60 protein-coding genes (2 of these 60 only partly in view) are annotated in these 54,304 nt (G+C 62.4%); 17 read left to right on the forward strand and 43 right to left on the reverse strand.

The features are described 5' to 3' along the window. A protein-coding gene (locus Q0071_RS03380) for a site-specific integrase (RefSeq protein WP_298165288.1) crosses the window boundary here: on the reverse strand, nucleotides 1-116 show its 5' portion. The gene continues 928 nt to the left of window position 1, outside the view; only the first 116 of its 1,044 coding nucleotides appear in the window; it begins with the start codon at nucleotides 114-116; its stop codon lies off the left edge, out of view. A 3-nt stretch (nucleotides 117-119) separates the two neighbouring features. Next, nucleotides 120-422 carry a helix-turn-helix domain-containing protein gene (locus Q0071_RS03385; RefSeq protein WP_298165290.1) on the reverse strand — a complete coding sequence of 101 codons (303 nt, stop codon included), beginning with the start codon at nucleotides 420-422 and terminating at the stop codon, nucleotides 120-122. Between the two features lie 47 nt (nucleotides 423-469). Here Q0071_RS03385 and Q0071_RS03390 point away from each other — a divergent pair, with 47 nt between their 5' ends. Next, the gene (locus tag Q0071_RS03390) at nucleotides 470-1,018 is read left to right on the forward strand and encodes a hypothetical protein (protein WP_298165292.1); all 549 of its coding nucleotides are present in this window, start codon (nucleotides 470-472) and stop codon (nucleotides 1,016-1,018) included. 111 nt (nucleotides 1,019-1,129) lie between these two features. Next, nucleotides 1,130-2,074 (forward strand): hypothetical protein, encoded by a 945-nt coding sequence (locus Q0071_RS03395; protein WP_298165294.1) that lies wholly within the window; start codon nucleotides 1,130-1,132, stop codon nucleotides 2,072-2,074. A gap of 459 nt (nucleotides 2,075-2,533) precedes the next feature. On the opposite strand, the gene Q0071_RS03400 is transcribed toward Q0071_RS03395, so the two are convergent. The 3 genes from Q0071_RS03400 to Q0071_RS03410 all read right to left on the reverse strand — a co-directional run bounded on the left by Q0071_RS03400 (nucleotide 2,534) and on the right by Q0071_RS03410 (nucleotide 6,543). Further along, nucleotides 2,534-3,157, reverse strand: coding sequence for a hypothetical protein (locus Q0071_RS03400; RefSeq protein ID WP_298165296.1), 624 nt, complete (start codon nucleotides 3,155-3,157; stop codon nucleotides 2,534-2,536). A gap of 142 nt (nucleotides 3,158-3,299) precedes the next feature. Further along, the gene (locus Q0071_RS03405) at nucleotides 3,300-4,445 is read right to left on the reverse strand and encodes a Fic family protein (RefSeq protein WP_298165462.1); all 1,146 of its coding nucleotides are present in this window, start codon (nucleotides 4,443-4,445) and stop codon (nucleotides 3,300-3,302) included. 442 nt (nucleotides 4,446-4,887) lie between these two features. After that, nucleotides 4,888-6,543, reverse strand: a complete 1,656-nt coding sequence (locus Q0071_RS03410) for a hypothetical protein (protein WP_298165298.1) — start codon at nucleotides 6,541-6,543, stop codon at nucleotides 4,888-4,890. Between the two features lie 1,434 nt (nucleotides 6,544-7,977). Between Q0071_RS03410 and Q0071_RS03415 the strand changes: the two genes are divergently transcribed. The 5 genes from Q0071_RS03415 to Q0071_RS03435 are packed head-to-tail and all read left to right on the forward strand — an operon-like array spanning nucleotide 7,978 to nucleotide 15,550. Then, nucleotides 7,978-9,105 carry a metallophosphoesterase gene (locus tag Q0071_RS03415; RefSeq protein WP_298165300.1) on the forward strand — a complete coding sequence of 376 codons (1,128 nt, stop codon included), beginning with the start codon at nucleotides 7,978-7,980 and terminating at the stop codon, nucleotides 9,103-9,105. Further along, nucleotides 9,102-11,732 carry an AAA family ATPase gene (locus Q0071_RS03420; protein ID WP_298165302.1) on the forward strand — a complete coding sequence of 877 codons (2,631 nt, stop codon included), beginning with the start codon at nucleotides 9,102-9,104 and terminating at the stop codon, nucleotides 11,730-11,732. Before Q0071_RS03415 ends, Q0071_RS03420 begins: the two co-directional genes overlap by 4 nt. Beyond that, nucleotides 11,729-11,959: a type ISP restriction/modification enzyme gene (locus Q0071_RS03425; RefSeq protein WP_298165304.1), complete on the forward strand. Its 231-nt coding sequence runs from the start codon at nucleotides 11,729-11,731 to the stop codon at nucleotides 11,957-11,959. The genes Q0071_RS03420 and Q0071_RS03425 overlap by 4 nt, the downstream gene beginning before the upstream one ends. A 14-nt stretch (nucleotides 11,960-11,973) precedes the next feature. Beyond that, on the forward strand, nucleotides 11,974-12,945 hold the full coding sequence (locus tag Q0071_RS03430; protein WP_298165306.1) for a hypothetical protein: 972 nt from the start codon (nucleotides 11,974-11,976) through the stop codon (nucleotides 12,943-12,945). Nucleotides 12,946-12,964: 19 nt separating this feature from the next. Beyond that, on the forward strand, nucleotides 12,965-15,550 hold the full coding sequence (locus tag Q0071_RS03435; protein ID WP_298165308.1) for a DEAD/DEAH box helicase: 2,586 nt from the start codon (nucleotides 12,965-12,967) through the stop codon (nucleotides 15,548-15,550). Nucleotides 15,551-15,762: 212 nt separating this feature from the next. Here Q0071_RS03435 and Q0071_RS03440 read toward each other — a convergent pair whose 3' ends face one another. Further along, entirely contained in the window at nucleotides 15,763-19,098 is a 3,336-nt protein-coding gene (locus Q0071_RS03440) for an AAA domain-containing protein (protein WP_298165310.1), read from the reverse strand. Between the two features lie 336 nt (nucleotides 19,099-19,434). Between Q0071_RS03440 and Q0071_RS03445 the strand changes: the two genes are divergently transcribed. From Q0071_RS03445 to Q0071_RS03460, 4 genes are read left to right on the forward strand one after another with little or no spacing between them, the layout of a single operon-like run. Continuing rightward, nucleotides 19,435-21,255 (forward strand): class I SAM-dependent DNA methyltransferase, encoded by a 1,821-nt coding sequence (locus Q0071_RS03445; protein ID WP_298165312.1) that lies wholly within the window; start codon nucleotides 19,435-19,437, stop codon nucleotides 21,253-21,255. Further along, nucleotides 21,252-23,189, forward strand: coding sequence for a restriction endonuclease subunit S (locus Q0071_RS03450; RefSeq protein WP_298165314.1), 1,938 nt, complete (start codon nucleotides 21,252-21,254; stop codon nucleotides 23,187-23,189). Before Q0071_RS03445 ends, Q0071_RS03450 begins: the two co-directional genes overlap by 4 nt. Beyond that, nucleotides 23,186-24,235 carry a restriction endonuclease gene (locus tag Q0071_RS03455; RefSeq protein WP_298165316.1) on the forward strand — a complete coding sequence of 350 codons (1,050 nt, stop codon included), beginning with the start codon at nucleotides 23,186-23,188 and terminating at the stop codon, nucleotides 24,233-24,235. Before Q0071_RS03450 ends, Q0071_RS03455 begins: the two co-directional genes overlap by 4 nt. Further along, on the forward strand, nucleotides 24,232-27,321 hold the full coding sequence (locus Q0071_RS03460) for a type I restriction endonuclease (RefSeq protein ID WP_298165319.1): 3,090 nt from the start codon (nucleotides 24,232-24,234) through the stop codon (nucleotides 27,319-27,321). Before Q0071_RS03455 ends, Q0071_RS03460 begins: the two co-directional genes overlap by 4 nt. 342 nt (nucleotides 27,322-27,663) lie before the next feature. Here Q0071_RS03460 and Q0071_RS03465 read toward each other — a convergent pair whose 3' ends face one another. From Q0071_RS03465 to Q0071_RS03580, 24 genes are all read right to left on the reverse strand, one after another. Continuing rightward, the gene (locus Q0071_RS03465; protein ID WP_298165321.1) at nucleotides 27,664-28,755 is read right to left on the reverse strand and encodes a site-specific integrase; all 1,092 of its coding nucleotides are present in this window, start codon (nucleotides 28,753-28,755) and stop codon (nucleotides 27,664-27,666) included. Nucleotides 28,756-28,768: 13 nt separating this feature from the next. Beyond that, nucleotides 28,769-29,044 (reverse strand): helix-turn-helix domain-containing protein, encoded by a 276-nt coding sequence (locus tag Q0071_RS03470; RefSeq protein ID WP_298165323.1) that lies wholly within the window; start codon nucleotides 29,042-29,044, stop codon nucleotides 28,769-28,771. Continuing rightward, entirely contained in the window at nucleotides 29,041-29,217 is a 177-nt protein-coding gene (locus Q0071_RS03475) for a hypothetical protein (protein WP_298165325.1), read from the reverse strand. Before Q0071_RS03475 ends, Q0071_RS03470 begins: the two co-directional genes overlap by 4 nt. Next, nucleotides 29,214-29,957, reverse strand: a complete 744-nt coding sequence (locus Q0071_RS03480) for a site-specific DNA-methyltransferase (RefSeq protein WP_298165327.1) — start codon at nucleotides 29,955-29,957, stop codon at nucleotides 29,214-29,216. The genes Q0071_RS03475 and Q0071_RS03480 overlap by 4 nt, the downstream gene beginning before the upstream one ends. Further along, the gene (locus tag Q0071_RS03485; RefSeq protein WP_298165329.1) at nucleotides 29,954-30,826 is read right to left on the reverse strand and encodes a DNA adenine methylase; all 873 of its coding nucleotides are present in this window, start codon (nucleotides 30,824-30,826) and stop codon (nucleotides 29,954-29,956) included. The genes Q0071_RS03480 and Q0071_RS03485 overlap by 4 nt, the downstream gene beginning before the upstream one ends. Continuing rightward, nucleotides 30,823-30,987, reverse strand: coding sequence for a hypothetical protein (locus Q0071_RS03490; protein WP_298165332.1), 165 nt, complete (start codon nucleotides 30,985-30,987; stop codon nucleotides 30,823-30,825). Before Q0071_RS03490 ends, Q0071_RS03485 begins: the two co-directional genes overlap by 4 nt. After that, complete coding sequence (locus Q0071_RS03495) at nucleotides 30,984-31,289, reverse strand: hypothetical protein (protein WP_298165334.1); 306 nt, start codon at nucleotides 31,287-31,289, stop codon at nucleotides 30,984-30,986. Before Q0071_RS03495 ends, Q0071_RS03490 begins: the two co-directional genes overlap by 4 nt. Then, complete coding sequence (locus Q0071_RS03500) at nucleotides 31,286-33,193, reverse strand: DNA cytosine methyltransferase (protein ID WP_298165336.1); 1,908 nt, start codon at nucleotides 33,191-33,193, stop codon at nucleotides 31,286-31,288. The genes Q0071_RS03495 and Q0071_RS03500 overlap by 4 nt, the downstream gene beginning before the upstream one ends. Next, on the reverse strand, nucleotides 33,190-33,555 hold the full coding sequence (locus tag Q0071_RS03505) for a hypothetical protein (RefSeq protein ID WP_298165338.1): 366 nt from the start codon (nucleotides 33,553-33,555) through the stop codon (nucleotides 33,190-33,192). Before Q0071_RS03505 ends, Q0071_RS03500 begins: the two co-directional genes overlap by 4 nt. 1 nt (nucleotide 33,556) lies before the next feature. Next, a complete protein-coding gene (locus Q0071_RS03510; protein WP_298165341.1) occupies nucleotides 33,557-33,772 on the reverse strand; it encodes a hypothetical protein in 216 nt (71 codons plus the stop codon). After that, nucleotides 33,769-34,275, reverse strand: coding sequence for an ASCH domain-containing protein (locus Q0071_RS03515; protein ID WP_298165343.1), 507 nt, complete (start codon nucleotides 34,273-34,275; stop codon nucleotides 33,769-33,771). The genes Q0071_RS03510 and Q0071_RS03515 overlap by 4 nt, the downstream gene beginning before the upstream one ends. After that, the gene (locus tag Q0071_RS03520) at nucleotides 34,272-34,520 is read right to left on the reverse strand and encodes a hypothetical protein (RefSeq protein WP_298165345.1); all 249 of its coding nucleotides are present in this window, start codon (nucleotides 34,518-34,520) and stop codon (nucleotides 34,272-34,274) included. Before Q0071_RS03520 ends, Q0071_RS03515 begins: the two co-directional genes overlap by 4 nt. Beyond that, the gene (locus Q0071_RS03525) at nucleotides 34,517-35,122 is read right to left on the reverse strand and encodes an Nmad5 family putative nucleotide modification protein (protein WP_298165348.1); all 606 of its coding nucleotides are present in this window, start codon (nucleotides 35,120-35,122) and stop codon (nucleotides 34,517-34,519) included. Before Q0071_RS03525 ends, Q0071_RS03520 begins: the two co-directional genes overlap by 4 nt. 21 nt (nucleotides 35,123-35,143) lie before the next feature. Then, nucleotides 35,144-35,416 carry a hypothetical protein gene (locus Q0071_RS03530; protein ID WP_298165351.1) on the reverse strand — a complete coding sequence of 91 codons (273 nt, stop codon included), beginning with the start codon at nucleotides 35,414-35,416 and terminating at the stop codon, nucleotides 35,144-35,146. After that, entirely contained in the window at nucleotides 35,406-35,642 is a 237-nt protein-coding gene (locus tag Q0071_RS03535; protein WP_298165353.1) for a hypothetical protein, read from the reverse strand. Before Q0071_RS03535 ends, Q0071_RS03530 begins: the two co-directional genes overlap by 11 nt. 121 nt (nucleotides 35,643-35,763) lie before the next feature. Continuing rightward, nucleotides 35,764-35,901, reverse strand: coding sequence for a hypothetical protein (locus Q0071_RS03540; RefSeq protein ID WP_298165355.1), 138 nt, complete (start codon nucleotides 35,899-35,901; stop codon nucleotides 35,764-35,766). Continuing rightward, on the reverse strand, nucleotides 35,898-36,401 hold the full coding sequence (locus Q0071_RS03545) for a hypothetical protein (RefSeq protein WP_298165356.1): 504 nt from the start codon (nucleotides 36,399-36,401) through the stop codon (nucleotides 35,898-35,900). The genes Q0071_RS03540 and Q0071_RS03545 overlap by 4 nt, the downstream gene beginning before the upstream one ends. Further along, nucleotides 36,398-36,706: a hypothetical protein gene (locus tag Q0071_RS03550; protein ID WP_298165358.1), complete on the reverse strand. Its 309-nt coding sequence runs from the start codon at nucleotides 36,704-36,706 to the stop codon at nucleotides 36,398-36,400. The genes Q0071_RS03545 and Q0071_RS03550 overlap by 4 nt, the downstream gene beginning before the upstream one ends. Further along, nucleotides 36,706-36,936: a hypothetical protein gene (locus Q0071_RS03555; protein ID WP_298165360.1), complete on the reverse strand. Its 231-nt coding sequence runs from the start codon at nucleotides 36,934-36,936 to the stop codon at nucleotides 36,706-36,708. The genes Q0071_RS03550 and Q0071_RS03555 overlap by 1 nt, the downstream gene beginning before the upstream one ends. Nucleotides 36,937-36,951: 15 nt before the next feature. Then, nucleotides 36,952-39,669, reverse strand: coding sequence for a toprim domain-containing protein (locus tag Q0071_RS03560; protein WP_298165362.1), 2,718 nt, complete (start codon nucleotides 39,667-39,669; stop codon nucleotides 36,952-36,954). A gap of 106 nt (nucleotides 39,670-39,775) precedes the next feature. Beyond that, nucleotides 39,776-40,174, reverse strand: coding sequence for an ogr/Delta-like zinc finger family protein (locus tag Q0071_RS03565; protein ID WP_298165363.1), 399 nt, complete (start codon nucleotides 40,172-40,174; stop codon nucleotides 39,776-39,778). After that, complete coding sequence (locus Q0071_RS03570) at nucleotides 40,171-40,338, reverse strand: hypothetical protein (RefSeq protein WP_298165366.1); 168 nt, start codon at nucleotides 40,336-40,338, stop codon at nucleotides 40,171-40,173. Before Q0071_RS03570 ends, Q0071_RS03565 begins: the two co-directional genes overlap by 4 nt. Beyond that, entirely contained in the window at nucleotides 40,335-40,790 is a 456-nt protein-coding gene (locus Q0071_RS03575) for a hypothetical protein (RefSeq protein WP_298165368.1), read from the reverse strand. The genes Q0071_RS03570 and Q0071_RS03575 overlap by 4 nt, the downstream gene beginning before the upstream one ends. Then, on the reverse strand, nucleotides 40,787-41,134 hold the full coding sequence (locus tag Q0071_RS03580) for a YdaS family helix-turn-helix protein (RefSeq protein WP_298165370.1): 348 nt from the start codon (nucleotides 41,132-41,134) through the stop codon (nucleotides 40,787-40,789). The genes Q0071_RS03575 and Q0071_RS03580 overlap by 4 nt, the downstream gene beginning before the upstream one ends. A gap of 37 nt (nucleotides 41,135-41,171) precedes the next feature. On the opposite strand from Q0071_RS03580, the gene Q0071_RS03585 reads away from it, so the two are divergent. From Q0071_RS03585 to Q0071_RS03595, 3 genes are read left to right on the forward strand one after another with little or no spacing between them, the layout of a single operon-like run. Beyond that, nucleotides 41,172-41,990: an XRE family transcriptional regulator gene (locus Q0071_RS03585; protein WP_298165464.1), complete on the forward strand. Its 819-nt coding sequence runs from the start codon at nucleotides 41,172-41,174 to the stop codon at nucleotides 41,988-41,990. A gap of 9 nt (nucleotides 41,991-41,999) precedes the next feature. After that, the gene (locus Q0071_RS03590; RefSeq protein WP_298165372.1) at nucleotides 42,000-42,518 is read left to right on the forward strand and encodes a hypothetical protein; all 519 of its coding nucleotides are present in this window, start codon (nucleotides 42,000-42,002) and stop codon (nucleotides 42,516-42,518) included. Then, on the forward strand, nucleotides 42,515-42,793 hold the full coding sequence (locus Q0071_RS03595) for an excalibur calcium-binding domain-containing protein (RefSeq protein WP_298165374.1): 279 nt from the start codon (nucleotides 42,515-42,517) through the stop codon (nucleotides 42,791-42,793). The genes Q0071_RS03590 and Q0071_RS03595 overlap by 4 nt, the downstream gene beginning before the upstream one ends. Here the strand turns inward: Q0071_RS03595 and Q0071_RS03600 are convergent, their stop codons facing one another. The 13 genes from Q0071_RS03600 to Q0071_RS03660 all read right to left on the reverse strand — a co-directional run bounded on the left by Q0071_RS03600 (nucleotide 42,794) and on the right by Q0071_RS03660 (nucleotide 52,853). After that, on the reverse strand, nucleotides 42,794-43,822 hold the full coding sequence (locus Q0071_RS03600) for a contractile injection system protein, VgrG/Pvc8 family (RefSeq protein ID WP_298165376.1): 1,029 nt from the start codon (nucleotides 43,820-43,822) through the stop codon (nucleotides 42,794-42,796). Between the two features lie 2 nt (nucleotides 43,823-43,824). Then, on the reverse strand, nucleotides 43,825-44,199 hold the full coding sequence (locus tag Q0071_RS03605; RefSeq protein WP_298165378.1) for a phage tail protein: 375 nt from the start codon (nucleotides 44,197-44,199) through the stop codon (nucleotides 43,825-43,827). After that, nucleotides 44,199-46,418 (reverse strand): phage tail tape measure protein, encoded by a 2,220-nt coding sequence (locus Q0071_RS03610; protein WP_298165380.1) that lies wholly within the window; start codon nucleotides 46,416-46,418, stop codon nucleotides 44,199-44,201. Before Q0071_RS03610 ends, Q0071_RS03605 begins: the two co-directional genes overlap by 1 nt. 15 nt (nucleotides 46,419-46,433) lie before the next feature. Beyond that, complete coding sequence (locus Q0071_RS03615; RefSeq protein ID WP_298165382.1) at nucleotides 46,434-46,559, reverse strand: GpE family phage tail protein; 126 nt, start codon at nucleotides 46,557-46,559, stop codon at nucleotides 46,434-46,436. Then, complete coding sequence (locus Q0071_RS03620) at nucleotides 46,559-46,906, reverse strand: phage tail assembly protein (protein WP_298165384.1); 348 nt, start codon at nucleotides 46,904-46,906, stop codon at nucleotides 46,559-46,561. Before Q0071_RS03620 ends, Q0071_RS03615 begins: the two co-directional genes overlap by 1 nt. Nucleotides 46,907-46,980: 74 nt before the next feature. Then, nucleotides 46,981-47,490, reverse strand: coding sequence for a phage major tail tube protein (locus Q0071_RS03625; protein ID WP_298165387.1), 510 nt, complete (start codon nucleotides 47,488-47,490; stop codon nucleotides 46,981-46,983). Nucleotides 47,491-47,533: 43 nt separating this feature from the next. Further along, nucleotides 47,534-48,646: a phage tail sheath subtilisin-like domain-containing protein gene (locus Q0071_RS03630; RefSeq protein WP_298165391.1), complete on the reverse strand. Its 1,113-nt coding sequence runs from the start codon at nucleotides 48,644-48,646 to the stop codon at nucleotides 47,534-47,536. Between the two features lie 19 nt (nucleotides 48,647-48,665). Further along, complete coding sequence (locus Q0071_RS03635) at nucleotides 48,666-49,028, reverse strand: GPW/gp25 family protein (RefSeq protein WP_298165393.1); 363 nt, start codon at nucleotides 49,026-49,028, stop codon at nucleotides 48,666-48,668. Next, a complete protein-coding gene (locus Q0071_RS03640) occupies nucleotides 49,025-49,576 on the reverse strand; it encodes a phage baseplate assembly protein V (RefSeq protein ID WP_298165395.1) in 552 nt (183 codons plus the stop codon). Before Q0071_RS03640 ends, Q0071_RS03635 begins: the two co-directional genes overlap by 4 nt. Nucleotides 49,577-49,654: 78 nt before the next feature. Continuing rightward, nucleotides 49,655-49,873: a hypothetical protein gene (locus tag Q0071_RS03645; protein WP_298165398.1), complete on the reverse strand. Its 219-nt coding sequence runs from the start codon at nucleotides 49,871-49,873 to the stop codon at nucleotides 49,655-49,657. A gap of 24 nt (nucleotides 49,874-49,897) precedes the next feature. After that, entirely contained in the window at nucleotides 49,898-51,325 is a 1,428-nt protein-coding gene (locus tag Q0071_RS03650; protein ID WP_298165400.1) for a hypothetical protein, read from the reverse strand. Continuing rightward, nucleotides 51,303-51,947 carry a phage tail protein I gene (locus tag Q0071_RS03655; protein WP_298165402.1) on the reverse strand — a complete coding sequence of 215 codons (645 nt, stop codon included), beginning with the start codon at nucleotides 51,945-51,947 and terminating at the stop codon, nucleotides 51,303-51,305. The genes Q0071_RS03650 and Q0071_RS03655 overlap by 23 nt, the downstream gene beginning before the upstream one ends. 3 nt (nucleotides 51,948-51,950) lie before the next feature. Continuing rightward, nucleotides 51,951-52,853: a baseplate J/gp47 family protein gene (locus Q0071_RS03660; RefSeq protein WP_298165404.1), complete on the reverse strand. Its 903-nt coding sequence runs from the start codon at nucleotides 52,851-52,853 to the stop codon at nucleotides 51,951-51,953. Nucleotides 52,854-52,995: 142 nt separating this feature from the next. Here Q0071_RS03660 and Q0071_RS03665 point away from each other — a divergent pair, with 142 nt between their 5' ends. The 3 genes in view from Q0071_RS03665 to Q0071_RS03675 are tightly spaced (each overlapping or abutting the next) and all read left to right on the forward strand, a layout consistent with a single transcriptional unit that may run on beyond the window. Then, nucleotides 52,996-53,334: a hypothetical protein gene (locus tag Q0071_RS03665; RefSeq protein WP_298165406.1), complete on the forward strand. Its 339-nt coding sequence runs from the start codon at nucleotides 52,996-52,998 to the stop codon at nucleotides 53,332-53,334. Further along, nucleotides 53,334-53,645, forward strand: a complete 312-nt coding sequence (locus Q0071_RS03670; RefSeq protein ID WP_298165407.1) for a hypothetical protein — start codon at nucleotides 53,334-53,336, stop codon at nucleotides 53,643-53,645. Before Q0071_RS03665 ends, Q0071_RS03670 begins: the two co-directional genes overlap by 1 nt. After that, nucleotides 53,642-54,304: the 5' end (the start) of an SGNH/GDSL hydrolase family protein gene (locus Q0071_RS03675; protein ID WP_298165409.1), read on the forward strand. Its footprint extends 963 nt past the window's final position; the window shows 663 of its 1,626 coding nt (coding positions 1-663); it begins with the start codon at nucleotides 53,642-53,644; its stop codon lies beyond the right edge, outside the window. The genes Q0071_RS03670 and Q0071_RS03675 overlap by 4 nt, the downstream gene beginning before the upstream one ends.

Raw genomic sequence — 54,304 nt, forward strand, 5'->3', positions numbered from 1 at the left:
CGCTTCTCGAACTCCTCGGCCTTCCGTTTTGTCGTGCATCCGGTGCTGCCGCTGTAGCGAACGCCGCGGAACTGGAAGTCGTAGTGGAAGTATTTGCCCTTCTTGTAGACCGTCATCGATCAGCGCGTCTGCTCGGAGAAGGGACGGATCTTGGGGTTTGGACGCGCCCGCGACGAATGCCGCTTTCGCTTTGCTCCAAGGACGTCGGGCGCGACAGACGCGGCGCCGAGAAAGGCGTCGAGATCGTCCGCACGATAGCGGATGAGCCGCCCAATGCGGAGGTGGGGCAGGCTTCCCGACATGCGGGCGTTCCGCACGGAACGAACGCTCATTTTCAGAATGTCGGCCACTTCGGGTTCGGTCAGCAGTGATTGCACGGGGAGAGGAACTTTCGATTTGATTATGCTCTGAATGTATGGCATATACCATACATTCACGTTGAGTGCAACCAATTCAAGATGATGAGACCATGAACACAAGTGATCTCCCTTTCAGTCACTCTCGCGCCACGCTGATGCTGCGCGAAGCACTGACGACATATACGGCGTCCCACAAAGGTGGCTTGCGCGCCCTGTCAGCCAAGCTCGAAATGCGCCCTGCGACCGTGTTCAGCCATATGAGCAACGGACGGATGGCAATCCCGCTCGACCGGGCAGATCAGCTCGCAAGTGTCCTGGGCATTGACCGCGCCGCGTTCTGTCTAGCCGTGCTGGAGCAGCGCGCGCCATCCGCATACTACGCGATCGACGAGGTCACAGGGCTTGGTTCCGTGGGTGCGAACATTCCAGCTTCAATGCGAGCAGTGTTGCAGGTGCTCCCAGCAGGCTCGGTGAAGGACGACGAGCTGGTTGAGCTGATACGCCGTGCGGCAACCTCGGCCCACCCGCTGAAGCACTGGATCGAAGGCGAAGAGTTTGAACTGATTGCTGACGTTCGTCGGTTAAGCGGAGGTCGCCTAAATGCGGCCGATCGCCGTCGAATTGGCGAACTGATCGAGGTTGTGCTCAAGGGGTATTAAAAACGTCTAGGTCCCGAGCGCGTTTATTCATCTCCAATATCGCGATGTATTTTTTGCACCATGACCATGTTCAAAATACCTACTCCAACCTCAATGCGTGACCTTGAGTTGATGAGCTACGAGGAAAAGGTCCGATACTGGGCTCATGCGGCGAATCCTTGGCAGCCGGGCGGCAATCGCGTGAAATTTGGTGGCGTCGCTCTCCCAAAAAGCTTCCGCCCTGGGCGCCTGGAGGGGAATATTTTAAGCATGCCTACCCTTATCGGCTGGCCGTGCTTCGGAATCGCGACCGCGAGACTCCGCTATCGTGATGCGAAGAAGTTCGTGAAAGGCCGGGGTGTCTTGCCGAACTCACGTTGTCAAACCCGTTGCCCCGTCCAAGAGGAATGCGAAAGGATTGTGCAACATAGGATCGAGCAGATCCCAGCCTTGAAACGTGCGTATGATAGCTGGATGCAGGCTGATGGCCCTCGCCAGATGAAGCCTGAAAAGCCGCACAGCAATCTCTCTGGCAGCATTTTTCGTGTTTTGGCGCTCGAAGCCGAGAAGGTTTCATTCACAAGCGTGAACGACCAGCGTGTGGCAGAGCATTATCATGCGAGGGCCGAAGAGGAGCGTGCGCGAGCGAGCGATAAGAAGCGATCCCAGAGGCGCAAGCAACTCTCCACCGGTGAACTTGACGAAGCGCATGTCCGAGATCTGTCAGTGGCACTGAACGCTCGCTTAATGCGTCTCAAAGCGCTGTGGGACCAAGCGCAGATTACGAGATCACCCCCCTATCTTGCTAAACTGCCGAAGCAGTCACTAGTAGACCTTGGGCGGTCGTGGTTTGGACGCGAACTCCTGAAGGCTCAGAAGCAGAAGCACGGCGCGACACATGTCGCGCGGTGGATCTTGGACACCAAGCCAGAACAGGCCCGAGGGACCTTTGATGCGCTAGTGACACGTGTGAGCAAGGACCTGAACCGCATTGCAGACTTTGAGAGGCGGCTGTTGGATGGCGAACCTATCTGGCCGGCATTCGTTCCCTCTCGCGAGTTCAAGGACGTTTGCTAACCCCCTAGAAATCGTCGCGTCACACCGGTCGCAAATTTGATCGCTACCCTCTAGATTTTCATCCAACACCGGGAGCAATTTGTTTTGTGATGGAGAGAGAGTTTCAGGAAAAAATCTCAGAAAAACAAGGAAATCAGGAGCTAGAAATCTGTCACCCCACTTCTTGGAGAGATATCATATCGATATCTCCACAAGTGAGGGAGTTCAGTGTTATCCCCCTCACTCCATCCAAGGATCTAGCGTCGAGGCTTTGTTCGAACTGGAACGTGCGCTCTCTGCGCTTCTCGACTCCGCACTGCTTCCTCGGAGAAAACAACGTGGGGTCTCATCCTTGCTCCCGGAGGTGAAGTGATGAGCGGACTAACGTCACTTCCTCGGTGTGTGTAATGATCGACCGGCGGCGGAGAATGACGGGGATGGTCATACTTTGGCCGTGACAGCTTGCCTCTCTGACTTCCGTTACCGCACGCTCCCGTCCCGCTTCCGCAGCGGCGGTGTGTAGTCGGCGGCGAACAGCCGCCAGAACGAATCCTCACACTCCGCAGCGATACCTGTCTTGCCCTCGAACATCTCCTCACGGAGCGTCACCATGGGGCCGATGAGTGCCCAGGGTGAGACCTCCTTGACCGAGCTATACTCAGCGTCCCAGCCGTTCTGGTCGAGCGAGTAGAGGTGGAGGGTCGCGATCGCGCGCTCCAGGGTCTCGGCGACGACAAGCATTCGGCCATCATCAGGTGTCTCGAATGCAAAGCACGTAACGGGACACTCCGGCAGTGCGATCTCGCCGGCTGGTTCGAGATCCTCCGGGGCCGTGACGATCCAGCCCGCATGGTGCCCCACCCAGCGCGCGATCCCCGACTGCATCGAATACGCCAGCTCGGCCAATTGCGGTGTCTGGGCGAGATCTGCTTCGGTGAGCTTGGTGATCTCTGCGGAGACCACGTGGTTGCCATTCACATGGAAGCTGCGCCAGATCGTGAACAGCAGTGCCGCCTCGTCGTGGTTCTCGGCGACGATCGTCACAGGGTCTGGCAGGAAGGAACTGGTGGCAAGGTAGATGTTGAACATGAGAACGAACCTCAATGCGTTGTCGATGAGGTTGGTCTACCGAGACGTTCGCTTGGCGTCGGGTGGGAAATGGTCGGCACGGAGCCGAAAGGTGCGCGCGCTGCGCTTGCCCGTTAGTTGCAAATGAAACTATTTTTGTTGCCCATAGATACAGCCCTCAAACAGGGCCGATTCCGTTGGGGAAGTGAACATCCGGTCCGGCCTCGATCGCCAGATAATAGCGCGTCCCCTTCAGCTCGCCTTCCCGTCGCAATGCTCCAAGCTCGACCAACTCTGCGAGATCGCGCGTTGCGGTCGCGCTCAAGGCTCCGGTGATCGTTCGGTAGTTCCCGGCGCTGAGGCCGCCCTTGAAACTATCAGGTCCCTCAGCGAACATGCGCAGCAGGGCACGTTCCTGGCGATCGTTCAATTTGCCCCGTAAACGGTCAAGAAGACGCGTCTTCGCGATGAGGTGATGAACACGCGCATGGGTGCGCTGCTGCGCTTCCAGAGCGATCCTGGCGAACCAGGAGAGCCATCCATCGATCTCCATCGTCTGGCTGGCTGCGGCCAGTTCGGCATTGTAGTCCCTGTGATGCAGCTTGATAGTCTCGGCGAGCGCAGTGAGGCTCGGGCCCTCGATGGCCTGCGCCAGCGCCTTCTCGGCCACCGCACGGCCGATACGGCCATTGCCATCCTCGAACGGGTGGATGCTCTCGAACCACAAGTGCGCAATCCCCGCGCGCGTGATCGCAGGCAAGGGTGAGGGTCCGGCTGGTGCGGTATCGTTGAACCACGCGAGGAACGCTGCCATCTCGCCTGCAACGCGCTCGGAGGGTGGGGCTTCGAAGTGCACCTTGGGCGCATGAAGGGCCCCTGAGACGATCTGCATGGGTTCTGGATCGTTGCGCCAGGCTCCAACGGCGCCAATGTCCCTGCGCCCCGCCATGAGCATCGTGTGCCACCGAAACAGCACCGCATCGGTGAGTTCGCCGACGTAAGTGCGCCACACGTCGGCCATAAGCTCTGCTGCCCCAGCTTCAGCAGCGCTCGCACGGCGGCGGTCCGCCTTAAAGCCGAGATGCCTTGCCAAGGACGACTGCACGCTCGCCCTATCGAGGATCTCGCCTTCGATCGCCGAGCTGTCGATCGTCTCCTGCGCGATGAGGTCGATCGTCAGGGACTGCTTCTCGGCATCATCGACATGCAGCAGCGCGCCTACGATGACCCCGGAGCCGCGCAGGAAGCGCTCCTCGGCAGGGCGCAACGCCTCAGCGTCATAGCTGAAGCGCGGCCAGTCCGAATGTTCCCAGTTCCACCGCATGATCGATACCCAGTGCCCTTTATAGATCATGATATGATGCAAACGTGATCTAAAAGCGACTCGTTTATCAATCATGATCGACTGGTTGGGGCACTGCCTCGGCGAGGTAGCGGTCAACGACCAACCACGCCGCAACGAGCGAGATCCGCAGTCAGTGATCACCGGTGAGCAACTCAAACGCTGCGACCGGGCGCGCACAGTTTACCAGAGGGTATGTGGAAGTCATACCACGCCAGCCAACCCATCACCCGGATGCTGCCTATCCGTCGGGGCCGCGGATTTCAGGAGACATGGCGATAGACGACCAGGTTAGGATAGTCCGTTGCTGCGCTGAGACTGTCTGATCTTGCCCACATCTACCATAACGCGGTCAGAAAATCGACAGCCGGACTTCCAACCATGCGAATATTGATCCTCGTAAATGCGAGCAGCTGTTAAAAGCTCAACGCATTCGCGTTGCTACGATGACCCCATCTTCAATCTTCAAATCTATCGAGAGGGGGGTGCTGTGGTTGGAGATATCCATGCCAATTGTTTCGAGACTATCGAGCACAATCGTGCTTTGGGCCGAGATGCGGTTCAACAGGGCGTTCTCGTTCAGGAGAATTTTGGAGCGCTCTGCCGCGCTGGTGACGGCTTTGATTTTGTCTCGGAGGAGCTGGTCCATCGCAACGGCTGTCTCGCCCTGCGGAAGCAGGGCAAGTGCCGAGGCTCTAATATCCTGAAGTCGATCTACTTTACGTTGTTCTCGGCCAGGAAATGCAGAGAGGAGTTGCCAACCACAAGCGCGCGCGCGCAGGCATAATAGCATTTCACGATAGAGCTTTTCGAGCGTTGCCTGCTGTTCACCCAGCGCCTTGATATATTTACCCTGTCCGACCCACTCTTCATTCTTCAGGGTCTTAAGGGCTTCGGTTTGGCTACGGATGTCGATGGCCAGATGGTCCTGCACCTCCAGCAGCTTGGTTTCGTGCATTTCTATAGCGTGAACCACTTCATCCGAGAGTTCTCCGGACAGAACAGAACGGGCAATCTGCTCAAAATAGCGAATCGACCCTGTCAAAACCGACCGACGCTCATTCCTTTGGAACGCAGCAACATCCTCAATGGCTTCCTTAATCTCCGAAAGCTTCTGGCTGATGTCGGCGAGATGCTTTTGGGCCAGCAAAGCAGACGCAATATTAAGAGCGGCACCGGAAGTGGCCAGCGCCGAAAGCTTCCCGGCATCAAGTTTGGCGGCTCCAGCGAATTTGGTTGTGCCGATTTTGCGGATTGTGCCGATAAGGCCGCCATGCTTGACGCTCTCAACCAATTCGGTTCCAGCTGGGATAATCACGTTCATGTAATTGTTAGTTCCAACCTCAACGGCCGTCGCCGTGCTAGGGACAGCCTGCAGAAGAGGGTTTAACCAGCTAATCCCGCTATCATCCTTGGTTACCTTGCGCCATCCAGCGTCCACATCCGAGGGGTTGATCTGGGCAATCGTTAGGACAGGGTTTCCTTTATCGTTGCAGATGACCAAAGCATCGGAGTGACTTGCATCTGCGGGTGTCGAACTTGCCTTCGTGGTTACCTTATTTGCGCGCGCAAATTCACTATGCCTCCAGCGGAGGAACGCGATTTGTAAAAGGCAGGCGGCTAGAGGGGGCCATTCAGCGGCGCCAAAAAAGCTGTTAGCGCCTGCGGCAACTGCATGACGAGCCTCGTTTACGGCCGCTTGCTGATTATCCGCCCTAATCGACGAGAGCCGTTGCGAGGTAAAGAGGTTCAGTAGAGTCGTCTCGTTGTCGTCCAAATCGTCCTCTTGGGCTGGCAACCCAAGGTGTTTGCATAGCGCGGCTATCATGCGTTGATACGAGGGACGGCTTCCATCCGTGATATTCAGTGCCTTCTGGCCGAGGCGGTAAATTTCATCGCCGATCTGATCTGTGTAGCGACTGTGATCAGGAGCGTGCCGTTCATAGGCCCGGCAAATCTTAAGTATGCTGAGGGGCGTCTGCGTGAGCGTGTCGACCAAAGGCGCTAATTGATCGTCACTGCACATACTTAGGATCGTGTAGATGATCGGAATGGTAGTGTCGTTCGCTAAGGCACGCATGCAGGCTATACCGATCTTGGCTTGACAGTCTGGCTCGATTCTATGTCGGCCAAAGTCCGATGAAAATTCACCATACTGTCTCTCTTCTCAAAATCATCAAGCGGCTGATAGAGATCGAAAACGGTAATCATCATTCAACGTGCTGGGTTCCCCAGCGAGATCACAATGGCTGGTTTTAGGGAGGACTGCCCTACTATAGCGTCGTCTAGCATGACCGCAAAGTCCCAGAAGGCGACCATTGCACCGATGGAATCAATGAGCGAACGCATGACGGCTTCGTTAGCCATTGCTTCACCCTTGGATCACCAGCTAAGCGAGTCCCGCTGCCAGTGACCGCCGGCGATCGCTTCATACGCGGAAAGCAGAAGCCGCCTAGCTTACCAGAGTGAAGATGGAAGTCCTACCACGCCAGCCGCCCAATCACCCGGATGCTGCCGATCCGCCGGGTCTGCGGATTTCAGGGGACATGGCGATAGAGCGAACGGTGCGCGGTGCTCTCCAGTGTATCCGTCCGGTGAAGACCGCGTTCATAGGCAAGCATCTAGGAACAGTCGTTCACAAGTGCCGCTGTTTGACGTGATGGCTAACCGAACGCCGACCCGTCGTCCATTGCCGCCTCGAAGGCCCCACCGTTAGGAAGTTTGGGGTGGGGCACACCTGCTTCTAGGCTTGCGAACATACGCGACAGCGTGCTCTTCCCTGATCCGTTCTATCCGTAGATCAAATTGAACGGCCGGAACTGGAGCTAAGGCGAGCGAGCCCCTCGGTTGGCGTATATGCCCATCCTCTGCAGCAACTTGATGTCAGTAAATATACGCATATCATTAGATCAACTCTTTTAATTCTTAAAGCCAACTTCTGTTTGCCGCATCGCACAGCCCGACATCTCTCAACTTGCAAAACGGCGGTGCGGCGGAGCGGCGCTGTTTTAAAGGCCGCTGTGGGCGAGCTATCGAACATGCAGAGCGAAATCGGATGCGATCAAAGCCGCCTATGGCTCCCGCGAGGTCAGATTAGTCGTTGTCGTTGGGACCTCAGGCTTGCGGCTCACCCCTACACTCTAAGTGAAGGAGGATCAGTTACTTCTCGAGAATAGCATTGCGAATGCGCATGTCCTCATGCGCCATCCTGACAACAAGAGAGAGGTTTCGAAAGTTGCAGCTCGTCCAGCCAACTCGCAAACGTGTTGCGGAATGCGACGGCCACTTCCCCGTCAATCGTCTGTGCATTTGGAAGGAGAAGGTCGGCGGAGCGCAACAGCTGGGCGAAGTTATCAACGCTGAAGTTTATGATTGAGACGATTTGGCACCACATGCTTGCCGAGCAGCTAGGTAAACTAACTAAGGATTGTGCTGCAGCTAAACCGTTGTAGGTATAGCTCGAAGTGCAGAACAGACCACTAAGGCTGGATCGAACACCAAGCCGGAGCATCTCGTGGCAAGATTAAAGATCATCCACACGGCCGACTGGCAACTAGGTAAGCCGTTTGGGCGCTTCCCCAAGGAAGTATCGGGTGCACTCTCCGAGGCGCGCCTTGACGCGATCGACCGGATCGCTGCGGTCGCAGCTGACCGTGGTGCCGCGCACATCCTGGCGGCCGGAGACATCTTCGACAACATTGACCCAGGCGACCGTGTCGTCATGCAAGCGTTGTCTCGGATGGAGCGAGCTGACGTCACTTGGTGGCTTATGCCGGGCAACCACGACCATGCCCGTCCAGGCGGACTTTGGAGCCGGGTCCGTCGGCTTGCTCCCGCCAGTGTCCGCATCGTCGATAAGTCGGAGCCTGTCGAGCTGACTGAGGACGCGTGGTTGCTACCAGCGCCGCTAGAGCACCGAAAAACCACCTCGGACCCTACTTCGGCCATGGTCGATATGCCGACGCCACCAGGAGCGCTACGCATTGGTATGGCGCACGGCTCAATCACAGAGTTCGGGGCCACAGGCGAGAGCGCAAACCTCATCCCGCCCGACCGGGCCCGCTCAGCTGGGCTCGATTATCTCGCTCTAGGCGACTGGCACGGCTATCTACCAGTTGGTGACCGCACTGCCTACAGCGGCACGCCAGAGACCGACCGCTTTGGTCGCGACGAGCCTGGAGCATGCATCGCGGTGGACGTCCGGCAGGGTGATGCCCCAGCACTTGAACGCGTCGAGACGGGCCGATTCCGCTGGCTTTCGCGTCGCTGGGAGGTCTCAGGCGCCGAGGATCTGCAACGGGAGATAGGCGAGCTCCGGTCGGAAGCGCATCCAGCTAACGTTCTGCTAAATCTCAAGTTGTTCGGGGTCGCGAGTCTGTCTGAGCGCGTAGCGATCATGTCCGAACTTGAGGGCAGGGTCGCACACGAGCTGCGACATCTCGATCTCGATGCAGGCGGACTGATCGCGAGGCCCTCCCGAGAGGACGTCGCACGGATTGACGTGCAAGGCGCGCTCGCTGGTGCAGCGGCGTCCTTGCAAGCACGTGCCGATGGTGGCGGCCCAGACGCTGCCATCGCGGCGACCGCATTGGAGCGGCTCTACGTCGAGGTCATGCGTCATGATGCGGAGACAGCCGCATGATCATCAGGTCACTCGAGATCGCCAACTTCCGCAAGTTCCGTGATCCGGTCCGAATCGACGGCTTCACCGACGGCTTTAACGTCGTCGTCGAGCCGAACGAGACAGGTAAATCGACCCTTCTTGAAGCACTTCGAGCCGCATTCTTCATACGACATTCTGCGAAGACGGAGCTGGTGCGGTCCTACGTGCCAATCGGCGACGACGTCGCGCCACGTGTGGCAGTTGAATTTACCCTTCGGGAGCAACCGTGGTTACTTGAGAAGCAGTTTATGAAGTCGGCCTATGTCCGCTTGACCGGCGGCGGCGGTCGACGTGAAAGCGACGCGGCTGAGGAGGCACTTCAGGAACTGCTCGGTTTCGAGCGCGGCAACAACCGCGGCAGCGATCCTGAAACAAGAGGGCCGTTTGGCATGCTCTGGGTCGAGCAGATGAGCGCCCTGGCGGTCGAAAGCCCTAACCGCATAGTGCGTGACACAGTGCGCGGCGTGCTAGAAGCCGAGGTTGGAGCCGTGACCGGAGGTCGCCGCTTCGATGCGATCCGCACCAGCGTGGAGACCGCCTATGCCGCCCTCCGGACACCAGCGACCGGAAAGTCACGTGGCGAGCTTGCCGCGGCGGAGGCTAGACTTGCATCCGCCAACACGGCTCGACAGCAGGCCGACAGCGCCTACCGCGATTACGAGCAAGCGCTCAACGACCTAGATGGCGCAAAGGCACGGCTCCGGATCGTTGAGCGGGATATTGCAGATCCCGAGACCGGCGAGCAACGCCGCAGGCTAGAGAGCGACCTGAAGCTCGCTGAGACTGCTTCGTTGCGGCTCGCCACTGCTGAGGCGGAGCACGGGCACGCGGAGGAGCTCGCAAAAACGGCAACCGCTCGTCTTGAGAGGCTCGCGACCGCCGAGGCCCGCATCGCCAGCTCGGAGGAGGATATCAAGAATTGCCAGTGCAGTAAACGAGAAGCTCAGGCAGCCGTCGACGCCGCGGTGGCGGAGGAGAAATGCCGGCGTGCTGCACTCGACGACAAACGGAAGGCACGCGAGCAACGCGAAGCAGATTTGAACACAGCACGAGGTCGATGGCGCGCATTTACGGTTGCTGCAGCTGCTCGCCGAGCGATCGACGCCCGGCACGCGCTTGGAGCACTCGAGGAGCGAGAGCGATCGTTGCAGACGGAGGCAGCGCTGGCCGTAGACGACGCGGCCTTGGCGAAGGTGGCACAGCTTGAACGAGCTGAAGTCTCCGCGCTGGCAAGATTTGAAGCTGGCGCAATAAAGGTAGATATTGAACTCGCAGTCGGAGTCGAGCTCCGCATCGACGGCGCGCCAAGTGATGCGAGCAGTGTGGATGTCCTGTCCCCTACTCGTTTCGAGATTGGCTCTGCGGGCAGTGTCGTGGTCCGGCCGCCACAGTCATCCAGCCGCTCTGTGGAGGCCGACCTCTCCGCAGCTAAGGAGGAACTCGCCGCGAGTCTTCGCGCCATCGGTGTCGCATCCCACTCAGCGGGGGTCGCGCGCAATGAACGCGCAGCATCGGCAAGGCGTGAACTCGTCGCGCTCCATGCACAGATCGCCGCGGCCTGTCCGGGAGATCCGACGATTGGGCTCGCCCCTGGAGCCGACGCGCTCCGCGCCTTCGTCGCAGAACTTGGCGAGTCAGCTCAAGAACTCGCTGCCCCCGATGACGATTTGGACGCTCATGAGGCTGCGATGACAAGCGCGAGGCTCGCTGAGGCCGCCGCTGTCGCCACACACGACGAGAGCAGGTCTGTCCTCGCGAAGGCAGAAAACGTCCTTGCCATCGCGACGGCCGACCTTACCGCTGCCACGCGGGAACTCGAAGCCGCCAACGCGAACCTGAGCACCGTGCTTGAGGACACGGACCGAGCCAGTCTGGAGGCTGCGCTACTGGAACTCGAGCGCGACAGGGCTGCGAAGCTTGAGCTGCTCGAACTAGCGCGCAAGGCCGCGAAGGCTTTCGACATCGAGGGCATTAAGCGGAGACTTGTTAACATCGACCGCGCGACGACCCGCGCCGGAGAGGAACGTCTAGATCTGACCGGCCGCATCGCCTCGCTTGAGGCAACCATCGCACGCGAGGGTATTGTCGGTCCGGCAGGCCGCGTCGCGGAGGCGAAGGAAGAGGAACTCGCTGCCAACTCGGCCTTGGTTCGCCTCCGGCACGAGGCTGATACGCTTGAGGTGCTGCGGAAGGCGCTCACCGACGCTGCAAGTGATGCCTCCCGCACCTTTCTTGCTCCTGTCACCCGGCACGCTGCACGCTACGTAGAGCGACTGCTTCCAGGCAGCGATCTGTCATTCAATGAGGAGTTCGGGCTGGCTGGAGTGTCGCGCGCTGGCGTAGACGAGTCCTGTGGCAGCCTGAGCAGAGGCACGCAGGAACAGCTCGCAATCCTGACGCGTCTCGCATTCGCAGACCTCCTGCTCGAAGACGGGAAACCGATTTCCCTCATCCTGGACGATCCGCTCGTTTACTCCGACGACGAGCGCCTTGAGACGATGACCGACATCCTGCAGGAAGCGGCGCAGCGCATGCAGGTCATACTACTAACCTGCCGCTCGAAGGCCTTCCGGCACGTTGATGGCAATCGGATCTTGCTGCGGTGACTGCACCGTCACTATCCTGCAGGGTAGACTTGCGGCTGGCCCACACCTCGAACACCGAGAAGTTCTACCGCGTGGAGAAGATGAAGTTTGGCGGCAAGCGTCGCAACGCCGACAAGACCACCACAATCTTCAATGGCAACATCACCATCAACTGCGCCCCGCTCGAAGCCTACGACTGCGTGGTCAACGGCAAGCCCGCGCGCAGCTTGCCGAAGTGGGACATCTAATGGACGCGAGGAACATGATTGTGGTTGATGTGCCTGACTCGCGGCAATCTTTTCATAGGTTCAGCGCCGATTTGGCTTCCATCAACGGCGTCGACGAGGTCCACTTCGACTTCGGGAAAGTGAATTTCACTACGCCAGGATGGATGATCGCCGTGAGTGCCGCTCTTCGCCAATTTTGCGAGGAGCACCCTGAAATACGGCGCAAGGCGTTGAACCACAAAAAGCTCACATATGCTGCGCATGCCGGTTTCTTCAGGTCATTTGGCTTGAAGTTCGGCAATGAGGTAAGTGCCGCTCACACCAGCGATAGGTTCATCCCTATAAGTTCCCTGATTGTGGACGAGATCAAGGACGCAGCCATCGAGCAGATGGAGCATCATGGAGAGACCGTTCAGCGATTGAGCGAAGATATGGTCGAGTTGCTCCTCCAGTCCCGCGATGTGCCTGCGTTTCAAACGCTGGCCTACGCCATTCGGGAAATGATCCGGAATGTCGTGGAGCATAGCGCTTCGAACGACCTCACTTATGCCGCTCAGTATTGGCCCAGAACCGGGGAAGCGGAGATCGCCATCACTGACCGGGGAATTGGCCTAGCCAAATCGCTTTCCTCTAGCCCCAAGATAGGAAGCGTTGACGACGACCAAGCACTGGATTTGGCCGTGCGGCCCGGCGTGTCGTCCAAGACCTGGCGGAAGCCGTCTTCCCGCAGCGTCTGGGCTAACAGCGGATACGGACTCTACATGGTGAAAGGGCTGTGCGTAGCCAGTGCCGGCTCGCTCTTGATCGCTTCCGGATCGCTTGCGAGAACTTGGTCGAAGGGCGGCGTTGCAACAGTTGCTACCCATCTGAATGGAACGACCGTGATCCTGAAGCTAAACAGTAATAATTTAGAAGATATTAATCGCGAACTCGAAAAGCTAAGAGGCGAAGCAACAGGTGGGAAGCCGTCCACCGCCTCGATGTTTGCGAACCCAAAGGGGGATTGATGCGATGCACGGGGCGGCAGTGAGGATCAAAGACGCGTTCGACGCACTCTGCGAGAGCGGCAAGCTAACAGTTGTTGAGCGGGTGGACGTCCCCGCCAGGCCTGAGCGTGTCGCTGCCACCCCCGCCGCGTTCAACCAAGGAGCCTTGAAGGAGTGGTTATTCGCCAAGCACGGCCAGGCGGATACGGTCTGGAACCACCAGGCGGTTGCTCTCCAGCACATCGATGAGGGGCGAAATGTCGTGGTGGCGACCGGCACTGCGTCGGGCAAATCGCTCATCTTCCAGCTGCCGATCATGCGCGAACTCTTGGAGGGCAACGGCGTAGCACTCGTCATCTACCCATTGAAGGCGCTTCTATCGGACCAGCTTTCCCGATGGCGGGAGATGGCTCAGGCACTCGGCTTTCCCGCCCATGCCGTGGCCGAACTTCACGGAAACGTCCCGTCCGAGGAGAGGTATGAGGCACTTCAGCACGCACGCATCGTAGCCATGACGCCGGACCTGCTCCAAGCTTGGTTCATGCGGCAGGTGTCCGCCCCTTTGTTCAAGCAGTTCCTAGGCAACCTACGGTATCTCGTCATCGACGAGGCTCACGTTTATGAATCAGTTTTCGGCAGCAATGTCGCATACCTCATGCGTCGGTTCATGGTCGCTCGGAACCGGGCAGCAAAGGACCTTGGCTCGCGCACGCAACTCCAAATCATCGCGGCTACGGCGACCATTCACAGCCCAGTAAAGCATATGGCGGGCCTGACTGGTTGGCCTTTTGTCGCAGTCGATGAGGCCGACGATGGCTCACCAAGCCATGCCCGCACGCTACTGCACATTGACGGTCCAGACATCGGCGGACCGGCGGAAGGCATGCTTCAAGACATCATCAACGAGATTGGTTACGCGACGACAGACACCTTCATCGCCTTTCACAATTCCCGGCAAGGGGTCGAGCGGGTCACCCGAGTGATCGATCGCGATGATATTTTGCCATACCGCAGCGGATACGAGGGGAAGGACCGAGCCGAGATCGAACGCAAACTGCGGAAGGGCCTGCTTAGAGGGATCGTCTCAACATCTGCTTTGGAGGTCGGAATTGATGTCAGCGGCTTTACCGTTGGCATCAACCTAGGCGTTCCACAGTCGAAGAAGGCATTCCGCCAGAGGCTGGGTCGTGTGGGGCGCGCGTCTGAAGGCGTGTTTGCGGTCGTTGCGCCTCGGCATGCATTCACCCAGTTGGGTTCAAGCTTTCAAGAGTATTTCGAGGGATCGGTTGAGCCGTCTTATCTTTACCTCGACAATCGGTTCATCCAGTTTGCCCACGCCCGTTGCTTGATGGACGAGTCCGACCAGCTTGGATTCAGTGATGCGAAGATTCCTCCGGGTGTAATTTGGCCCGATTCTTTCGAGAAGGTCTACGAGGTAGCCAAGCCTTCCATTCGTCGCCCTAAGGAGTTTGAACTGATTGCCCAAATCGGGGCGAACTCGCCGCACTATAACTATCCGCTCAGGCAGGTGGGTGAACCGAATTACAAGCTCAAGGAGAGTGCACGCGGCAACGCCGAAGAGATTGGCGACATCGCATTGAACCAAGCTATCCGCGAAGCCTATCCGGGGGCAACCTACCTCCACTTGAAGCGCCCGATGAAGGTGTCGGAATGGAAGTCGAACGCCTTCGACCGTTCCATTCGCCTCTACGACGCCAAGAACCCGGCGATCACGCGGCCCATCTTACACAAAAGCGTGAACGTAGGCGCCTCTTCGGAGGAGGTGGTTTCAAACAGGATTCTGTCAGGCGAACGAGGCCTTATCGCCGAGGTTTCACTTCAAGTGAACGAAGCCGTGCTGGGTTACCAGATCGGTGGGAACTCCTTTCTCTACAAGGATCTCCGCACGAAAGATCCACGCATGAGCAAGAAGCAGCGTGAGTTCAGCACCACGGGCGTCGTCCTGCAAATCAGGGACCCTTGGTTCTCCGGAAGCGGTCCTCAGGCGCAAGTCAGGAAAGCAGTATCGGATGCGCTTCGGCAGATGATCCTTCGGGAGAAAAGCATAGCTCCGACGGACATCGACGACTCGCACTCCAATATTGCATTCTATCAAAACGGCGTTCCCCGGCGTGCAACCGACACCGTTGTGATCTACGACAGCATATATGGAGGCTTGCGGCTTACCGAATCGCTCTTCGAGGACTTTGGCGAGTTCTTGGATCGGTTGAACAAGGCGGCGGCGATGGCTGGTAATGAAGCCCTAATCTCCGCAGACGTCGTGGATAAGTTGATGGACTGGCATGGTAGCTTGCAGGAGGGCACCATGCCTGCTGGAGGCCATTTGGTCGCACCCGATGGCGAGTTGGTCGTCTACGAACCCGGTAGCTTGGTCAGTGTTCGAATCAATGGCACGCTCGTTGAGCGAGAGCTACTTGGCGTGCAGTTCCTCGACATGGGCGACACCAAGCTCCTAATGTATCGTTACAAAAACAGAGATGATGGTGTTTCGTGGGTGCCACACGATCAAATTGAACCAACAGGCCAAGATTGGAAACAGGTCTTTTGGAACCCGGCAAACAACACGTTTTCAGACCCTGAGGACGGCGACGAGGATAGCTTCTGAGCGTTCACCAATCCGGCTATTATTGTCCCCATCATTGCCCCAGCTGAAATTGTAGCTCTGTCGGGTTGTTGCGCTTGATTACAGGGTAGGTGCACTGCCTGCGGTGCGATGTCGGGCACCCCCGCGTTCATTTTTGCTGGCTGTGTGGCCAGCCATACTGGCTAAAACTTTGCTGCTACAAACCGTTGGCCTATCAGCACTGCGGGACAACTTCATTCTCCATCCTGCCACTGCTTGATCCTTGCTAGACATCCGCCCAAATCATCCCTGACTTCATAGACCCAGAAACGCATCACATCATATCCAAGTTCGATAAGTCTCTGATTTCGTATCTGATCACGGCGGCAAAGCTCTCCAGTCCAATTTCTGTGATACCGTTCGCCGTCGATTTCGATCGCAAGGGAGCGTTGGCCAAAGGTTAGAAGAAAATCAACGACATACTTTTCAATAGCGTATTGCGGGATCAATGAAATACCAGCTGAATAGGCTGCGACATAAAATTCCCGCTCCCAGTCTGACACCATCTCGGGCCGGGCAATCTGTGGATAGGCTGCGCCAAGCTGGCTCTGTCTGGCGTCGACCTCCACTGCAGTCGCATGCTCCAGCGATGCTGCATAGCTGGCGAAACGTGCGAGATAGCCAATATCACACGATGAACAGGCCGCTCGATCACCAACCACGATAAGCTGAGCGCGGGCGCGCGTTATGGCGACATTGAACAGATTCCCATTCGACCGAAGGAAACCCTGCGCGCCGGCTGGTAGACCACCAGCGACAACCGGCGAGAACAACATAACGTCCCGCTCATCACCTTGGAATTTGTGCACCGTATCAGCAAGAAAGCCGCGCGTAACCAGTTCGGCGAGCAATGCCTTGTCCTGATTCACAAGCTGCGTGATCATGTTGGCTTGCGCACGGAATGGCGTCACCACCCCTAGGCTGCCCCGGTAGCCGTTCTTCAAGACAAGATCCCGCATGACCTCGACAACAGCCTTCGCCTCGATCGTGTTTACCGCTCCGCCTGCGGCAGGGCGGGATGCCAAGCCCCTAACATCGACCCAGCGGATTCCTGGTTCGGCCCTGTTAGGCGACTTCAGGTCATCATAGCGTGTCGCTACGCGCAGCCGCTCCTCATAAAACTCCTTGTTCGAAAACGAGATTATGTCCGAATGTGATCGGTGGTGATCGACCAGACTAACAACGCCGGCACCTGCAACCTGCGTGGCGCCAAGGCCAAAAAGGGATTGGTGCGAATAGGCCCAATGGGGGAATCCATCCAACAGATCATACTTCTCCAAAAGAGCCTGATCCTGACCACGCTGAAGACCGCTGATATGTGAAAGCTGTTTGGGGTCACCAATGATCACTACAGACTTCGCGCGGTAAAGCAGAGGCAGGGCGGAAGCGATGTCGCATTGGCTCGCTTCGTCAAACACAACGACATCGAAGATACCCGGCTCCAATGGTATCCTGCCTCGGGCGGACAATGAAGTGACGGCCCAGCATGGCAAGAGGTGAGACACCTTCCGGAGCATCTCGCTGTATTTCGCGTAAACCTGTCGTGATAACTGGCCTTGATCGCCAGCCTCCATCACCATTTTTAGAATGGCGGTATATTTTCCCAGTTCCTGGCGATCTGCTACGGAAAGCCGGGACGGCTGCAAACGAAGCCACAATTTCCAGAGCGATTGCGATTGGCGTGCAATGCTATCGAGAACCTTGCGTTCGCTCTTGGCGATGTCCTCGAGCGATCGACTATGCTGGAGCTCCTGCAAAGCGACTAGATAGTCGGCTGCCTTGGCCAGATCGTCCAGCCGGCTCGTGCTCTTATCGATCGCATTATGGAACGCAGCTATGTCCGCATCTGATCGGGGATCGGCTGGTAGCGCGACGCCAATCGCGCCAAACTGCGATGCAACCGCAGACTTTGTAGTTGCCAGTGCCCGAAAGCGGCCCCCTCGAACGAATGGCCAGAGCATGCGCAGAGGTGCAGATGCCTTACTCCGATCAGCGCGTCTGACCGCAGTCGAAAGCTCCGATAGAAGAGACTGAAGCCCCACCCTATCAATGTCTTTGCTGGCAGCGAACAGGTCTGCGCCAAGGTGCTCTCGCGCAATTTCGGCGAGCTGCTCCAATTGATCGATGCGGTTCCGAAGCTCGATGAAACGGTTGGTCTCATCCGCCAGCTTGGTGTGCTCTGCTAACAACCGTTCGTGGATGCCTTTCGCCTCTGCGAACTCCTCAACCTCAGAACGTGAGGTCGTGGTTGAAAGCAAGGCCAGCATATATTCAGCCAGCCGCGCTTGATAAGCTTGTGCGCCAACCCGCAACAGGATCGGGCGTGGCCCCAGCGCATTCACGCGGGTCTCGACAACGTCGACCGCCTTGTTGTTCTTGCTGGCGAACAGCACGCGCTTGCCGGACCAGGCTGCGTTGATCAGCAGGTTGGTCACGACCTGCGACTTTCCCGTCCCAGGCGGCCCTGTGATGATCGTAACCGGCTGGGTCAAAGCAGCGGCGACGGCTTGCCGTTGTTCCGAGTTCATGGGCAAAACCTGCACCAGCGGCATTGACACGGTGGTTTCGGTCTCATCAAGCTTCTGGTTTTTGAGCCAACGTCCCAGCGCCGTGTTCACGTAATCCCGCTCCGGTAGACTGGCGAGATCACGAAGCTCCTTTTCAAGCCCCTGCGTGAACGGTGATTTCTCCGCCATGATGATCACTGCACGATTGTAGATTCCCGTCTCGCTGAGGTCCGCCATTGGGACGCGATCAGTGTCTAGCCCCTCGGGATCGATTTCTTCCCGCCAGGGCCATTCCGGCCTGACCGCTTGTAGCCGCATGGCGATCTCATCAATATCAGCCCGCCCTTCGCTGTCGCCGATGCCAAGTTCCTTCTCCAACTGGACCAGCTCATTCATGATCATGTCCCGTTCGGCGTTGGTGAACGCCTGAAAGGGCTTCTGATTGATGATCGGATAGGCAAGATCGACCATCAGATTGCCAGTGCTGTTTTGCTCTATTGGAAAGAGCAGAAGGGGCTCGACCATATGCCCCTCCCAGTCTGACTTTCGCGACCGCAGGCGCGCAATATGGGTGGGATAACCCAGATACAGGCCATAGCGTCCCTGTTCGGCCCGTTTGCGGCCCAGCATCCGCCTCGCGGCCTCCGATTCCTGCAGGGCATCCGGCGTGGCCGGTAAGCTTCGAACCTCTAAATAGTCGGGATCGCCGAACTTGGATGTCAGAAAGGTCGATACGCCAGTATCGTCATAACCTAGACATGCGAGATAATACCGGCAGAGCTTGGCAAGATCAGTGTCGGCCAGCTCCGTCGCATCGTCAGATGGTGTGGAGGGGACGCGTGACGCTGCAGCCGTGATATGCCAGCGATAAGCCCGATCCTGCGCAACGCGGCCCTTTAGCGGCCCGTAGAGCGCCTTGTTGACCTGCGCACGGTCCACTCCAAGTGCCTGAGCCAACTCACCGGCCTTCTGGCCTGGCTTGCCCTTGAGCGCGGCAATAATCTGATTTTCAAGTGCGGTCATCTGTAGGTCTCAAGCGATGTCTGGCTTGGACAGCACCAGAACGATCTTCATCGCTTCATTCTCATGGTGATCACCCTTTGCAAAGCCACGTAAAATAAGATGGGCCACCGATTACCTCGACTGCCCAGCGAACCGCGTGGTTGGTGAAGTCGCGGGTCTTGTCGGCTTTCACGCTTTAGCGTTCCATGGCCCCTTTGATCGCTGGCTTTCCCTTAGATCGCGGATGCTTCCGATCCGCCGGGCCTTCGGATTTCACCCCTCCTTCCATTAGAGCCGACCTCCCCGTTGCCCACGCAGCCTCCCTCGGGCACAATCCCCCTATCGGAGGGGAACACCTTGAATCACCAATCGCTTTCCAATTTCATCTGGTCCGTCGCAGATCTCCTGCGCGGGGATTACAAGCAGTCTGAATACGGCCGGGTCATCCTGCCCTTCACCGTCCTGCGCCGCCTCGATTGCGTTCTCGCGCCCACCAGGGCGGCGGTGCTCAAGGAAGTCGAGGCCGGCCGCCCTGATCCCTTCCTGCTGCGCGCCGCGGGGCAAGGGTTCTTCAACCGCACCACCATCGATCTCGCCAAGCTCATCGGCGATCAGGACAACATCGGCACCAACCTCTTGAGCTACGTCCAGGGCTTCTCGCCCGAAGTGCGCGACATCTTCGATCAGTTCGAGTTCGGCGCGCAGATCGATCGCCTCGCGAAGAACGGCCTACTCTATCAGGTGACCGAGCGCTTCGCCGGGATCGACCTTCACCCCAGCCGGGTCGACAACAACCAGATGGGCCTCGTCTTTGAGGAGCTCATCCGCAAGTTCGCGGAAATCAGCAACGAGACGGCGGGTGAGCACTTCACCCCGCGCGAAGTCATCCGCCTGATGGTCAACCTCCTGTTCGTGGAGGATGACGATGTGCTGTCCAACCCCGGCGTCGTCCGCTCGATCTACGATCCCACCGCGGGCACCGGCGGCATGCTCTCCATCGCCGGCGAATACCTCCACGAACACAACCCCGGCGCCCAGCTCACCATGTCGGGGCAGGAGCTGAACCCCGAATCCTACGCGATCTGCAAGGCAGACATGCTGATCAAGGGGCAGGACATCAGTCGCATCGTGCAGGGCAACACGCTCTCCGATGATGGCCACCCCGGCCAGACCTTCGACTACATGCTCTCCAACCCGCCGTTCGGGGTGGAATGGAAGAAAGTCCAGAAGGCGGTGCAGGATGAGCATCAGCGCCTTGGCCATGCCGGCCGCTTCGGCCCCGGCCTGCCGCGCGTGTCGGATGGATCGCTGCTGTTCCTGATGCACCTGCTCTCCAAGATGCGGCCCTGGACCGAGGGCGGTTGCCGCTTCGGCATCGTGCTCAATGGCTCGCCGCTGTTCACCGGCGGCGCGGGCAGCGGGGAGAGCGAGATCCGGCGCCATGTGCTGGAAAGCGATCTGGTCGAGGCGATCATCGCGTTGCCGACCGACATGTTCTACAACACCGGGATCGCCACCTACGTCTGGATTCTCTCCAACAAGAAGCCCAAGGCGCGCACTGGCAAGGTGCAGCTGATCGATGCCAGCAGCTTCTCTCAGAAGATGCGCAAGTCCCTCGGCTCGAAGCGCAAGGAGATGGGCGAGGGGCATATCGCGGACGTCACCCGCCTGTTCGGCGCCTTCGTCGAGGCAGAGCTGGCGACGGTGCTGGACGCAGGCGGCAAGGAAGTCGCGCGCGAGATCGTGATCGCGGGCGAAGCTCCGCCTGCCGCGCCGGAAGGCGGCAAGGTGAAGCTCGCGCCGCTTTCGCGCATCTTTGCCAACGAGAGCTTCGGCTATCGCACCATCACCGTGGAGCGGCCCTTACGGGACGAGAACGGCAAGCCGTTGCTGGGCCAGAAGGGCAAGGCCAAGGGCAAGCTACAGCCCGACAGCGCCTTGCGCGATACTGAGAACGTGCCGCTGACCGAGGACGTGGAAACCTACTTCGCGCGCGAAGTGAAACCCCACGCGCCGGATGCCTGGATCGATCACGAGAAGACCAAGGTCGGCTACGAGATCCCGTTCAGCCGGCATTTCTATGTGTTCGAACCGCCGCGCTCGCTGGCCGAGATCGACGCCGAGCTTGCCGGGGTGACCGCACGCATTCAGGCGATGCTGACGGAGCTGGCGGCGTGAGCTTTCCGGCCTATGCAGAATACAAGGACAGTGGGGTGCCGTGGTTGGGTGCGGTGCCCAACCATTGGGAGCGGAATCCGCTCTTCGCTCTCGTGCAAGAACGAGATGAGAGCAATACGGGGATGCAGGAGGATAACCTTCTGTCGCTAAGCTACGGGCAGATCAAACGGAAGAACATCGATGACAATGATGGCCTTCTCCCAGCATCGTTCGAGACTTATCAGATCGTCGAACGAGACGACATTATCTGGCGTCTGACGGATCTGCAAAATGATCAACGAAGCCTCAGGACGGGGATTGTCCGAGAGCGCGGGATCATCACTTCGGCCTATCTCGCTACGCGACCAACTGCGATCGAACCAGAGTTCCTCGCGTATCTCCTTCGGGCATACGACGTCACCAAGGTGTTCTACTCGATGGGTGGCGGGCTTCGCCAATCTATGAAGTTTTCGGATGTCAAATGGCTACCGGTCATGCTGCCCAGCACGGCCGAACAAGGTTCCATCATCACCTTCCTAGATCGCGAAACTGAGAAGATCGATGCGCTGGTGGCAGAGCAGGAGCGGTTGATCGCGCTGCTGAAGGAAAAGCGGCAGGTGGTGATCTCCCACACCGTCACCAAGGGCCTGAACCCCAACGCCCCCATGAAAGACAGCGGCATCGAATGGCTGGGCGAAGTCCCGTCGCATTGGGAGGTCGCGTCCCTGAAACGCTCAATTGATCTTGCAACATCTGGTCCGCGCGGGTGGTCCGATCTTGCCAGTGAAGAGGGTTCGTTCTTCTTCCAGTCACAGAATATCGGTCGCGACATGGAAGCCGACTTTAGCGACGGGAAGCGGATCGAAGCGCCCGATGGCCCGGACGCCGATCGCGCTCGGCTCCATTCTGATGACGTCGCAGTTTGCATTACTGGCGGCAGGACCGGTGCCGTTGCGCACATCTCTGCTCTTTCAGAAGAAGCCTACATCAATCAGCACGTCTGCCTGTTGCGCCCTTCGGTGGCTCAGCTTTGTGGCCGATACCTAGCGTATGGGCTGTTCGGACTTCCGGGACAGGAACAGCTTGCATTGGCCATGTATGGCTTGAAGCAGGGGCTGAGCCTTGAGAACGTTCGTGAGGTTGTGTTGCCTCTACCTCCTGTAGAGGAGCAGCGCGCCATTGCGGAGCATTTGGATCAGCAAGCAGCAAGTTTCGGGGCGCTCGTGAACGAAGCCCAATCCGCAATCACCCTCCTGCAAGAACGCCGCGCCGCACTGATATTCGCCGCCGTCACCGGCAAGATCGACGTGCGCGGATCGATCGGCAGCGCGGTTTCAGCGCCGGTCGAACGCGTGCTGCCATCGTTGCGCGCCGTAGTCGGTGGCTTCGCCGTGCTGCAACTCGGACGGATGGGCCGCATGGCGGTCATGAAGGGCGGTTACCTCGCAGAGGCGCACTGCGGCTTGAGCGAGCTGGGTGGGCGCTACGAACGCTATGCGGCGGGGCCTTACGACAGCAACCTGATCGCGGCCTTGGAGCGCGGTGCAGCCGAGCTGTGCGGCGTGCAGACGAACGAACCGACCGAGAAGGGCGACCCAGTCACCTACGCCGTCCCCAAGGCTGCTCGCGCTCCGATGGAAGACCTCCGCAGCCTTGCTGGGGAAGAACGCGCACAGCGCCTGTCGAGGCTCCTCGCAGACCTGAGTGGCATCGGTCGAGACGGTGTGGAAGCGGTGGCAACGCTCTATGCGGTCTGGAATGACCTTCTCGCCGCAGACCGCCCCGCCGACGATGACGCCATCTTCAACGGCGTGCTCACCAACTGGCACGACGAAAAGGCCAGGAAGTTCAAGCGGGCCGAGCTGGAACTCTGGATCGCGTGGATGCGCCGCAATGGTGCCGTCCCCGACGGCACTGCTCCCCGCACCGACCACCAAGGGAACCTGTTTGCATGACCCGCCTCTGGATTGTTCGCGCCGGTCGCCATGGTGAGCAGGAAGCCAACGCGATCGCGATGGGCAAAGCCATGATCGACTTCAATGAGGTCGGCGATCTGTCACAGTTCGCCGATCGTGCCGCAATCTTGGGCCACCTTGATAAGGTTTTGCCGGCACGGAGCGCCAACACGCTCAAGAATTTTGCCGCCCAACTCAATCAGTTTGCCCATGTGATTGAGGTGGGTGACCTTGTGGTCCTACCTCGGAAGCTGACCAGTGGCGTGGCCATTGGGGAAGTGACAGGGCCATACCAGTATGATCCGAATAGCCCCAATTATCACACCCGCGCCGTCAAGTGGCTGAACGAAGCCATTCCACGCGAAGCCTTCAAACAGGACCTGCGCTTTTCATTCGGTGCGTTCATGACCGTTTGCGAGATCAAGCGGAACACTGCGGTGGAACGGGTCAAGGCTGTGCTCGCGACGGGTAACGATCCGGGCATTCTCATGGGGCGCCAAGGAACGGCTTCCACACCTGCTGCTGCAACGGACGACGCTGTAGACGCGGCGGAAGCGACGCAGGACATTGAGGACTTGGCGAACCAGCAGATCATTTCGTTGATCAAATCGGAGTTCGCGGGGCACGCGCTTGCCGATCTGGTCGCGCAAATTCTCAATGCTGAGGGTTACACGACAAAGCTGTCGCCACCTGGCGCTGACGGAGGGGTCGACATTCTGGCCGCAGGCGGGACTCTGGGGCTCGGTGAAGATCGGATCTGCGTTCAGGTGAAGTCTGGCGATGGCGCGGCTAACCACGATGTCGTGTTGAGGCTGATCGGCTCCGTCTCGAACTCCCAAGCCCAGACAGGGCTGCTCGTAAGCATTGGCGGTGTCAACGCGGTTGCCCAGAAGGAGCTCGACAACAACTTCTTCAAGCTGCGCTTGTGGCAGATGGATGAATTGCTGAAGGCCCTGTTTCGCACTTATGCCGACTTGAAGGAGGAAACCCGAGCAAAACTGCCGCTCAAGCAGATCTGGGTCCCTACGACCGGCGGCGCGGGATGAGCATCCACAAGGAAATCACCTTCGAGGACGAGATCTGCGCTGATCTCAAGGCTGCGGACTGGCTCTACGAGGAAGGCTCGGCCGCCTGCTACGACCGTGCACGCGCTCTCTATCCCGAGGACTTGCAGACCTGGCTGGAGGTAAGTCAGCCGGCTGTCTGGGAGGCGCTCACCAAGTCTCATGGGCATGCCGCGATCGATGTGCTGTGCGACCGGGTGCGCAAGTCACTCGATGATCGCGGCACGCTCGATGTGCTGCGCTATGGCATTGAGATGATCGGGGTGAAGGGCCTCGTCAGCCTCGCCCAGTTCGCGCCGGCGTCGGGGATGAACAGCGCCATCGTCGCGCGGTATCAGGCCAACCGCCTGCGCGTGGTGCGCCAGCTGCGCTACTCGAAGGCCAATGAGAATTGCATCGACCTCGGTCTGTTTCTCAACGGCATCCCCGTCGCCACGGCTGAACTGAAGACCAACTTCACCCAGTCCATCGCCGACGCGATCGACCAATACAAGTTCGACCGCAACCCGCGCGGCGAACCGCTGCTGACGTTTGCGACCGGCGCACTCGTCCATTTCGCTGTCAGCAACCGCGATGTGATGATGACGACCCGGCTGGAAGGCGGTGCGACCCGGTTCCTGCCCTTCAACCGCGGCAACCACGGCGGCGCCGGCAACCCCACTGATGGCCCCGGTCACCCCACGGCCTACCTGTGGCAGGAAGTCTGGCAGCGCGACAGCTGGCTGGAGATAATCGGCCGCTACATGATCGCCAAGCGCGACAAGAAGAAGCAGATCGGCGGGATCATCTTCCCGCGCTATCACCAGCTCGACGCCACCAGGAAGCTGCGCGCGCAGGTGAAGGCCGAAGGGGCCGGTGGACGTTTCCTGATCCAGCACAGCGCCGGTTCGGGCAAGACCAACTCGATCGCCTGGTCCGCGCATTTCCTCGCCGACCTGCACGACGATACCGACGCCAAGATCTTCTCCAGTGTGATCGTGGTGTCAGACCGCAATGTGATCGACGCGCAGCTTCAGGAAGCGCTGTTCGAGTTCGAACGGACCAAGGGCGTTGTCGCCACGATCACGAGCGATAGCGGCAGCAAGAGCGCTGCGCTGGCCGATGCGCTGGATGCGGGAAAGAAGATCATCGTCTGCACGATGCAGACCTTCCCGTTCGCGCTGGAAGCGGTGCGCGAGCGCGCTGCGACACAGGGCAAGCGCTTCGCTGTCATCGCTGACGAAGCGCACAGCAGCCAAGCGGGCGAAACAGCGTCGAAGCTCAAGGCCGTCCTTTCGCCGGAGGAGCTCGCAGAGCTTGGCGACGGCGGGGAGATTTCAGCCGAGGACATTCTGGCGGCGCAGATGGCAGCCCGTGCGGCCAAGGACGGCGTGACCTACGTGGCTTTCACCGCGACGCCGAAGACCAAGACGATGGAACTCTTCGGCCGGCGTCCGAACCCGGATGCAGCAGCGAGCGAGACCAACAAGCCCGCGCCATTCCATGTCTACTCGATGCGGCAAGCGATCGAGGAAGGTTTCATCCTCGACGTGCTGAAGAACTACACACCCTACCGGCTGGCCTTCAAACTGGCCAATGGCGGCGAGGAGTGGGACGAGCAGGAAGTCGAGAAGAGCGCGGCCATGAAGGGCATCATGCGCTGGGTCCGACTGCATCCCTACAATATCGCCCAGAAGGTCCACATCGTGGTCGAGCACTTTCGCGAGAACGTGGCGCCGCTGCTGAACGGTAAGGCGAAGGCCATGGTCGTGCTCGGCAGCCGAGTCGAGGCCGTGCGCTGGCAGCTGGCGATCGATAGCTACATCAAGTCGCAGGGCTACAAGATGAGCACGTTGGTCGCCTTCTCGGGCGACATTGCCGACCCTGATGGCACTGGCGAGCCACTCACTGAAACAAGTGCGAAGCTCAACCCGACACTCAAGGGCCGGGACATCCGGGAAGCCTTCACCGACGAGGATTGCAAGATCCTGCTGGTGGCGAACAAGTTCCAGACGGGCTTCGACCAGCCGCTGCTTTGCGGGATGTATGTTGATCGCCGGCTCGCGGGCATCCAGGCCGTGCAGACTTTGTCACGCCTCAACAGGTCACATCCGGGCAAGGACACGACCTACGTCCTCGACTTCGTCAACAGCTCGGAAGAGGTGCTTCAGGCGTTCCGGCAGTATTATGAGACTGCGGAGATCGAGGCATCGACTGACCCCAACATGATCTTCGACCTGCGGGCCAAGCTCGATGCCTCTGGCCACTACGACACCTACGAGGTCGAGCGGCTGGTCGCGGTGGAGATGGACCCTCATGCGACGCAGGGTCAGCTGATAGCAGCGCTTGAACCGGTGGCTCAGCGCCTGCTGGTTCAGTTCAAGGAGGCCACCAATCGGCTCAAGGCCGCGCAGGCCAACAACGACAATGGCACGGCGGACAGTGCGCGCGATGAGGTCGATGCCTTGTTTCTCTTCAAGAACGATATGGGCGCCTACGTCCGCCTATATACGTTCCTGTCGCAGATATTCGACTACGGCAGCACCGACGTCGAGAAGCGCTTCATGTTCTACAAGCGCCTCATCCCGCTCCTCCAGTTCGGACGTGAGCGTGAAGGCGTCGACCTATCAGACGTGAAACTCACGCATCACAGCCTCAAGAACCAGGGCAAACGCGATCTCACGATCGCAGGGGGCGACAAGCCGATGCTTGGTCCCATCACAGGTGCCGGGTCAGGCAGCGTTCAAGAGAAGGAAAAGGCCCTGCTTGCCGAGATCATCGCGAGGGTGAACGATCTTTTCGAGGGTGAACTGACGGATGACGACCAGCTCATCTATGTGAACAACGTTCTCAAGGGGAAGCTGCTTGAATCCCCGGCACTGCGGATGCAGGCGCAGAACAACTCAAAGGCCCAATTTGCCGCGTCTCCGACGCTGGCAAACGAGATTCTCAACGCTGTGATGGACGCGCTTACAGCGCATGAGGCCATGAGTTCGCAGGCTCTGAACAGCCAGAAGGTCAGGGATGGGCTGAAAGACATCCTACTGGGACCTGGGCAGCCTTACGAGGCTTTGCGCGAAACCAGCTGACAGCGTTCGATGTGACCCTAGCCTGCATCGAACGGCGATACCGCCGTGCCACGGTATCACGCATGCACATCAAGTCCCGCTCGAAGCTGGCAGCCAGCATCTTGCACATCCCGCGACTCGTGCAGTTCAGCTGGTTTGATGCCCAACCCACTTCGGGACTATTTCGGGACTCTCTACACAATCAGGGCGCTTTTGCTGCCTCTCCCTGCCATGTCACCGGCATTGACGAACCACCCAAAACCCAGCATGAGCGCCACTTCCGGCATGCCGGGCGGTTAGCTCAGTTGGTAGAGCATCTCGTTTACACGGGGATGCCAGGGCAGGCCCAAAGCGTTGAGGGCCTTAGGCTTTCCGCTTCTCCGATATCACTTGGTCGGGACTATGCCGGGACTGTTCGCTCGCATCGAGGGCGTTGCGTACGTCTTCGTCAAGGACGTGGGCGTAGCGCAGGGTGGTTTCGATGCGCTTGTGCTTCAGGGCTTCCTTTGCCGCTGCCAGAGATCCTGTCGCGCGCACGATGCGGGTGCCGCGCGTATGGCGCAGATCGTGGATCCGGAAATCACTGATGCCAGCCTCGTCCTTGGCGTGGGCGAAGGGGCGGCGGAGTGCGGTGGGGGTGAGCGGATAGCGTTCGCCGGCGAGGCGTGCAGGGTGCTTGCGGCCGCGCTTGTCGACGAAGGCGGGCTTGGTGCGCTGGGCGACATAGGTGAACACGAACGGCCCCGCTTGGGGCTGCCGCGCAATGATCTCGATCAGGGTGGTAGTGAGCGGGCGCATGACGGTATCGCCGCCCTTGATCCGGGTCGCTGCCTGCCTGGTGGGGAACTTCACATCGGACCAGCGCAGGCCGAGCACCTCGGCGCGGCGCCAGCCTGACTTGAGCAGGAAATCGACGGCATCGGCGAGGTCTTCGCGCAGCTCGGCGAAGAGACCCTCCTCCTCTTTCAGATCGAGCTCGCGCGGTGGCTTCTTCGGCACCTTGAGCATGAGGGTGCCCCAAGTGGGCATCTCACCCACTTCGAACCGGGCATCTTTTGCCCGGCGCCAGAGCGAGCGGGCGTTCTCGATCTCGCGGTTGACCGAGGCGTTCGATCGTTCATCGCGGCGCCGCGCGAAGTAGATCTGCAGATCGCGCTGGGTGATCTCGGAGAGCAGGCGCTTGGGGCCGAGGCCATCGACCAGAGCATCGAGCATGTAGCGGATGGTGGGCCAGCTCGGCAGCGTCTCGGCATGGTCCTGATAGAGGCTGGCAGCCTCGTCCAGCGTGATCTCCGGGCGCGCCTGCACGGGAAGGGCGGCTTGCTGCCGCTCGCGCCGCTCGAAAGCCTCTGCAGCGCGGCGAGACGTGCACCCGGTGGAGCCGTGGTAGCGCTTTCCCCGAAACTGGAAGTCGAAATGGAAGTGGGGCTTGCCCTTGGGCTTGTAGACGCTCACGGCCTCGCGCCCTTCAGGCGGAGCGGCGCCGCGCCGTGAAGGGCACGATCGTGGCCGACTGGCGGCGCGATCTGGACGATTTGGGCGCTGGGCGTGATGGCGGGCACGGCGTCTGCACCTTGCGGAGGGCTTCGATGTACGATTCGAGATCCGCGACAGTGTAGCGCACCGTTCGCCCGATCAAGACATAGTGCAGCAGCCCCTCCTGCCGCGCCTTGCGCAAAGTGCGCGGGCAGAGCTGCAGCAGCGCGGCGGCTTCGGGTTCGGTGAGGAGGAGAGGACGGCTCATCCCGCGTCCTGCAGCCGCCGCACGGCGTAGCGGTTGACGATGTGGTTCACGCCGTCTGCGAACTCGATCTGGATGCTGTTCATCCTGCCCCGCGCGATTACGCGGCAGGGCTGGCCGAAGCGTTCGGGCAGAGTGGCGCGGATCCGCCAGTAATGGGTCATCGGCGCTATCATGCCGCGCACCGCTCCTCCCACGCCGCGGTGATCCGGCGGACGGCCGTCTCGAAGTGGGCGGGGTTGTGTTCGATGCCGGTGAAGACCTTGCCGGCGCGGATCGCGGCGACGCCGGTGGAGCCGGTGCCCATAAAAGGATCGCAGACGGTGTCGCCAGCCACGTTGCGTAGGATCTTGTTCATCAGGGCATCGGGCTTCACCGTCGGGTGATCGAAGGCGGATGTGCGCATGGTTCCGGTGTGCGTCCAGCGGTGCTTGTCATGGTGCTCGCCCTGCGGGTGATAGCCCCGGTTCCAGGCGTGGATGTAGGGCTCCATGTCCGCCAGATAGTTCTTGTTGGCCATCGGCGAGGGGTTCGGCTTGGTCCAAACGCAGAGCGTGGCGCGGTAGAAGCGCGGGCGCAGGTGGGCGAACATGTCGGCTACGATCAGGGCATCGATATCGCCCCGGTCATCCTCGGCGATCTCAGGAATCAGATCGCCGAGTTGATCCTGGTGGCAGAACACCACCACCGCGCCGCTATAGGCCGGGTTGATGATAGAGCGATCGAAGCCGCGATCGAGCCTTTCCTCCACGATGCGATTGGCCCCCTCGCGCGTCTTGCGGAAGGCGCCGCCACCGGAATTGTTGAAGGCATAGGGCGGGTCCATCACATCGGCATCCTGCCACCCCAGCGTGGGCCGGATGCGGTAGGCATCGCCGAGGAACAGGCGGTGCGGGCCGATCTCGACGGGCGTCATGCTGCGCTCTCGAACAAGGGGCCATTGCTGCGGCGGGCGATGATGGCCGGGTTTAGCCAGAGGCACTCGGTGCGCTCCAGCGCGCCATCGGCGTAGGCCTTGCGGTCGATTCGCCGCCAGCCCGGCAGCATGTCGTCGTACATCTCCGAGGGATAGCCGCAGAGCACCACCATGCCGCGCAGCTCCACCAGCGCCTCGAGCAATTCGATGTGCTGCTCATCGGTCAGTTCGTGGCGGTAGACGCCGCCGTTGTCCGGCCGGCGGTTGGCTCGAGCTCTTGTTTCGATCAGATATGGCGGATCTACGAAGTGCAGCGCGTCATCGGCATCATGTCGCTGCATGACTTGGATGGCCGGTCGGTTCTCAATCACCACGCCCTGCAGCCGCTCGATGATCTGGACCAGCGCTGGCGGATAATTGCGCCAATCATGCGCGGGCGTGGTGCCGGAACGGTTCGAGGCCGCGCGAAAGCCGGTGCGGTAAAGCCCGCTGGCGCCGTCGCTGCCGTGGCCCATGAACGACCGCACGAGGAGCCGCCGCGCTCGCTCCAGCGCGCCCCGCGCGGGCGTGTAGGCGGCGTTGAACTCGTCCCGTGCGAAGGGGGTGAGGCTGATCGCTTCGACTAGGCGAGCCGCGCGCGCCGGTTCTCGCAGCACCCGAAACAGGTTCACCAGCTCGCCATCGAGATCATTCCAGATTTCGGCATAGCTGCGCTCCTTCCGGAACCCGACCGACCACGCCCCGCCGAACGGTTCGACGTAGACGCGGTGCGGGGGGAAGTGCTGCAATATCCATCGCGCCTGCAGCCACTTGCCGCCGTGCCAGCGAAGGATAGGGCGAGAGGGGGCCGTGATCGCGACAGCATTCATCGCGCCTTCCTCCCATGCTGCGCGCCGCCCTTGAGCGCGAGGCCTAAGGCGGTGAGGCGAATGGCGGAGCGGCCGCGCGTCTGCACGAACTCGGCGCGGCCTTCTTCGACCAGGCGCTGCATGGCGCGCTGGAGGATGGCTCGGGGGATGAGGGCGCTCACAGCAGTTCCTCTGCCTTCGCTTTTGTCTGGCCGTAGCCCATGCTGGAAAGCGACTTCGCCACGAGGTTCCACACGTGCTCGCGCAGTCTAGGGTGCCGCAGGACGCGCCCTTCGCGCTGAGTGCCGGTGGTTCTCATTGCCTGCATGGAGCGATCGAGGCTTTCCTCCGATCGGCCCCGCAAGGTCCGGCAGCGATAGTCGCCAAGGTTTGCGGTTCCGCCTATGTTGTCGATGACCATGCGGGCAAGTTCGGTCTTCTGGCCGGTGAGGGCGGACCAGAGTTCGACGCGGATAATGATCATGCGGCCTGCGCCTCCTCGCGCTCACTGGTGGCTGGATGGTTGGCGGAGACCAGCGCACGCGCCACGGGCGGGCAGACGCTGTTGCCGATCGCGCTGATCTGTTCGGAAATGGTGAGGGGGCGCTCCACCCATTTGCCGCGCAGAAACTTGCGGACCATCGGGTTGAGCACATAGTCCTCGGGGAAGCCCTGCGCGCGGGCCAGCTCGCGCGGGGTGAGCATGCGCAGGCCGATATCGACGATGACATAGGTCTTGGCGTCGATCGTCACCGTCACCACGGCAAAGCGCGCCTTGGTGGTCACCGTGTCGAGCGGGCGGTCAGCGGGCTGGATCTGCGCAGTCTCGCCATGGCAGCCGGATCCATAGAACTTCACGAGGAAGGCAGCGGTCTTGACCGCGCGCTCGAGCAGCTCGGGCGGCAGGGCATCTTCCTCGATCATCACCGTCTGCACCACGCGCTGCTGCGAGCCGGTGGTGGTCGCGGTCGAGAGCGGGCGCGCGGCAGACCGGCCTGCGCTGTTGCGATTGCGCGGCCCGCCGTTGGCCTGTTCGAGGTGCGCGGCCACCACCGCATGATGCTGCCCGCCAGCGCGCACGGTGCGCAGGGGAAGCTCTGCCTCGCCGCCGCCGTTCACCTTGTCGCTGCCATAGAAGCTGGAGAGGAACGCGGTGACGGCCGCATGCTTGCCGCCGCCGGCCACCATCGTGCCGAGCGGCTTGTCGACATGGGGGACGCGCGGCGCTTGTCCCTCGCGTTCGCCATAGCCCATTGACACCAGCGTGGCAGCGGCGAGCTGGTTGGTGTCTTTCGTCGATGCGCAGATCGTGTGCATCGGGCCATCTGCCGAATGGCTAGCGCCGCCCTGCTGGCCGTAGCTGATGAAGGCGGCGAGCACCGTATCGACCATGCCCAAGGGCGTCGCACCGGCTTGGCGGGCAGGCTGCCCGTTGCCGGTGACGGTGGGCATCGGGTTGGCCATATCGGCGCCGATGCTGCCCGAGTGGAACTTGGTGACATGCGCCGCGAGAACGGGATCTGCGACCATCAACTCGCCGCGATGCGCGCAGGTGATCGTGCGCATGGGCTCATCGATATCGTGGATGCGGACGCTGCCGGCGTGGGTGACCGGCACGATGAACGGCTTCGCCGCATTCACCACGTACCGCATCACGCCGTGGGCGATCCGGCGCTTGGTCGCATCCGCCAGCTCGCGCTTGCGATCGAAGATCGAGGGGCAGGAGATCGACCAGTCGATCACATGCCAGCCCGCCGTGCGCCAGGGCAGCAGCTTGCCCTTGCGCACCGCCGCGCTATCGGGCGCGCCGTGCGTCGGCTTTGGCCACACGATGGGCAAGCCATCGCGCCGCATGATCACGTAGAGCCGCCGGCGCGAGGTGGGTGCTCCATAATCGCAGGCGCGCAGCTTGCGCCATTGCACCCGGTAGCCGAGCCGCCGCCACCGCGCGACGCGGCGCTTGAAGGGCACACCGCGCATTTCCTTGATCTCGCGGCCCTCCTCATCGAGCGGCCCGGCGGTCTCGTATTCCTCGACGTTCTCGAGGTAGGCGACGGTGGGCTGCGTTTCCTTGAGCCAGACCTCGACTTCATCGGAGAGCGCGCGGATATGGCGGTCCTTCACCGGGCCGCCCTTGGCCTTGCTGTATTCCTTGCAATCGGGCGAGAACCAGGCCCCATCGACCGGGCGCAGCCGCGTTGCCGCAGCGGGCCAGAGCGAGCGGATATCCTGACAGAAATGCTCGGTGGTCGGGTGGTTGGCCTTATGGATCGCAATGGCCGTGGCGCTGTGGTTGACGGCGATATCGACATGCCGCCCGATCGCCTGCGCGATGCCGGTGCTGGCCCCGCCGCCACCGGCGAAACCGTCGATGAAAAGACCCTTCACTGGATCTGACCCTTCGCGGCAAGGCAGCCCCGGCTCCAGTCGCTGTCGCGGACAAGGGACGGCAGGAGTTCTACCCCAGCGCCATGATTGGCCTGAAACTCGGCCATGGCAGCCGGTTCATAATCGTAGGAATGATCGTTCGGGGCGGCGAGGGCGCGCGGGGCTTCATCATGTGCGAAGTAGGCAACCGTCAGCGGATGACAGCACTTCTGGCAATCATCACCAAGTATCCATGGGTTGGGATAGTTGCCGTGGTGGTTGACGCCGTCGTGTAGCGCCTTGTTCCAGCTATCGATGCCGGGTTCGTTGCAAAGCGGGCATAGCCAGCGGGTGAATTGATCGAAGGTCGCTTTGTCGCTCATGTCAGTTTCTCTGTTGGCGGGGGGAGAGGGACTGCAGGCGCGCGATTTCGCGGCGTGCGGCTTGCAGTTCGTGGGTGAGGGAGCGGACCTGCCGCTCGGCCACCTCGCGCTCGCGAATGGCCACCTCGCGCTCCTGCCGCGCGGCGCGGAGCTGGCCCTCCTGCGTGGCGATGCGCTTGATGGCCTTCAAGTAATCGGTGGGCGGCTTGTTGCTCATGCCAGCACCCCTTCCGGCTCGGGCCAGTTCCAGAGGCCCTGCGCGCCGCGCATGGGGATGGGGTGGGGCCAGGCTTCGATTTCGAGCATGGGCCAGCCCCAGTTGGCGTGTTCGTCGCGGCCAGAATCGTTCGCGCGAGGGACGCCGAATTCCTCGGCGATTGCGGTGCCGAGGCGCGGCTCACCCACCACGGCGGTGCCGATGCCGCAGGCCATGGGGAGCGGATCCTTGCCGAGCAGCATCTGGCGCAGCACGGGCAGGGCCTTGTCGGTGATCAGGCAAGTCTCGCGAGCGTATTGCTCGAGCTCTTCGTCCGCCTCGCGGTGCACGTGCATGTGGTAGAGCGCGCAGACTTCATCCCGATCGATCTTGCGCGCGGCGGCGTGGATCACGATGCGCTGGCCGACGGTCGCGCGCGGCGGGCGCCAGCCCCGGAATTCATAGGGCTTGGCGCCAGCGATGATCAGGCTCGCCCACGGCTGCCAGATGGTGAGAGCCTTCATGCCGCCACCTCGCGCAAGCCAAGTGTGATCGTCTCGCGGTTGCGCACGGCGATGAAGGGCACGTAGTCATGCCCTTCGTACTTCTTCGCGGTAGAGAAGCGCGCCTCCAGCACCTCGATCACTGTGCCGGGTTCGAAGTCCCGAGCGATGGCGGCAATCGCAGCCTCTTTGCTGTCGGATTCGTAGCCGCATTCATCGGCTTCGCCCTCAATGCAGGCGTACCACTTCCAAGGGGCGCGCTTCATGCCGCCACCTCGACCGGCAGGCCGAACGCGGCGTTGAGGTGCTGGAACTGGACTGCGGGGAGGTTGGGCTTTGCCGGGGGCAGCAGGTGCTTTGAAAGAAAGGGCAATGCCTCGGGCCAGACCTTCTCCATCTGCGCTGCCGTATTGATGCTGTTCAATGCGGCCATCGCCTCGGCGTGCGCCTTGCTGATCGCATCGACAAATGCCTGCTGGTCTGTGGCGAACTTCTGCAGTCGGGCATCAAGCTCGGTCTCTGCATCGACTAACAGGGGTGTGTTGCAATGCTGCTCGAAGATCGGTCGCCAGACCCCCTCGCCACGAACAGCCCACTTTTCCGTTCCAAGGCGGATTGAGCCGACCGTGATCCGGTAGCCGGAAGATGTCCGGCATTCGATCTTGGTACTAGTGCGAAGCGCCTTCTTTCCGCTGGCTGATTGGAGCTTCTCCATCAGCCCGCGCACCTCAGATGCGTAGCGGGTGCAGTAGGCAAGCTCGAAGAGTTGAGCGTTTTCGGCGAGCAGCTCCTCGCCCGTTTTCGTGAAGCGGAGGTCGAGCAGATCGAGCGCAATGGCCTGACGGATCTGGTTGGTGATGCGAGACATTGGCGGGTCCTTTCGTGGTGGTCAGTCGAAGTGCATCCAGGGCGGTGGTTCGTAGGGCCTTGGAGGGGATGGTGGCGGTGCAGGGGGCCGTGGAGCGTGCGGTGGCCATGGTGGCGGGTGGCCGTTCATTTTGGCCTGCAGGCGGGCGTTGCTGGCTTCCCACTTCGCGCGGGCCTCGCGGCGCTGCAGTTCCTGCTCGGCCTCTGCCGGCGTGCAGCGCAATTCGAGGGCGAGATTGAAGGCGGCGCGGTGGCGGCGCCAGCGTTCGGCCTGAGTGAGACGCTCACGCGACATGACGCCTTGGCCCGGCAGCCCGTTGCGCGACGATCTGCGCTTGCAGTTTTGCCCGATGGGCCATTTCGGCATCGCGCTGCTGCTGGTGCCAGACGCGCATGTAGAGCCGGTGTTCGAGGCTCTGCAGCTCGGCCGCTTCGGCATGGGTCAGCATGCGCTGGGCATTGAGTTCGTAGAGTTCGCAGCGGCGCGCGTTCTGGATGGGAACGGGGATCTGGCGCTTCATGGCTGCCCCCACATGTCGAGCAGGCCACCGGTCGCGCCGATCGCCATCGCAAGCAGCATGAGGACCACATAGACGGCGACGAAGCGCCAGCGGTGCGGGCGGGGTTCGGGTTCCATCGGGATCAGCGCCACGGGCAGGCTCCAAGGCTGGGGCACTGCACAACGCCCGCGATGATGCGTTCGGCGAAGTGCAGCACGGTGAAGAGGAGAAGTGCGAAGGCGAGCAGCTTGCCCGCCTGCTGGATGCCGGCGGCGTTCATGCGGCTTTCCTTTCGATGAAGTTGGCCGCATCGGCCCGCAGCAGGCGCGTGATCGCGGCCATCCGGTGGACGCGGGGGATGAGCCCATCGGTGCGCGCAAGGTGCCAGCGCAGGCCGTGGAGAAGCGCGGCCTGATCGGCGAGCTCGGCACTGTGGCGGCGGCGCGCCTCGGCCTCGATGCGCTCGATCGAGAGGTCGACGGCGGCGCGGCGGGCGTGGATCGATGCCGGCGGGGGCAGCTCTCCCTCTTCCCGCACGATCCAGCGCCATTCGGCGACCAGCAGGCGCCAGGCGGCGATATCGGCTTCTGCCGCGTCACCCGCGATCAGGCCCTTGCGGATCCATTCGGGATAGGCCTGTTCGCGCCGTGCAAGGCTGGTTTCAGCCTGGGCGAGGAGCGCGGCATAATCGAACGCGGTGGACGGCCAGACCGGCCAGCTTTCGAGCGCGGCGGGATCTCCGGCGATGTGGAATTCGCCGCTGTTGACCGGGGCGTTCATGCCGCACCGCAAATGCAGGCCGCTTCCGGCCCATAGAGGGCATCGAAGAACGGCTTGTTGTCGATGCGCCACTGCCGGGCATTGGCGATGCGCTCGGCAAAATCGCGCGTGCTGGCATGGCTGTTGCCGTCGATTTCGAAGTTGCGCTCTTCAGGGCCGTGAAGCGCATCGAAGTGCGGGGCATTGACCTCGCGCCAGCGCGCCGGATCGGAGGCATCCGTCTCCGCCAGCGTGCGATGGTTGTAGGGGAAGCCGGCAGGTGCGGCGGCTGCGCAAAGGCGCGGGATGATCAGCGCGCGGGCCATCACGCGGCACTCTTCGACGGTGCAGGCCGGTTGCGGCGCGGATAGCCGCCGGCGAGGATCGTGCGGGTGGGGATGCCGAGCCGGGTGCAATCGGTGCACCAGACTTGCCCCGTGCGCTGGGTCCAGCCCACCGGCAGCTTGCCATCGGCGCTGTTGTGGACGGTGCCACAACCGCATTCGAAGGCGGGGATGTTCGGGATGATCAGGGCATGTTTCGGGGCAGGTCGCATCGGTATGCTCCTTCTTCAGATGACCGGGTTTTCGGAGAGCGGGCGCTGGAAGACCCAGCAGTGGAAGAACTTGCCGCTGGGGCTGTTCACGCTCTTCTGCGTGATGAACTTGCGGCCCTTGCTGGCCTTCAGGTGGCGGCGCAGATCGTCCTCGCTCGGCGGGGTCTGGCCGTGCGCGCGGCAGCGTTCGAAGAATTGCGGCAGGTTGACCGCGATCTCGCTCTCGGGCTTGCGGCTGTTGTTGAGCGGGCGCTCGATCGCGGGCGGCTCGATCTCGACCAGGTAATCAAAGATCGCCCAGAACTTCTCGACCACCGGGTGTTCGCTCGATGTCACCAATTGCCGTTGGCGCGTCATCTCGGCGATGAATTCGAGGCCGGCGCGGTGCAGCCCTTCGGAGATCGGCAGGATGCAGCGCATTGCGGTGAGCGCGGCGGCGAGCTGGGCGTGGTTTCGCAGCAGGCGCACGTTTTTGACGCCGGTGATGTTCTGCAGTTCGTCCCGATAGCGCGGGTAGCAATCGCGCCAGATCTTGAGGAACTCCTCCTCGCGCCGCAGCATGTGGATGATGAACCCCGAGAGTTCTTCCTCGTGCAGCTGCTCCAGCTTTTCAGCGGCGCGCTGTGTTTCCGGGCTGAAGCGGGACTTGTCGAAATGCAGGCCCATGATGCGTTCCATCACGGCGGGCGTGGCATTGACGGTGTTGTTCTGGGCGATCACGATCGATCCGCGGAACGGCGGCTCGAATGTTTCCATGCCCCCGGTTTTCACGCCCCGCGTGCGGGTGGCACCGCCGTTGTAGAGGCTCTTCAGCTCCTCCCATTCGAACTTCTTGCCGTGGGTGGCCTCATCGCGGCTATCACCTTCAAGGAAGACCACCGGCAGGTTCGAGACCTTGCCGAGCGTGCGGGCGATGCCGGCGCTGGTAGATTTGTTGGGATCGAAGCCTTCGTAATCATCATGCCCGTGGCCCAGCAGCTTCCACAGGAACATGATCAGCGTGGATTTGCCGGTGCCGGGCAGGCCGGACATTTCAAGGAACCCGAGGCTCTTGGTCTCAAGGCGAACCTGAACTGCAAACAGGCTCAAAACGAAGTAGGCGACGGTAATGAGGCCGTTCTCGGCAAAGGCATCGATCACCAGCGGGAACCAATCGGTAGGCACCTGCTGGCTGTCGTAATTGATGCGCAGCATGCGTTCGCTGGTCGCCAACTTCAGCGAGCAATCGCCGAACTCGAAGAAGTCCTCATCGTTAAGCTCGAACACGCGGCCCCTGCGCACCGCGATATCGCCGAGGACATAGACCTGGCGCTTGGGATCGTAGCCGGTTGCGTCGAGCGTCTCGACCGTCTTGAGCTTGCGGGTCTGCGCCTCAAGAATTCGGTCGAGCTGTTCACCCGTGCCGCGCCACAGCGCGCCCGATGCGCAGGACAGCATGCGCTTCTTGAACTCGGCGCTGGCGGACATCGCGCCGCCGGAGAAGCCCGCCTTCACCGGCGGCTTGTCGACCGGGAAGTCGATGCGCAGGTAGTAGAGCGATTCCTCGGTCGCGGGGTTGCGCTGGAAGTAGAGGGTGCGGAAGCTGGCGTTGCAGATCCGGGCGACTAGGCCGGCCGTCTCTGCCGCTTCCTGCCGCAACTCATCTTTATCGCGCGTCGGGTCGTTCTCTGCCAGTTCCTTGACAGTGTCGGCGATCTTCTTTGGGCTGAATTCCGCCCAATACATTTCGTTGTTGAAGATGAGCGGGAAGCTGCTGCGCTCCCGCTGCCGCCACATCATGAAGGCCTTTTCGAAGGCTGTGTCAGCGATCAGGACCGCGCCGTTCTGGCGGTATTCCTCGAGGTGCTTCTTCGTCAGCCGCTCGCGGACCAGCAGGTTGTTCCAGTCGAGCTTGTCGTCCTCACCCTCGGGCCGGGGCTGCGCGGCGGTGGCCTCCCAGCCTTCATCGCGCGCGCGCTTGACGTATTTGCGGGTAAAGTCCGCGCCCGCCTTGCCGATATCGAATGCGAAGACGAGGCGGGGCTGGTGGGTTGGGTTGGGGCCGTTGGCGATGGCCTTGCGCAGGGCATCCAGCGCGATCTCGGGAAAGTTGTTCACCGACATCGCAGAAACGGCGGCGAGGCCCGCATCGTGCAACTCGGCCCCGCCGAAGGCCTGCACCAGCGCGGCGGCATCGAAAATGCCCTCCGCGATCCAGATTTCCTTGGCGGCGGCGAGCTGGTCGATCGTGTGCGCGGGGTGCTGCCACCATTGGCCCTTGTATTTTTTGCCCCACGCGAAATGGGCCTTCTTTTCAAACCGGCCGGGCTGATCGATCAGGCGTTCCCAGTGGCTGCCGCCCGGGAGGAGAAAGCGCACGGTGGCCGATGACAGGTTGCGGCCCCGGTCGACATAGGTTTCCTGCGAATAGCTGCCGCGCAGGAGGCGCAGATCGAGGCCGCGCGCATGGCTGAGATAGGCATCGGCGGCGGCGTTGGGGTTCGTCTCGGTCTGCTGGTGACGGTTCGACCAGTTGTCGAAGATCTCCGGATAGAGGTCGCGGACCTCGCCCTCCCACCCGCAGCGGTTTTGCCGCCCGCAGCGAAGCACCCAGGGCTTGGTGGCAGAGGTATAAAGCTCGCGCTTGTTGCATTGGGGGCAGCGGCCCTTCTGCAGCCAATCGCCCTTCTCCGCGTCGAACTTATAGTCGCGCTTGATGTTGGCCAGGACTTCGGTGCGGATATCGTCGCGCATGAAAAATGGGGCTTTCAGGAAAGCGGCAGGCAAAGGGAGGGCGTCACCGGAAGCGGGGTCCGGTGGGCGGCAGGGTTGGCGGGCTTGGTGGGAAGGTGGGCCGGGCTTAGCCGGGCGGTTCGAAGGGATTGGAAGCGGGGCCGAAGAGTTCGGGCTGCGCAGGATCACCGGCGGGGCGCAGCATTTCGAGCACCTCCTGCCGGGTGGGGACGCGCAAGGGCAGATCGACCTTGGGGTTCGGTATCGCGCTGGGGGTCAGGCCCCAGTCGTAATGTTCGCTGGCGCGCCAGGCGTGGCCGCAGAACATGTTGCTGCACTGGTAGTAGATCTCGCGGTGCGTCGGCGTGATCTCGCGGCTCGTGCGGCGGCGACCGATGCAGGAGCAATGCGGGCAGCGCAGCGCGCCTGACTTGCTCGGCTGATCGGCGATATCGGTGATTTCCACGATCGCGGGCTCAACGCCGATGCTCTCGTGAGTGTCCCAGGCTCCCCCCATCGCGCTCATCCCCTCCACCGGGGCTTGGCGCGGCGGCGGAGCCACCCAGCGCTGTAGATCCGCTTCTGCGCATAGGCGGCGCGGATCTGGCTGGCGAGACGCTGCCGGGCAAACATGGCCCACGCACCATTGAAGGGGATGATGCGGAGCGTTGTACGCTTGATGGGGGTCACTGGCCCTCTCCCAATCCATGCCGATCGAGCGCGGCTATGCCGTCTGTCAGGGCCTCTATCGCTTCCTCCGCTTCGCGCCGCGCGGTGCGGCGCTTTGCGGGATCGTTGGTGGTGGCGGCATCGATCAGGGCGCTGATCGCCTCTCCGCTTTCGCGCGCGGCGCGGCCGGCTGCGATGGCGAGATCGGGGCAAGTGGCATCGCGCGTGGCGAGTTCGAGCTGCAGCGTGAAGACCTGGTGGAACGGCGCATGATCGCCGCCCGAGGCGAGGAAGGCGCTATCAAGCCGCAGGGCATCGATGATCGAAATCTCGCTGTCTGCATCGGGATCAGACCACATGCGCACGAGCCGCTCGCTGCGGCCCACCAGCATGGCGCACTTGTCCCAACCGATGCGCGCCGCGATCACCGTGAGCGCCCGGTGGAAGGTGAGAGGCTCGCGGCGCTTGGTCATGCCGCCTGCCCCTGCAAACCGCTGTTCCGATTGAAAGAGACGCGCTCAGTTCCCTGATCTACCCCGCGCCAGGCAGGGGGCGCAGCGGGTGCATCCGCCGGATAGATATCGGGACGCAGATCATGACGAGACACGCCGTAGATGCGCTCGCAGACCAGCACGAGTTCGGCGGGGATCATCCCGTGCCCGTTCACCCAGCGCGAAATGCTGGGCTGCGAAACATCGAGATCGAGCGCCATTTTGACCTGCCCACCGGCACGGTCTTTGCATCGGCGAAGGGCTTCTACGGGCGTCATGCAAAGATTGATATTCTTAAAATCATACACGGTCAATACGAAACTCATAGTTCCGCGCCCGACTGCCATGAGTAGGGTTGTGAAGATGGCAAAGACACGCTCGATCACGGCTGACCGGCTCGCCGCGCGCATGGATGAAATCGGCGTGTCGCAGGAGTCGCTGGCCTCGGCGATCGGCTGCACGCAAGGCGCGATCAGCAAGATCTTGACCGGCGATTCGCGCAATTCGCGGCTGCTGCCGAAGATCGCCAACAACCTCGCGGTGAACCTGAATTGGCTGCTCGGCGTCACCGATCTCAAGATTGATATGGTCGACGTCGAGGGCGAGCAAATCAGCGAGGATACGCTGGCGGCCATGCGCGCCGGCGTGATCGAGAACCGGCTTCAAAAGCCCGAACAGCTCGCCCCGGCAAAGGGTACAGAGGACAAGCGGCTCGGCTTTCGTGGTTTTCCAAGCGGGCAAGAGTCCGCCTTGGCCGAACAGGCTGCCGAGCTGGGCATGGTCGCGGTACGCGAGCTGGATCTTGCGTTCGGCATGGGGGCGACGTTCCTGGATGTGCCGGTGACCGAGCGGGTGCGCTACTTCCCGCGCGAGTGGCTGCGCCAGTTCACGAGGGCTGCGCCGGAACATCTTGCCTGGGTGCAAGGCGTCGGAGATTCGATGACCCCGACGCTGCTCGATAGCGACACGCTGCTGCTCGACCTTTCAAAGAGGTCTCTCAGTATGTCCGACCAGATCTGGGCGCTCTCTTATTGCGGGCTCGGCATGGTCAAGCGGCTGCGGCCGACGCCGGAAGGCGGGCTGCGCCTGCTTTCCGATAACCAGGCGGTGCCGGAGGAGACCTCGCACGATGGCGAGGTGGAGTTGATCGGACGGGTGGTGGCTTTCACGCGGAAACTGTGAGGGGAAGGGATGATCGATTTTCGTGTTGTCTGGTCTGCTGCGGCTGCTTTTGCGCTTGCCGCTTGCAGTTCCGGGCCAGCGACAATCTCTGGATCATCCCCTGGGGTGCGCGACGTAAAGGTGACTGGTCCGAACATCAATGTTCGCATCGAGCAGGAAGCCAGAGCATTCGAAGGATCAGCTGTCAAAGAGACGGCCATGTTGATCGAACCAGTAGTATTGGCAATCAAGTCTGGCGTGCCCGGCCCGACCAACGAAACACAGCGTGTCGTTTTCGATGTCAGGTATGGCAAGCCGCTGCACGAGGGCGATCCTGCGCCGGATCGCTTCGGCACCATCAACATTCCTCTGGATGCGATCAAGTCGTTCGAACCCGGTGGCGGGTCAGTGCTTGAGCTGGCCGAAACCTATGACGACGGATCAGGCGCGAGCGCGGAAGCTGCTTTGAAGAGTTGCCAGGAGGGGAGCGTCTTTGTCGCCGATTCCCCGCATTTTTGCGGTCTCGTCATTGCTGCGGCCATTAGATGAATCGACGCGCCATCATCGTCGGGCTGATTGCCGCAGCGCTGACCATGCCGGTGGATGCGCTGGCGCGGCCGCGCAAAAAGAACAGCGGAGACAAGCCGCGCAGCGGGCGCGGGGCGCGTGGCGGCAATGCGCGAAGTGGCGGAAGCGGTGATCGCGATGCCTTTTATCCAAACTGCTCTGCCGCCCGTGCTGCTGGTGCCGCGCCGCTGCGCGAGGGCGATGGCGGCTATTCGCGCCGCCTCGACCGCGATGGCGACGGGATCGCCTGCGAGTAGCTAACCCGCCACCTCCATGCTCAGCCGGGTCTTCAGGCCGCTAGAATCCATTGTGTGATCGGCGCTGGCGATCTGCCACATTTCCCGGTCGATGTGGGCGCGGAAGCCGGTGGCCGCGATGGGCGTGCCGGGGGTAAGCAGCGGGTTGCCCCAGGCGAGGGTGACTTCCAGCGTGGCGCTGGCCCGCTTCTGGCGGCCCAATTCGGACTGGGCGGCGGTGGCTGCATCTTCCTCGCTCGCGTAGATCCCCTTGAGCCGCTTCTTGCGTGTCCCGCCCACGCGCACGGTCTTGCGCTTGCCTTCGTCGGAATCATGCCACTGCGCTTCGGCGCCGTCCTGATCCTTCTCGCGGCTCGCGCGGCGCCAGCTCGCCTCGGCGCATCGGCTGCGCGGGATCACGGCGGCGGGGATGGCCTTGCCGGTGGCGGTGGTGGCGCTGCCGAGCGGGGCGAAGAGGAGGCAGCCCGCCTTGACCGTGGCCACCGCATCGTGATGCCGGCCGAGATCGCGCAGAAACTGCATGTCGGACTTGTTGTGCTGCTCTGCCACGCCCACGCCGCGTTCGCCGAGATCGGGGTGGCAGCGGGGCTGGAGGCCATTGTCCGCGGCGAGTTGGCCGATGACCGCGCCGACCGTCTGCCCCTGCCAGATGCGGGTCTTGCGCTTGCGGAAATCGCCTTTCAGGTCCGCGCTGCGGGCGGTGATCATCACCTTGTCCGGCGGGCCATCCCAGCTCACCTCATCCACGGTGAAGCTGCCCTTGTCGACCAGCCCGGTGGGAACCAGCGTGCCCCGGTCCCAGCCCAGCGCCACTGTGAGGATGGAGCCCTGCGGCGGCGGCGCGAACAGGCCGTCGCTATCGTCGACTGATATCTCCAGCTCATCCGCTTCCTCGCCCAGCTTCTCGGAGAGCCGCAGGGACAGCAGGCGCGGGGCATAGGTGGCGGTGAGGTCTTGCCCATCGAGCGTGACGCGCCAGGCGGCGCGGGGCTGGACATAAGCTGCAGTCTGATCCGGCAGGCTTGCCACGATCAATCGACCCGGCTGAGTTCGATGGTGAAGTCGTTGCGGCGCGCCTCACCCCGATCGAGGAGGTTGCCCCGGTCTTCGGTGAGCCGCTCGATCGTAAAGGTGCCGATCACGTTGCCGTAGCCATCGACCAGCGGCCAAGCCTCGCCCTCTGCCGCCATCTGGGCGAGGGTTTCGAGAGCGTAATAATCGCCCACCAGCTCGGGCACCAGCGTGCCGGACAGGGTGACGCGGTCCTCACCCGGCCCGGCAAACTGCGCCGCCGGCCGCGCGCCGAAGCGATCGGTGCGCGGGTGCCGCCAATCCCGCTCGCGCTGCATCTTTTCGAACAGCGTGGTGTCGGTATCGAAAACGAAGAGGCCAAGGGCAGCGAGCATCAGAAGTCGTCCTGATAACTGGAACGGCGGGCGCGGCCCTGGCGGCGATCGAGCAGGCGGGCGACGCGCTCGGCCAGCGCCTGCGGATCTTCACCCGGCTGCTGGTATATCTGGATCGTGATCGGTGCGGCGCCGCCGCGTGCCCCGCCAGCGCCGCCAGCAGCTGCAGGAGAGGCAAAGGACGGCCCGGCGAGGGTGAGCGCGCCTGCACCTGCCACGGCGCCCGCCATGCGGCCCATGGCGCGCAGAGGGGTCCTGCCGCCCTGATCGATGCCGGAGGCCAGACCGGCTGTCATGTGCCCGCCCATGGCCATCATGAGGCGCGAGGGGGACTTGATGCCGAAGAAAGCCTTGAAGGCGTTCACGCCGTTGCGCGCCACCTCCAGCAGCCGGTTGCGCAGGCCGAAGGGATCGATCATCGAGAGCAGGCCGCTCATCATCATGGAGCCCAGATTGGACAGCCAGCCCGGCGCGGCAGAGAGCGTATCCTTCACCCACTGCCACCCGGTGGCGAACGCGGTCCGGATCTTGCCCCAGTTCGAATAGACCAGATAGGCCACGAGGGCGACGGCCGCGCCGATCGCGACGATAGCCAGGATCATCGGATTAGCCAGCAGCATGAGCCCTGCCTGCATGACGCCGCGAGCCATAAACAGCGCTGCCATGCGCAGCACGCCGAAGGCCTGCGCCACCTGCGGGAAGACGGCCGCGAGCGAGCCCAGTGCGCGCCACTTCATCACCACGCCCCAAAGGGTGGAGAACGGCCCCAGCGCGGCCCCGAGCACATATTGCAGCGCGCCGAAACCAATGCGGGTGGCAATCAGCGCGGTGACCAGCGTGGTAAGGCCGCTGGCCAGCCTCGGGTTCGCCTGCGCCCACTGGCCCACGCCCATCATCAGGCTGTTGACCATGCCGAGGACTCGAGTCCCCGCCGGGAGGACGGTGTTGCCGAGCGTGATCGCCAGCTCGGAGGCGCTGCCCTTGAAGGCCTGCCACGCGATGCTGGCATCCTGCGCCTCACGCTGGCGGAAGGCGGCATCGACCGTGCCGGCGGCCCCGGTCGAGATCTGTTCGCGGATCTTCCGATAATCGCCCATATCGAGGATGAGCTGGCGGAGCGCGCCCTGCGCCTGCATGTCCTCGAACGCGAACGACAGCTTCGAGAGATCGCCGCCGGTGGCCTTCTTCGTGATATCGGCGATGGCTTCAAGCGGGGTCTTCCCCTCGGCATAGGCGCGCTTCAGGGCATTGGGCAGATCGACGCCGAAGTTCTTTTGAAAGGCCTGCGCGGTGCTCTTGCTGTTGATCTTGGCCAGCAGGTTCTGGACGTTGTTGGCGGCGGTGGCGGAATCGCCGGTGCCGCGCCGGGCGATTTGTAGCGCGGCGGTGAGATCGGCCACGGCGCTTACGCCCTGCTGTCCCAGCGCGCGGGCCGATGCGGTGAGCGCAGGGAAGTATTGCGCCATATCCCGCACCTCGAACGCGCCCGCCTTGCCGCCGGCAGCCATGATATCGAGCGCGCGGCCGGTATCGGCGAGGCCCACCTTCAGGTTGTTGAGGTTCGAGAAGGCGGCGTTCGCGCCATCGGCGATATCGACCTTGAAGGCGGTGCCGAGGCGGCTGATCGGGCCGATCATGTCTACAGCCTGGCGCGGATCAAGGCCCATGCCGGCGAGCACATCGACCCCGCCGCGCAAGTTTTCCGGCAGTTGGTGCGCGGCGCGGGCGGCGGCAAGGATGTTGCGCGCCATCTGTGCCGTCTCGGCGTTGGAGAGCTCGGCCTTCTGCTGGATATCGACCATGCCGCTGGAGAAATCCATGGCAGCCGATCCGGCCAGAATGAAAGGCGCGGAAAGGCTGGCGCCGCCGATGACGTTTGATGCCCCTTGCGAGCGCAGGGCCTGCCCGCGCGAGGCGATGCGGGCGCTTTCGTTGTCGATCACGTTGATGCGCTTCTGTCGCTCGATCTGGGTGTTCACGCGCGCCATGGCATCGGCCAGCGCGCGTTGCCGGTTGATCAGCGGCGTGACGTTGCCGGTGGCTTTGGCGATCTCGCGGTCGAGTTCGGCCATCTCGCCCTTCAGCTTCTTCGCCTCGGCAAACATGGGCCGCAGCGCCTGCGTGCCGGTGCGGCCCAGCCCGATGATGCTGCGCAGCGCGCCGGAGAGCTTGTCCTGCCCGACGAACGACACGATCAGCGAGAGCTTGTTGTCGGCCACCGACCTCAATCCTTTCTATTCCGGCGCGTGCATGCGGTTCCAGCGATCGATGGCGAGGCCGCGCCACATCATCAGGTCTGCCAGATCCAGCGCCGCCATCTCGCTTAGCGGCCAGTGAAAGACAGCGGCAATATCGGCCATCATGCTCTCGGCGCTGAGGCCCCCATCGCTTCTTCGATCAGAGTTTTCTGAGCCGAGGTCACGAAAAAAAGATGGATGGTCCCTGCCGCCTCCGCGATGTCTTCAGCTTCGAGCTGGGCGGCTTCGTGGGCGGTGATGATCGGCATGGAGATACGCGGCAGAAGGGCGATGACGCTGGATACATCGCCCACCATGAGGCTCTGAATATTGAGACCGCGCAGCTCGCCGCCCTTTGGCTTGCGCAGGGTCAGCTGGGTGATCGCGCCGCCCTCGCGCTGGATCGGATACTGCAGGTGCAGCGTGGCGGTAGCCGGGGAAGCGGGTGGCGCGGTTGTCGGTTCGGTCATGGCAGCGGGCCTTTCAGATCAGCGGGCGGAAGGTCTCCCTCCCGGCGTGCCCGCCAGCCACCGGGAGGAAGGTCTTACGCTCCGATGGCGGCGCGGATCTCGGCGTAGCGATCGACGCCGAAGACCACGAAGATTGCGTTGACGAGATCGATCTCCATCCACTGCACGCCGTCGACGGTGAGGCTGTAGTAACTGCAGCCGAGCTTGTACTTGTGTTGGGTGTTGTCCCCCGCCTTGGCGTTGCCCCAGTCGATTTCCTTCCAGCGGCCGAGGCAGGCGATTTCCACCGCCTGGACTTCGCCGGTCTGGTCGTTCTGGTAGGCACCGGCGAAGCGGGTGAGCGCGGCATCGATGGCGGGGGCACCGAACTGGCGGAGCGCGCCTGCGATCAGGCCAGCCATGGTGATGCCCAGCTCGATCTTGTCGAGCCCCATGTCGATATCGACCGGGCCGATCATGCCGCCGCCCCGGAAATCTTCGACCTTGAGCATGATCTTGGGCAGTTCGACCTCCTCGATCTCGCCCAGATAGCCGGAGCCATCGATGTAGAAGTTGAGGTTCTTCAGCTTGGAAGGGAAACCCATGGCCTATGCTCCGAAAAGGGGTGGGGACTTCGCGCGGGGCCGCTTACGCAGCGACCTGCTGGGCGAGGTTGGCGTAGTAGCGATCGGTGATGCGCTGGTTGAGCTCGAGGCCTTCGAGCGGCGCGGCGGGGGTGAAATCATAATCGATCACCAGCTTGCCGGCCGCAAGATCGGTGGGGTTGTTAAGCGCGGGATCGTACCAGGCCTTTGCACCGATCAGCCGCCCCTGGCTCACCAACTTGCGCAGGCGGGCGTTGATGGTGTCGACGATGTCGCGGACGAGGCGCGCGGTCATCGGCTTGTCCACCGCCCAGGCGAGGCCATAGGCGATTTCATCCGCGATCACCTGGCTGGTGCGGGTGGCGCTTTCGAAGGCGAAGAGCGGTTCCTCGCTGCGGGTGCGGTTTCCCCAGAAGCGGAAGCCGCCGCCGAAGCGCACAAGGGTGGTGACGCCTGCGGTGTTGAGCAGCGCGGCATCGGTGGTCTCGCTCTGGAAATCGAAAGTCACGTCCGTTGCGATTCCGGTGACGCCGCCGACCACGACGTTCGAGAGCGTCTTGTGCCAGCCCTGCGTCTGGTCGATCTGGGCGCGCAGGCCGAGCGCGCGGGCCACGGCATCGCCCGCGAAGCCGCCGGTGAACTCCGGCCAGATGAGCATCAGCTCGCGATCGCCGAAGTCTGCGGCATAGTCGATGACTTCGGCGACATTCGCGCCGATCGCGGCGGCATAGACCATGCCGCGCAGCGCTTTGGCCACGGTGACCAGATGCGCGGTAACCGGCGCGGTATCGAGGCCGGGGGCACCGATGATGCGCGGGCGCACGGCGAGCTGGGTTTCCGCCGAAAGCAGGAGATCGGCACCAGCGATGACAAGGTCCGCCTGATCTGCCGGATCCGCATCGACTGCCACGCGCACCAGCACGATTACCGGGCTGGCCTGATCGGCGATAGCGGCGAGCGCGGCGGGGAGCGTGCCGGTGGTGCCGATATCGGCCAGTGCTGCCCGCACATCGGTGATCAGCACGCGGGTGGCGAGCGGGAACACGTCGCCATCGGCGAGCGGCGCGGTGCCGATCAGGCCGATGACGGCCGTCGAGCTATCCGCGATCGCGCGGGTGCCTTCGGTGAGGACGTTGGTCTTGATGCCGTGCAGCATGACGGGCTCCTGTGGGGTTTCAGGTGGAAGGCGAGAGCGGGATGGTGAGGCGGGTGAGGGCGTTGGCAGCCTGATCGGCGCGCGCGGCGATGATGGTGACCTTGAGCTGCCCCAGCACCAGTTCGCCGCCGAGTTCGACCTTGCGGACGATCACGCGCGGTTCCCACCGGGCCACGGCCATGGCGATGGCGACCGAGGCGAGGAGGCGCGTGGCGCGGGTGAGTGGGCGATCGAGCAGCTCGGGAAGCAGGCAGCCATAGTCGCGGCGCATCGGGCGGGTGCCGAGCGGCGTGGAAATGATATCGCCGATGGACTGCGCGAGGTGCGCATCGCCGGACAGTACCTTGCCGGTGCTGCGGTCCATGCCTGTCAGCGAGGTCATGACGGCGCGCCTGTCAGGCTGCTGCCCGCCGAGACACCACCGTGGGTGTGGGTCTTGAGGCTCTTGCCGCCGCCCAGCACATCATCGCTGGCGGTGAGCGTGCCGGTTATGCTGACATCGCCCTCGATCGTCACGCCGCCTGGCGCGGTGATCGCAACGGTCCCGCCGCCGGGCAGGGTGAAGGTGAGGGCGTGCGCCGCCGGATCATAGGATAGCGCCGCGCCATCGGCGAAGGTGATGATGGCGGTGGTCGTTGCACCGGCGGGCGGAGCATCGTTGTTGGAAAGCCCGCCCATGGCCACGGCGTTGCCGATGGCGCCGCCGGGGCAGAGCAGGATGACCTCCTCGCCCACGCTGGGCGGCGACCATGCCTTGATCCCGCCCGCGCGGCCATGCAGCCAGCGGATCGGCCCGGTCACCGCCTCACCCGAAGCCCCATCTTCATCAAGCGTGACGGTGCAACGCGCGGCAACGAGATCGACCGAGGCGATCCGGCCAAAGCGGATCAGCTCGTCAGGATCGCTGGGGGTGGATTCGGGGCTGCGCATGAGGCGCACAAAGACCGAGCCCGGCCCGCCGCGCCACCCGCGCGCGTTGTGATGCCGGGGGGCACAACCAGCAGGGCGCTAACCGGCCTCGGCTTCCGCCGTGATGGCGCCGATGTCGATCTTGTAGGCCACGCCGTCTGCAACCTGGGCGACCGTCTCTCGCGTGGCTTCGGCATCATAGGTGCCCGCATCGGTGAGGGTGGCATTGACCGAGCGCCTATGGCGCACGCCGTTGTGGCTGAAGGTGACGGGGACGGAGCGCTCTGCCGCGTCGAACTTGCCGATCGTAAATTTCATGGTCTCGCCCTTTTCGTTGGATGATCAATAGCCCTTGGCGCGCCAGCGGAAGCCGGAGAGGCTGCCGGAGCCGCCGCTGGAGGGGTCCTGCGCATAGACGGTGACGCCGTTCACGGTGCGGGTGCCATCAACCTCCTGCACAAAGTTATCGTAATCGCCGACGCCGGGGATGATCGCGGTGAGCTGGAGATCATAGTCGGTGCTGGAGAACGCGCTGGGAAAGGTGATGGTGGCCGTCTGCTGGCCGCTCGTCCCCGTACCCCGGCCGTGCTGTTCGAGCACGGTGTTGCCCGCGCCGTCCGGCATCCTCCACCAGCGCCCGTTGGCGTTGCTGCCGGTGCTGAAGGCGCTAAGCGGCACGAAGGCGCTGGCGTGCTGGCCATCGAGTAGATCGGCATCGAGGCCCGAGCCAGAGCCATCAACGGTTAGCAGCCTGAAGAGAATGCGATCGGCGGCGGCCATGTTGTCGACATAGGCCTTGCGCGCGGCATGGGCGGGTAGCGTGGGATCGCCGACAAGCGCGAGCTGGCCGGTCATCGTATCGCCCGCGCGGTTGACCGGGGTGAAGCCGAGGCGGGCGGCAATATCGGCGTACCATGCGCCCTGCTGCCCATCGAGGAGATCGGCATCGAGGCCGGAGCCCGCGCCATCGACGGTGAGCAGGCGGGCGAGGATCGCGGCGGCGGCGACCATGTTGTCGACATAGGCCTTGCGCGCGGCGTGGGCGGCAAGGGTCGGATCGCCGACAAGCGCAAGCTGGCCGGTCATTGTATCGCCCGCGCGGTTGACCGGGGTGAAGCCGAGGCGGGCGGCGATATCGGCGTACCATGCGCCCTGCTGGCCATCGAGCAGATCGGCATCGATGCCCGAGCCCGCGCCATCGCGTGCGAGCAGCAGAGGCAGGAGCGCGGCGGCAAGCGCGGCGGGGGTGACGGCGCGGACGGTATCGGCCCCGGCTTGCGCCTCTGCATTGGTGGCTATCTCGATCAGGCCCTTGCGGGTGGTGGTCGCGTCGGGATCGAGGAAGTTGGTGGCGCCGAAGGAGAGCTCGGCGGAGCTGATGTCCGCGAAGATGCAATCGACCGCGATGAGGGCGGCACTGTCTGCCGTCTTCACCAGGATCGGCGCGGGCTGGCCGTAGATCGCGAAGAGGGTGCCATCATCGAGATAGAGCGCGAAGGAGCGCAGGCTGTAGGCCGCGCTGCCATCGTCGCGGATCGAGACGTGGATGGTGTCCTCCGCCGTTGCGGTGCCGCCCGCGGTTGCCACGCGCGCGATCTCGCCCGGCAGCGCGGTCATGCCGGGGTTGGCGGTGAAGCTGCTGGCGGAAAGTCCGGCCTCGACAATGGTGACAGCATCGGTGCCGGTGAGCTGGGCATTAAGCAGCCGTCCCCGGCCTTCATCGGTCACGATCAGGTTGAGCGGCATGTCAGGCTCCGAAGGTGAGGACATCGCCGCCGAGGGACAGCGGCATGCCTCTGAGAGTGAGGGAGAAGGCGGGCGCGGGCGCGGGATCGACCGGGCTTGCCACGGCGAGGCGCGCGTACGTTACCGGGCGCGAGACCGCGCGCAGGCCAATGCCCGCGCGGGCACGCTGGGCGAGCGTGAAGGTGAAGTGGCTGCGCAGCGGCTTGGTCGCCTCGATCTCCGCGACCACAGCATCGACCAGCGCGGAGGAAGGCGCGGTGCCTTCGCTTTCCGCCGGCAGGGAGAGCGTGACATCGAAGGTGTGCGGGGGGCCGGGCGGGGTGGTCTGCCACCATTCGCGCAGGGTGATGTTGCCGCCGAAGGTGCCGATCACCTGGCTCACCGAATCGAGCGTGCCCTTGCGCCGCTGCACAGCGATGGCCTGCGCAATGCGAGCGCGCCGGGTGCGTTCGGGCCATGCCGGATCCCACTGATCGATCGAAAGCGCCCAGGCGAGCCAGGGCAGCAGGTCTGCCGGGCAATCCTGCGCGGACCACAGCGAGCGGAGCGGGGAGCCGATGCCATCGAGCCGCAGTGCGGCCAGCAGATCGGTCGCCAGTTCGAGCGCGGTGCTGTTCGGCGGCAGGATGGAGGGGGCGGGCGGCATCGATCAGGACGCCGTGCCGCCATCGATGATGGTGATGTCGGTGCAGATGGCCACCTGCAGCGCGGTGGGCACCAGATCATCGGCAGGATCGGCCAGCGCGACATTCTGGACGCCGCTGGCAAACAGAGCGGCGATGATCCCCGCGCGGGTGACCGAGCGGCCCAGACGGCGCGAGACGGCGAGATAATCATCAAGGGCTGCCTGCGCGGCGGCAAGCACCACGGCCTTGTCTGGCCCGGCGCGAAAAGTGATCGTCGCCTCGATCGTGAATTCCAGCAGCTCGGCGGCGGCGACGGTGACGTGATCGGTGAGCGGGCGGACGGTGGAGGCGGTGAGCGCAGCCTCCACGGTCTCAAGCAGGCCTTCAGACGGCGTGCCATCGCCGCTGCGGGCAAGGATCGTGACGACAACCTCACCCGGCGAGGGGCTGGTTGCGCTGGCATCGGCGACATCGGCGGAGGCGCCCAGCGCGTGGAAGATGTAAGCTCCCGATGGCCCGGCGACCGAATAGCCTTCGGGCGCTAGCACGATGCGCCGGCGGAAATCCTCATCGCTTTCGAGCACGGCGGGGGTGCCCGTGCCGGGATCGGCCGGGGTGAGGATGTAGCGTTCGACCTCGAACAGCGCGCCGAGCGCATCGAGATCGCTGCCGCGCGCATAGGCGACCATGACGGCGCGGGCGGCATCGTTGACCCGCTGGCGCAGCATGAGTTCGCGGTAGGCACCCACCTCGCAGAGCTTCACGACTGGATCGCTTTCCACCGTGGCGTCGAAGGCGGGAAACTTGGCCTGAAAGTCCGCGATCCACGCGGCGCGCAGGGTTTCGAAGTCGAGCGCCTCGATCACATCGGGTGCGGGCAGACGGCTGAGGTCGACCCCGGTGAAACTGTCAGTGCTGCTTGCCATGGCGGCTGTTTCCGCCGGGGAAGGCCCGCGCGCCTAGGCCCGCGCGTTGTGCAGCACATAGCAACAACGCGGCAGCATGGCGTGAAGCCGCACCTAGCGGCGATGACCGGCCAGCGAACAAGTCAACTCGTCGGAGCGCCCTTTGCCCAAAGCCATCGAAACCCTGAGCGGCGCCGATGCTACCGCATTCCGTTCGGCGATCGCACCGCACGTAGCAGCGCTGGTTGCTCCTAAATTTCCGGGCGCTCTCACGGCAGGAACGTGGAAGTTCATCACTGGCTGGCCGCGCCTCAAGCTCACCGGGAATGGCACGGTCACGATTGATGCCAACAACGCCGAAGACGGCAGCGGAACAACCTCTGCGGCGGTGTTCACAGCGACGGTTTCGGGCTCGCCCGTCATCGCCTTCCCCTTTTTCGGCAACGACGCGGTGGCGATCCGCGCCACCTTCACCGGCACAGCCGCAGCGGAGATTATCTGATGCCCAACCCGACTGGTTATCCCATTGCACCGATTGGCATTTCTCCAGGCGCTTGGGCCAGCCCAGGCACTGCGTGGGATGTGCGCGACTACAGCGATGTAGAGGTGCAGTTCGTCGGCACGCCCTCGGTCGCCTATCAGCCGCGGCGCTCCCTCAACGGGACCGACTACGTGGATGTGCTGGCATATGACCAGCAGGGCAACTCGTACAGCACCATCACGGCTGCGGGCATCTACAGCCTGGACGGTGGCGGCTACCTGCTTTTCAGCGCGGGTGCCGGCTCGACCCTTACGCGGAGGGCTGGCGCATGAGGGACACTCAGGCACGGCGGCGGGCTAGTTTAGCGCGCCTTGATGCGGTTTCCCGCAACAACCCGTTCGACAAGATCAAGCAGATGATGGCTGCTGGCCTAAGCTGCAATATCGTATTTTGGACGGACTCCACTGGGTTTGACAGTGTAGGAACGGACGTTTCCCCGACAAATTCGGTGCGCTATCCTGCTTTGTGGCAGAACCAGATGGTCGCGCAGGGCCGCATTCCCGCATCCTACACGGTTCGTCGCATCGTCTGGAACAGCAACCGCGCTCGTGCCATCTGGGGTTCAACGCCTATTCTTCAGTGGGGCACCGGGTATTCCCCCGCTGTAACGTTCACCGCGTCGATCACGACTGGCGGCACCATGAATGTGACCAGCGTTGCGTCCGGGACTTTGGCGATTGGTCAAACGATTATCGCGCCGGGGCTTCCGTTCGGCACCTATATCGCCTCCGGCTCCGGTTCAACATGGACACTCAGTGCAGCGCCGATGCCTGCCATCACTTCCACCACGATGTTCGCAGTGACAACGCAGCCCGCCCTGACTTGGGATTTGACGCAGTTCACCGTCGGCGGCACGATTCCCAATTACTTCATGGGCAAGTTTTGGCGGATCGGACCTGCATCGGCGCCGGCTGACGCGCTTGTTATTGCG

The organism is Novosphingobium sp. (assembly GCF_027486195.1).
GTDB lineage: Bacteria > Pseudomonadota > Alphaproteobacteria > Sphingomonadales > Sphingomonadaceae > Novosphingobium.

Bases quoted from the DNA above. Each gene is read 5' to 3' on its own strand.
- Q0071_RS03385 (WP_298165290.1), bottom strand. From the start codon at position 422: ATGCCATACATTCAGAGCATAATCAAATCGAAAGTTCCTCTCCCCGTG.
- Q0071_RS03390 (WP_298165292.1), top strand. From the start codon at position 470: ATGAACACAAGTGATCTCCCTTTCAGTCACTCTCGCGCCACGCTGATG.
- Q0071_RS03395 (WP_298165294.1), top strand. From the start codon at position 1,130: ATGAGCTACGAGGAAAAGGTCCGATACTGGGCTCATGCGGCGAATCCT.
- Q0071_RS03405 (WP_298165462.1), bottom strand. From the start codon at position 4,445: ATGCGGTGGAACTGGGAACATTCGGACTGGCCGCGCTTCAGCTATGAC.
- Q0071_RS03410 (WP_298165298.1), bottom strand. From the start codon at position 6,543: ATGCGTGCCTTAGCGAACGACACTACCATTCCGATCATCTACACGATC.
- Q0071_RS03420 (WP_298165302.1), top strand. From the start codon at position 9,102: ATGATCATCAGGTCACTCGAGATCGCCAACTTCCGCAAGTTCCGTGAT.
- Q0071_RS03430 (WP_298165306.1), top strand. From the start codon at position 11,974: ATGATTGTGGTTGATGTGCCTGACTCGCGGCAATCTTTTCATAGGTTC.
- Q0071_RS03440 (WP_298165310.1), bottom strand. From the start codon at position 19,098: ATGACCGCACTTGAAAATCAGATTATTGCCGCGCTCAAGGGCAAGCCA.
- Q0071_RS03455 (WP_298165316.1), top strand. From the start codon at position 23,186: ATGACCCGCCTCTGGATTGTTCGCGCCGGTCGCCATGGTGAGCAGGAA.
- Q0071_RS03460 (WP_298165319.1), top strand. From the start codon at position 24,232: ATGAGCATCCACAAGGAAATCACCTTCGAGGACGAGATCTGCGCTGAT.
- Q0071_RS03470 (WP_298165323.1), bottom strand. From the start codon at position 29,044: ATGAGCCGTCCTCTCCTCCTCACCGAACCCGAAGCCGCCGCGCTGCTG.
- Q0071_RS03475 (WP_298165325.1), bottom strand. From the start codon at position 29,217: ATGATAGCGCCGATGACCCATTACTGGCGGATCCGCGCCACTCTGCCC.
- Q0071_RS03480 (WP_298165327.1), bottom strand. From the start codon at position 29,957: ATGACGCCCGTCGAGATCGGCCCGCACCGCCTGTTCCTCGGCGATGCC.
- Q0071_RS03485 (WP_298165329.1), bottom strand. From the start codon at position 30,826: ATGAATGCTGTCGCGATCACGGCCCCCTCTCGCCCTATCCTTCGCTGG.
- Q0071_RS03495 (WP_298165334.1), bottom strand. From the start codon at position 31,289: ATGATCATTATCCGCGTCGAACTCTGGTCCGCCCTCACCGGCCAGAAG.
- Q0071_RS03505 (WP_298165338.1), bottom strand. From the start codon at position 33,555: ATGAGCGACAAAGCGACCTTCGATCAATTCACCCGCTGGCTATGCCCG.
- Q0071_RS03510 (WP_298165341.1), bottom strand. From the start codon at position 33,772: ATGAGCAACAAGCCGCCCACCGATTACTTGAAGGCCATCAAGCGCATC.
- Q0071_RS03515 (WP_298165343.1), bottom strand. From the start codon at position 34,275: ATGAAGGCTCTCACCATCTGGCAGCCGTGGGCGAGCCTGATCATCGCT.
- Q0071_RS03520 (WP_298165345.1), bottom strand. From the start codon at position 34,520: ATGAAGCGCGCCCCTTGGAAGTGGTACGCCTGCATTGAGGGCGAAGCC.
- Q0071_RS03525 (WP_298165348.1), bottom strand. From the start codon at position 35,122: ATGTCTCGCATCACCAACCAGATCCGTCAGGCCATTGCGCTCGATCTG.
- Q0071_RS03530 (WP_298165351.1), bottom strand. From the start codon at position 35,416: ATGTCGCGTGAGCGTCTCACTCAGGCCGAACGCTGGCGCCGCCACCGC.
- Q0071_RS03535 (WP_298165353.1), bottom strand. From the start codon at position 35,642: ATGAAGCGCCAGATCCCCGTTCCCATCCAGAACGCGCGCCGCTGCGAA.
- Q0071_RS03540 (WP_298165355.1), bottom strand. From the start codon at position 35,901: ATGAACGCCGCCGGCATCCAGCAGGCGGGCAAGCTGCTCGCCTTCGCA.
- Q0071_RS03545 (WP_298165356.1), bottom strand. From the start codon at position 36,401: ATGAACGCCCCGGTCAACAGCGGCGAATTCCACATCGCCGGAGATCCC.
- Q0071_RS03550 (WP_298165358.1), bottom strand. From the start codon at position 36,706: ATGGCCCGCGCGCTGATCATCCCGCGCCTTTGCGCAGCCGCCGCACCT.
- Q0071_RS03555 (WP_298165360.1), bottom strand. From the start codon at position 36,936: ATGCGACCTGCCCCGAAACATGCCCTGATCATCCCGAACATCCCCGCC.
- Q0071_RS03560 (WP_298165362.1), bottom strand. From the start codon at position 39,669: ATGCGCGACGATATCCGCACCGAAGTCCTGGCCAACATCAAGCGCGAC.
- Q0071_RS03565 (WP_298165363.1), bottom strand. From the start codon at position 40,174: ATGAGCGCGATGGGGGGAGCCTGGGACACTCACGAGAGCATCGGCGTT.
- Q0071_RS03575 (WP_298165368.1), bottom strand. From the start codon at position 40,790: ATGACCAAGCGCCGCGAGCCTCTCACCTTCCACCGGGCGCTCACGGTG.
- Q0071_RS03580 (WP_298165370.1), bottom strand. From the start codon at position 41,134: ATGAGTTTCGTATTGACCGTGTATGATTTTAAGAATATCAATCTTTGC.
- Q0071_RS03585 (WP_298165464.1), top strand. From the start codon at position 41,172: ATGGCAAAGACACGCTCGATCACGGCTGACCGGCTCGCCGCGCGCATG.
- Q0071_RS03590 (WP_298165372.1), top strand. From the start codon at position 42,000: ATGATCGATTTTCGTGTTGTCTGGTCTGCTGCGGCTGCTTTTGCGCTT.
- Q0071_RS03595 (WP_298165374.1), top strand. From the start codon at position 42,515: ATGAATCGACGCGCCATCATCGTCGGGCTGATTGCCGCAGCGCTGACC.
- Q0071_RS03605 (WP_298165378.1), bottom strand. From the start codon at position 44,199: ATGCTCGCTGCCCTTGGCCTCTTCGTTTTCGATACCGACACCACGCTG.
- Q0071_RS03615 (WP_298165382.1), bottom strand. From the start codon at position 46,559: ATGGCCGATATTGCCGCTGTCTTTCACTGGCCGCTAAGCGAGATGGCG.
- Q0071_RS03620 (WP_298165384.1), bottom strand. From the start codon at position 46,906: ATGACCGAACCGACAACCGCGCCACCCGCTTCCCCGGCTACCGCCACG.
- Q0071_RS03625 (WP_298165387.1), bottom strand. From the start codon at position 47,490: ATGGGTTTCCCTTCCAAGCTGAAGAACCTCAACTTCTACATCGATGGC.
- Q0071_RS03630 (WP_298165391.1), bottom strand. From the start codon at position 48,646: ATGCTGCACGGCATCAAGACCAACGTCCTCACCGAAGGCACCCGCGCG.
- Q0071_RS03635 (WP_298165393.1), bottom strand. From the start codon at position 49,028: ATGACCTCGCTGACAGGCATGGACCGCAGCACCGGCAAGGTACTGTCC.
- Q0071_RS03640 (WP_298165395.1), bottom strand. From the start codon at position 49,576: ATGCGCAGCCCCGAATCCACCCCCAGCGATCCTGACGAGCTGATCCGC.
- Q0071_RS03645 (WP_298165398.1), bottom strand. From the start codon at position 49,873: ATGAAATTTACGATCGGCAAGTTCGACGCGGCAGAGCGCTCCGTCCCC.
- Q0071_RS03650 (WP_298165400.1), bottom strand. From the start codon at position 51,325: ATGTCCTCACCTTCGGAGCCTGACATGCCGCTCAACCTGATCGTGACC.
- Q0071_RS03655 (WP_298165402.1), bottom strand. From the start codon at position 51,947: ATGCCGCCCGCCCCCTCCATCCTGCCGCCGAACAGCACCGCGCTCGAA.
- Q0071_RS03660 (WP_298165404.1), bottom strand. From the start codon at position 52,853: ATGGCAAGCAGCACTGACAGTTTCACCGGGGTCGACCTCAGCCGTCTG.
- Q0071_RS03670 (WP_298165407.1), top strand. From the start codon at position 53,334: ATGCCCAACCCGACTGGTTATCCCATTGCACCGATTGGCATTTCTCCA.